Origin of the sequence: Streptomyces virginiae, assembly GCF_040638905.1 — a bacterium.
Taxonomy (GTDB): domain Bacteria; phylum Actinomycetota; class Actinomycetes; order Streptomycetales; family Streptomycetaceae; genus Streptomyces; species Streptomyces virginiae_B.
This window is the reverse complement of record NZ_JBEZYV010000015.1, coordinates 55,266-110,493: the sequence shown is the minus strand read 5'-3', so window position 1 is coordinate 110,493 and position 55,228 is coordinate 55,266. Positions and strand designations below refer to the sequence as shown.

The 55,228-nt window shown below is 72.8% G+C and carries 55 protein-coding genes (1 of these 55 running past the window's edge); 29 read left to right on the top strand and 26 right to left on the bottom strand.

Annotated elements, in window-relative coordinates; translation table 11 throughout:
- Positions 1–372: the 3' portion of an LppU/SCO3897 family protein gene (locus tag AB0F82_RS21965; RefSeq protein WP_362630272.1), read on the top strand. 357 nt of this gene lie to the left of the window's left edge; 372 of the gene's 729 nt are visible here — the last part of the coding sequence; its start codon lies off the left edge, out of view; the stop codon is at positions 370–372.
- Positions 373–525: 153 nt separating this feature from the next.
- Here AB0F82_RS21965 and AB0F82_RS21960 read toward each other — a convergent pair whose 3' ends face one another.
- Positions 526–1,755: an acyl-CoA dehydrogenase family protein gene (locus tag AB0F82_RS21960; RefSeq protein WP_356814010.1), complete on the bottom strand. Its 1,230-nt coding sequence runs from the start codon at positions 1,753–1,755 to the stop codon at positions 526–528.
- A 214-nt stretch (positions 1,756–1,969) separates the two neighbouring features.
- Here AB0F82_RS21960 and AB0F82_RS21955 point away from each other — a divergent pair, with 214 nt between their 5' ends.
- Complete coding sequence (locus AB0F82_RS21955; RefSeq protein WP_362630268.1) at positions 1,970–2,614, top strand: TetR family transcriptional regulator; 645 nt, start codon at positions 1,970–1,972, stop codon at positions 2,612–2,614.
- Between the two features lie 142 nt (positions 2,615–2,756).
- Here the strand turns inward: AB0F82_RS21955 and def are convergent, their stop codons facing one another.
- Positions 2,757–3,311: a peptide deformylase gene (def, locus tag AB0F82_RS21950; RefSeq protein WP_356814012.1), complete on the bottom strand. Its 555-nt coding sequence runs from the start codon at positions 3,309–3,311 to the stop codon at positions 2,757–2,759.
- 123 nt (positions 3,312–3,434) lie between these two features.
- Between def and AB0F82_RS21945 the strand changes: the two genes are divergently transcribed.
- From AB0F82_RS21945 to AB0F82_RS21920, 6 genes are all read left to right on the top strand, one after another.
- Positions 3,435–4,673 (top strand): MurT ligase domain-containing protein, encoded by a 1,239-nt coding sequence (locus AB0F82_RS21945; protein ID WP_030029096.1) that lies wholly within the window; start codon positions 3,435–3,437, stop codon positions 4,671–4,673.
- A 28-nt stretch (positions 4,674–4,701) separates the two neighbouring features.
- Positions 4,702–5,430 carry a type 1 glutamine amidotransferase gene (locus tag AB0F82_RS21940; protein WP_356814013.1) on the top strand — a complete coding sequence of 243 codons (729 nt, stop codon included), beginning with the start codon at positions 4,702–4,704 and terminating at the stop codon, positions 5,428–5,430.
- A gap of 215 nt (positions 5,431–5,645) precedes the next feature.
- On the top strand, positions 5,646–6,671 hold the full coding sequence (locus tag AB0F82_RS21935) for a 6-phosphofructokinase (protein WP_362630263.1): 1,026 nt from the start codon (positions 5,646–5,648) through the stop codon (positions 6,669–6,671).
- Positions 6,672–6,784: 113 nt separating this feature from the next.
- Entirely contained in the window at positions 6,785–7,741 is a 957-nt protein-coding gene (locus tag AB0F82_RS21930; RefSeq protein WP_362630260.1) for a cytochrome c oxidase assembly protein, read from the top strand.
- 53 nt (positions 7,742–7,794) lie between these two features.
- Positions 7,795–7,932 carry a hypothetical protein gene (locus AB0F82_RS21925; protein WP_362630407.1) on the top strand — a complete coding sequence of 46 codons (138 nt, stop codon included), beginning with the start codon at positions 7,795–7,797 and terminating at the stop codon, positions 7,930–7,932.
- Positions 7,933–8,016: 84 nt separating this feature from the next.
- Entirely contained in the window at positions 8,017–8,727 is a 711-nt protein-coding gene (locus AB0F82_RS21920) for a lysophospholipid acyltransferase family protein (protein WP_356814016.1), read from the top strand.
- Between the two features lie 55 nt (positions 8,728–8,782).
- Here AB0F82_RS21920 and AB0F82_RS21915 read toward each other — a convergent pair whose 3' ends face one another.
- From AB0F82_RS21915 to AB0F82_RS21880, 8 genes are all read right to left on the bottom strand, one after another.
- On the bottom strand, positions 8,783–10,444 hold the full coding sequence (locus AB0F82_RS21915; RefSeq protein WP_362630257.1) for an alpha/beta hydrolase: 1,662 nt from the start codon (positions 10,442–10,444) through the stop codon (positions 8,783–8,785).
- A gap of 181 nt (positions 10,445–10,625) precedes the next feature.
- Complete coding sequence (locus AB0F82_RS21910) at positions 10,626–11,414, bottom strand: urease accessory protein UreD (protein WP_362630254.1); 789 nt, start codon at positions 11,412–11,414, stop codon at positions 10,626–10,628.
- On the bottom strand, positions 11,411–12,106 hold the full coding sequence (ureG, locus tag AB0F82_RS21905) for an urease accessory protein UreG (protein ID WP_356814019.1): 696 nt from the start codon (positions 12,104–12,106) through the stop codon (positions 11,411–11,413). Before ureG ends, AB0F82_RS21910 begins: the two co-directional genes overlap by 4 nt.
- A 37-nt stretch (positions 12,107–12,143) precedes the next feature.
- Complete coding sequence (locus AB0F82_RS21900; RefSeq protein ID WP_362630251.1) at positions 12,144–12,818, bottom strand: urease accessory protein UreF; 675 nt, start codon at positions 12,816–12,818, stop codon at positions 12,144–12,146.
- A gap of 13 nt (positions 12,819–12,831) precedes the next feature.
- On the bottom strand, positions 12,832–14,553 hold the full coding sequence (locus AB0F82_RS21895) for an urease subunit alpha (protein ID WP_362630248.1): 1,722 nt from the start codon (positions 14,551–14,553) through the stop codon (positions 12,832–12,834).
- Positions 14,546–14,857 carry an urease subunit beta gene (locus AB0F82_RS21890; protein ID WP_030660408.1) on the bottom strand — a complete coding sequence of 104 codons (312 nt, stop codon included), beginning with the start codon at positions 14,855–14,857 and terminating at the stop codon, positions 14,546–14,548. The genes AB0F82_RS21895 and AB0F82_RS21890 overlap by 8 nt, the downstream gene beginning before the upstream one ends.
- A gap of 15 nt (positions 14,858–14,872) precedes the next feature.
- Positions 14,873–15,175 (bottom strand): urease subunit gamma, encoded by a 303-nt coding sequence (locus AB0F82_RS21885; protein ID WP_362630244.1) that lies wholly within the window; start codon positions 15,173–15,175, stop codon positions 14,873–14,875.
- 303 nt (positions 15,176–15,478) lie between these two features.
- Positions 15,479–15,928 carry an ATP-binding protein gene (locus AB0F82_RS21880; RefSeq protein ID WP_362630241.1) on the bottom strand — a complete coding sequence of 150 codons (450 nt, stop codon included), beginning with the start codon at positions 15,926–15,928 and terminating at the stop codon, positions 15,479–15,481.
- A 196-nt stretch (positions 15,929–16,124) separates the two neighbouring features.
- On the opposite strand from AB0F82_RS21880, the gene AB0F82_RS21875 reads away from it, so the two are divergent.
- Together AB0F82_RS21875 and AB0F82_RS21870 are read left to right on the top strand one after the other, a co-directional pair.
- Positions 16,125–17,009 (top strand): helix-turn-helix domain-containing protein, encoded by an 885-nt coding sequence (locus AB0F82_RS21875; RefSeq protein WP_356814024.1) that lies wholly within the window; start codon positions 16,125–16,127, stop codon positions 17,007–17,009.
- Positions 17,010–17,022: 13 nt separating this feature from the next.
- Positions 17,023–17,253 (top strand): DUF397 domain-containing protein, encoded by a 231-nt coding sequence (locus AB0F82_RS21870; protein WP_390076631.1) that lies wholly within the window; start codon positions 17,023–17,025, stop codon positions 17,251–17,253.
- Here the strand turns inward: AB0F82_RS21870 and AB0F82_RS21865 are convergent.
- Complete coding sequence (locus AB0F82_RS21865; protein WP_362630237.1) at positions 17,250–18,422, bottom strand: 8-amino-7-oxononanoate synthase; 1,173 nt, start codon at positions 18,420–18,422, stop codon at positions 17,250–17,252. The two genes, AB0F82_RS21870 and AB0F82_RS21865, sit on opposite strands and share 4 nt — an antisense overlap.
- Before the next feature lie 156 nt (positions 18,423–18,578).
- Between AB0F82_RS21865 and bioB the strand changes: the two genes are divergently transcribed.
- The 3 genes from bioB to bioD are packed head-to-tail and all read left to right on the top strand — an operon-like array spanning position 18,579 to position 21,915.
- Entirely contained in the window at positions 18,579–19,847 is a 1,269-nt protein-coding gene (bioB, locus tag AB0F82_RS21860; RefSeq protein WP_362630234.1) for a biotin synthase BioB, read from the top strand.
- Entirely contained in the window at positions 19,840–21,162 is a 1,323-nt protein-coding gene (locus tag AB0F82_RS21855; RefSeq protein WP_362630231.1) for an adenosylmethionine--8-amino-7-oxononanoate transaminase, read from the top strand. Before bioB ends, AB0F82_RS21855 begins: the two co-directional genes overlap by 8 nt.
- Positions 21,163–21,171: 9 nt before the next feature.
- Positions 21,172–21,915 (top strand): dethiobiotin synthase, encoded by a 744-nt coding sequence (gene bioD, locus AB0F82_RS21850; RefSeq protein ID WP_356814030.1) that lies wholly within the window; start codon positions 21,172–21,174, stop codon positions 21,913–21,915.
- Between the two features lie 204 nt (positions 21,916–22,119).
- On the opposite strand, the gene AB0F82_RS21845 is transcribed toward bioD, so the two are convergent.
- Entirely contained in the window at positions 22,120–22,563 is a 444-nt protein-coding gene (locus AB0F82_RS21845) for a GNAT family N-acetyltransferase (RefSeq protein WP_362630228.1), read from the bottom strand.
- A gap of 236 nt (positions 22,564–22,799) precedes the next feature.
- On the opposite strand from AB0F82_RS21845, the gene AB0F82_RS21840 reads away from it, so the two are divergent.
- From AB0F82_RS21840 to mug, 5 genes are all read left to right on the top strand, one after another.
- A complete protein-coding gene (locus AB0F82_RS21840; RefSeq protein ID WP_362630226.1) occupies positions 22,800–24,134 on the top strand; it encodes a hemolysin family protein in 1,335 nt (444 codons plus the stop codon).
- The gene (locus AB0F82_RS21835) at positions 24,131–25,156 is read left to right on the top strand and encodes a hemolysin family protein (protein ID WP_362630223.1); all 1,026 of its coding nucleotides are present in this window, start codon (positions 24,131–24,133) and stop codon (positions 25,154–25,156) included. Before AB0F82_RS21840 ends, AB0F82_RS21835 begins: the two co-directional genes overlap by 4 nt.
- Before the next feature lie 68 nt (positions 25,157–25,224).
- Entirely contained in the window at positions 25,225–26,007 is a 783-nt protein-coding gene (locus tag AB0F82_RS21830; protein WP_362630221.1) for an SGNH/GDSL hydrolase family protein, read from the top strand.
- Between the two features lie 71 nt (positions 26,008–26,078).
- Positions 26,079–27,512 (top strand): adenylosuccinate lyase, encoded by a 1,434-nt coding sequence (purB, locus tag AB0F82_RS21825; protein ID WP_362630218.1) that lies wholly within the window; start codon positions 26,079–26,081, stop codon positions 27,510–27,512.
- Entirely contained in the window at positions 27,509–28,051 is a 543-nt protein-coding gene (mug, locus tag AB0F82_RS21820) for a G/U mismatch-specific DNA glycosylase (protein ID WP_362630394.1), read from the top strand. The genes purB and mug overlap by 4 nt, the downstream gene beginning before the upstream one ends.
- An 18-nt stretch (positions 28,052–28,069) precedes the next feature.
- Here mug and AB0F82_RS21815 read toward each other — a convergent pair whose 3' ends face one another.
- The 4 genes from AB0F82_RS21815 to AB0F82_RS21800 all read right to left on the bottom strand — a co-directional run bounded on the left by AB0F82_RS21815 (position 28,070) and on the right by AB0F82_RS21800 (position 31,000).
- Entirely contained in the window at positions 28,070–28,546 is a 477-nt protein-coding gene (locus AB0F82_RS21815; protein ID WP_362630215.1) for a hypothetical protein, read from the bottom strand.
- Positions 28,547–28,832: 286 nt separating this feature from the next.
- Entirely contained in the window at positions 28,833–29,270 is a 438-nt protein-coding gene (locus tag AB0F82_RS21810) for a hypothetical protein (RefSeq protein WP_356814040.1), read from the bottom strand.
- 40 nt (positions 29,271–29,310) lie between these two features.
- Entirely contained in the window at positions 29,311–30,060 is a 750-nt protein-coding gene (locus AB0F82_RS21805; protein ID WP_362630212.1) for an ABC transporter permease, read from the bottom strand.
- A gap of 28 nt (positions 30,061–30,088) precedes the next feature.
- A complete protein-coding gene (locus AB0F82_RS21800; RefSeq protein ID WP_362630209.1) occupies positions 30,089–31,000 on the bottom strand; it encodes an ABC transporter ATP-binding protein in 912 nt (303 codons plus the stop codon).
- A gap of 108 nt (positions 31,001–31,108) precedes the next feature.
- On the opposite strand from AB0F82_RS21800, the gene AB0F82_RS21795 reads away from it, so the two are divergent.
- From AB0F82_RS21795 to AB0F82_RS21785, 3 genes are all read left to right on the top strand, one after another.
- Positions 31,109–32,287 carry a sensor histidine kinase gene (locus AB0F82_RS21795; protein ID WP_356814043.1) on the top strand — a complete coding sequence of 393 codons (1,179 nt, stop codon included), beginning with the start codon at positions 31,109–31,111 and terminating at the stop codon, positions 32,285–32,287.
- A gap of 4 nt (positions 32,288–32,291) precedes the next feature.
- Positions 32,292–32,942 carry a response regulator transcription factor gene (locus tag AB0F82_RS21790; protein WP_362630205.1) on the top strand — a complete coding sequence of 217 codons (651 nt, stop codon included), beginning with the start codon at positions 32,292–32,294 and terminating at the stop codon, positions 32,940–32,942.
- A gap of 103 nt (positions 32,943–33,045) precedes the next feature.
- Positions 33,046–34,203, top strand: a complete 1,158-nt coding sequence (locus AB0F82_RS21785) for an ROK family transcriptional regulator (protein WP_362630202.1) — start codon at positions 33,046–33,048, stop codon at positions 34,201–34,203.
- 119 nt (positions 34,204–34,322) lie between these two features.
- Here AB0F82_RS21785 and AB0F82_RS21780 read toward each other — a convergent pair whose 3' ends face one another.
- Positions 34,323–35,090, bottom strand: a complete 768-nt coding sequence (locus tag AB0F82_RS21780; RefSeq protein WP_362630199.1) for a GntR family transcriptional regulator — start codon at positions 35,088–35,090, stop codon at positions 34,323–34,325.
- Between the two features lie 289 nt (positions 35,091–35,379).
- Here AB0F82_RS21780 and AB0F82_RS21775 point away from each other — a divergent pair, with 289 nt between their 5' ends.
- The 4 genes from AB0F82_RS21775 to AB0F82_RS21760 all read left to right on the top strand — a co-directional run bounded on the left by AB0F82_RS21775 (position 35,380) and on the right by AB0F82_RS21760 (position 41,525).
- Positions 35,380–36,255, top strand: a complete 876-nt coding sequence (locus tag AB0F82_RS21775) for an alpha/beta fold hydrolase (protein WP_362630196.1) — start codon at positions 35,380–35,382, stop codon at positions 36,253–36,255.
- A gap of 161 nt (positions 36,256–36,416) precedes the next feature.
- The gene (locus tag AB0F82_RS21770) at positions 36,417–38,000 is read left to right on the top strand and encodes an alkaline phosphatase D family protein (protein WP_362630193.1); all 1,584 of its coding nucleotides are present in this window, start codon (positions 36,417–36,419) and stop codon (positions 37,998–38,000) included.
- 111 nt (positions 38,001–38,111) lie between these two features.
- A complete protein-coding gene (locus tag AB0F82_RS21765; protein WP_362630190.1) occupies positions 38,112–39,554 on the top strand; it encodes a GNAT family N-acetyltransferase in 1,443 nt (480 codons plus the stop codon).
- A gap of 267 nt (positions 39,555–39,821) precedes the next feature.
- The gene (locus tag AB0F82_RS21760; RefSeq protein ID WP_362630187.1) at positions 39,822–41,525 is read left to right on the top strand and encodes a DUF885 domain-containing protein; all 1,704 of its coding nucleotides are present in this window, start codon (positions 39,822–39,824) and stop codon (positions 41,523–41,525) included.
- Between the two features lie 96 nt (positions 41,526–41,621).
- Here the strand turns inward: AB0F82_RS21760 and AB0F82_RS21755 are convergent, their stop codons facing one another.
- On the bottom strand, positions 41,622–42,137 hold the full coding sequence (locus tag AB0F82_RS21755; RefSeq protein WP_362630184.1) for a rhodanese-like domain-containing protein: 516 nt from the start codon (positions 42,135–42,137) through the stop codon (positions 41,622–41,624).
- A 94-nt stretch (positions 42,138–42,231) separates the two neighbouring features.
- Between AB0F82_RS21755 and AB0F82_RS21750 the strand changes: the two genes are divergently transcribed.
- Complete coding sequence (locus tag AB0F82_RS21750; RefSeq protein WP_356814657.1) at positions 42,232–42,678, top strand: Lrp/AsnC family transcriptional regulator; 447 nt, start codon at positions 42,232–42,234, stop codon at positions 42,676–42,678.
- Here the strand turns inward: AB0F82_RS21750 and AB0F82_RS21745 are convergent.
- The 3 genes from AB0F82_RS21745 to AB0F82_RS21735 all read right to left on the bottom strand — a co-directional run bounded on the left by AB0F82_RS21745 (position 42,668) and on the right by AB0F82_RS21735 (position 47,557).
- Complete coding sequence (locus tag AB0F82_RS21745; RefSeq protein ID WP_362630181.1) at positions 42,668–45,679, bottom strand: SMC family ATPase; 3,012 nt, start codon at positions 45,677–45,679, stop codon at positions 42,668–42,670. The two genes, AB0F82_RS21750 and AB0F82_RS21745, sit on opposite strands and share 11 nt — an antisense overlap.
- Positions 45,676–46,845, bottom strand: a complete 1,170-nt coding sequence (locus AB0F82_RS21740) for an exonuclease SbcCD subunit D (protein WP_362630178.1) — start codon at positions 46,843–46,845, stop codon at positions 45,676–45,678. The genes AB0F82_RS21745 and AB0F82_RS21740 overlap by 4 nt, the downstream gene beginning before the upstream one ends.
- Positions 46,846–46,930: 85 nt before the next feature.
- The gene (locus AB0F82_RS21735) at positions 46,931–47,557 is read right to left on the bottom strand and encodes a YigZ family protein (protein WP_362630175.1); all 627 of its coding nucleotides are present in this window, start codon (positions 47,555–47,557) and stop codon (positions 46,931–46,933) included.
- Between the two features lie 259 nt (positions 47,558–47,816).
- Here AB0F82_RS21735 and AB0F82_RS21730 point away from each other — a divergent pair, with 259 nt between their 5' ends.
- Entirely contained in the window at positions 47,817–48,221 is a 405-nt protein-coding gene (locus tag AB0F82_RS21730) for a CoA-binding protein (RefSeq protein ID WP_356814661.1), read from the top strand.
- On the opposite strand, the gene AB0F82_RS21725 is transcribed toward AB0F82_RS21730, so the two are convergent.
- Positions 48,218–48,850: a helix-turn-helix domain-containing protein gene (locus tag AB0F82_RS21725; protein ID WP_362630391.1), complete on the bottom strand. Its 633-nt coding sequence runs from the start codon at positions 48,848–48,850 to the stop codon at positions 48,218–48,220. The two genes, AB0F82_RS21730 and AB0F82_RS21725, sit on opposite strands and share 4 nt — an antisense overlap.
- 106 nt (positions 48,851–48,956) lie before the next feature.
- Here AB0F82_RS21725 and AB0F82_RS21720 point away from each other — a divergent pair, with 106 nt between their 5' ends.
- Positions 48,957–49,823 carry a DMT family transporter gene (locus AB0F82_RS21720; RefSeq protein ID WP_362630172.1) on the top strand — a complete coding sequence of 289 codons (867 nt, stop codon included), beginning with the start codon at positions 48,957–48,959 and terminating at the stop codon, positions 49,821–49,823.
- Between the two features lie 11 nt (positions 49,824–49,834).
- Here the strand turns inward: AB0F82_RS21720 and AB0F82_RS21715 are convergent, their stop codons facing one another.
- Positions 49,835–50,653: an acyltransferase gene (locus AB0F82_RS21715; RefSeq protein ID WP_362630169.1), complete on the bottom strand. Its 819-nt coding sequence runs from the start codon at positions 50,651–50,653 to the stop codon at positions 49,835–49,837.
- Between the two features lie 138 nt (positions 50,654–50,791).
- Between AB0F82_RS21715 and AB0F82_RS21710 the strand changes: the two genes are divergently transcribed.
- Positions 50,792–51,337, top strand: a complete 546-nt coding sequence (locus AB0F82_RS21710; protein ID WP_362630166.1) for a gamma carbonic anhydrase family protein — start codon at positions 50,792–50,794, stop codon at positions 51,335–51,337.
- Between the two features lie 131 nt (positions 51,338–51,468).
- On the opposite strand, the gene AB0F82_RS21705 is transcribed toward AB0F82_RS21710, so the two are convergent.
- From AB0F82_RS21705 to AB0F82_RS21695, 3 genes are all read right to left on the bottom strand, one after another.
- Positions 51,469–52,140, bottom strand: a complete 672-nt coding sequence (locus tag AB0F82_RS21705) for a DedA family protein (protein WP_362630163.1) — start codon at positions 52,138–52,140, stop codon at positions 51,469–51,471.
- A 58-nt stretch (positions 52,141–52,198) separates the two neighbouring features.
- Positions 52,199–54,736, bottom strand: coding sequence for a glycoside hydrolase family 3 C-terminal domain-containing protein (locus AB0F82_RS21700; protein WP_362630160.1), 2,538 nt, complete (start codon positions 54,734–54,736; stop codon positions 52,199–52,201).
- Between the two features lie 116 nt (positions 54,737–54,852).
- Positions 54,853–55,053, bottom strand: a complete 201-nt coding sequence (locus AB0F82_RS21695) for a type II toxin-antitoxin system VapB family antitoxin (RefSeq protein ID WP_356814668.1) — start codon at positions 55,051–55,053, stop codon at positions 54,853–54,855.
- Positions 55,054–55,228 lie beyond the last annotated feature (175 nt).

Below are 55,228 nucleotides of genomic sequence, written 5' to 3'. Positions count from 1 at the left end.
CGCAGGCTCGCTCCCCCGGCCGGCGGCTTCCGCCCGCCCCTCGACCCGGGCAGGCCCCTGTGGCGGCGCGCACCGGCCCTGCTCTTCCTCATGCCGGTGCTGTTCGTCGTGCTGGCCGTCCAGACGCTCCTCGTGCTCGGCCTGCTGGTCGACGGCCCGCCGCAGCTGTCCGTGGGGCAGTGCGTACGCAACGAGGGCACTTGGGTCGAGCAGGACCTCCAAGTCGTCTCCTGCGACTCGTCCCGCGCCGCGTACAAGGTCACGGGGCTGCTGGACACCCCCGGTGCGCACTGCGCCGCGCTGGACCACATCGCCGACCCGAAGTACGGCCCGGACGAGTTCACCAGCGCCTGCCTGACACCACTGCGCTGAGGCACGCGGCGGTCACGGTACCCCCGGGCGAGGGCCAGGACTCGGACCCGCCCGGGTCCCACCGAGGCCCCGCTCCGAGCGGACGGGCATGCCCGTCCGCTCGCGCCGGGGCGCGGGGCCACACCCCGCACCCCCCACCGCAGAGGCCCGCGCCTAGCGGATCGGCATGCCGGAGATCGTGCGTGCGATCACCAGCCGCTGGATCTCGCTGGTGCCCTCGAAAATGGTGTAGATCGCGCTGTCCCGGTGCATCCGCTCGACCGGGTACTCGCGGGTGAAGCCGTTGCCGCCGAGGATCTGGACGGCCTGGGCGGTGACCTTCTTGGCCATCTCGCTCGCGAAGAGCTTGGACATCGAGCCCTCGGCCGATTCGAACGGCCGGCCCGCGACCGCCATCCACGACGCCCGCCACACCAGCAGCCGGGCCGCGTCGATCTGCGTGCGCATGTCGGCGAGCTGGAAGGCCACGCCCTGGTTGTCGATGATCGGGCGGCCGAACTGCGTACGGGTCTTCGCGTAGTCGAGCGCGACCTCGTACGCGGCGCGCGCGGTGCCCACGGCCATCGCGCCGACGGCCGGCCGGGAGGCCTCGAAGGTGGCCATGGCCGCGTTCTTGACCCGCTCGCCCCCGCCGCTGCGGGCGCGCTCGCGGGACCGGGCGAGGCGCTCGTCCAGCTTCTCCTTGCCGCCGAGCAGGCAGTTGCCGGGGATCCGCACGTCCTCCAGGACCACCTCGGCGGTGTGCGAGGCGCGGATGCCGTGCTTCTTGAACTTCTGTCCCTGCGACAGCCCGGGGGTGCCCGGCGGCACGATGAACGAGGCGTGGCCCTTGGTGCCGAGCGCCGGGTCGACGACGGCCACGACGATGTGGACGTTGGCGATGCCGCCGTTGGTGGCCCAGGTCTTGGTGCCGTTGAGGACCCACTCGTCCTTGGCCTGGTCGTAGACCGCCCGGGTGCGCATGGAGCCGACGTCCGAGCCGGCGTCCGGCTCGGAGGAGCAGAAGGCGGCGACCTTCACGTCGTCGGGGGTGCCGTACATCTGCGGGATCCAGGTGCCGATCTGCTCCTCGGTGCCGTTGGCGACGACGCCGATCGCCGCGAGCCCGGTCCCGACGATGGACAGCGCGATGCCCGCGTCGCCCCAGAAGAGCTCCTCCATCGCCATCGGGATGCCGAGTCCGGTCGGGTCGAAGAACTGCTGGGCGTAGAAGTCCAGCGAGTAGATGCCGACCTTGGCGGCTTCCTGGATGACGGGCCACGGAGTCTCTTCGCGCTCGTCCCATTCCGCGGCGGCGGGGCGCATCACATCGGCCGCGAAGCCGTGGATCCAGTCCCGCACCTGCTTCTGGTCCTCGTTCAGCTCCATGGTGAACTCCGCCATGTCCCCTCCACCTGTCCGTACTCGTCGCTCCGGAGGTTACTAGCGGTAACCTACGTGGGGGCCACAGTCTGTTACCGGCGAGTAAGTACTGTCAAGCACGGGCGATGCCGTCGCCGGCCCTCAGGTCGCGTCCACCGATTCGATCGCCGGGGTGCCATGGGTGTTACGTTGCGTGGGCGTCACGCACATCGCAAGGGCGGGGAGAGAACACGTCATGGAGACCACGCAGCAGACCGGCGAACCGGGAGCGGCCGAACGCCGTCGGCGGGAGCTGCTCGAAGCCGCCGACCGGGTCGTGCTCAGGGACGGCCCCAAAGCCTCCATGAACGCCATCGCGGCCGAGGCCGGCATCACCAAACCCATCCTCTACCGGCACTTCGGGGACAAGGCGGGCCTCTACCAGGCGCTCGCCGTCCGGCACACCGACGCCCTGCTCGGCTCGCTGCGGGCCGCGCTCGACGCCCCCGCCGAACGCCGCCGGCGGGTGGAGGCGACCCTCGACACCTACCTGGCCGCCATCGAGGCCCGACCGCAGGTCTACCGCTTCCTGATGCACCCGGCCGAGGACTCCCACACGGCCGAGCGCGGCTTCGACGTCGGCCTGCACTCGGCGCCGCTGCTGCGCAGGCTCGGCGAGGAGCTGGCCCAGGTGATCAGCGAGCGCGTCGACCTCGGCCCCGGCGGAGAACAGCCGGCCCGGGTCTGGGGCCACGGCATCGTCGGCATGATGCACGCGGCCGGCGACTGGTGGCTGGGCGAACGCCCCTGCGCACGCGCGGACCTGGTCGCGGGCCTCACCGACCTCCTCTGGGGCCGCCTCGCCACCGCCGGCAACCGCGAAAACGGCCCCGGCTTCTGACCCTTCGGGCTGCGCCACCCTTCAGCCCGCAGCCTTCCGGGCCGCGCCGGGACCACTTCCGCCTCGCCGGCGCGGCTGGGGGTGGCCCCGCCATGGAAAGAATGGAAAGAGGCGGGCGCGGCCCGGTGGCGGGAGGGCTCCGCTAGCCGCGCGACGCGCCGGGGCCCCACGGGGCCTTGCGGATCGCCCGCCGAAGGCGCCGGGCCCTCACCCCCGTCACGCGGTCCGCGTACACCGTCCCGTCGAGGTGGTCGCACTCGTGCTGGAGGCAGCGCGCGAAGAAACCCGTACCGGCGATCCGCACGGGGGCGCCGTCCGACGTGACCCCCTCCACGACCGCGTGGTCGAAGCGGACCGTGCCCGCCTCCAGCCCCGGCAGGGACAGGCAGCCCTCGGGCCCGAGGAACTCGTCCCCGTCGGCCGTCACCAGACGGGGGTTGACGACGTGCCCGACGTGTCGTACGTCTTCGTCATCGGGGCAGTCGTAGACGAACACCCGCTGGGCGACGCCGATCTGGTTCGCGGCCAGGCCGACGCCCTCGGCGGCGTACATCGTCGCGAACATGTCCTCGATGAGCCGGTCGAGGTCCGGCCCGAATTCGGTGACCTCCGGGCAGGGCGAGTGGAGCACCGGATCACCCAGCAGGCTCATGGTGCGGACGAGGCCGGTGGTACCGGGGATGAGGCGCTGTCGCATGGCCGCAAGCCTACGACGGGCGACTGTATGAGGAGATCCGCGGCGGGGCGGGGGCGCCGCGGTCAAGGCTCCGGCCGGTACTGGATAGGCTGGGGCCGACCGACGCTAGGAGGACAAGGGACGATGGCAGGCAACACGGAGCCGCTTTCGCCGCGGGCCAAGCTGGCCGTGACGGCGGGCAAGGCCGCGGCGGCGGTGTCGCGGGCCGCGGGACGCGGAAGCGGATCGGTGATCGGCGGCAAGGTCGCACTCAGGCTCGACCCCGATCTTCTCGGCGCGCTGGCGCAACATCTCGACGTCGTCCTCGTCTCCGCGACGAACGGCAAGACCACGACGACCCGGCTGATCGCCGAGGCCCTGCGGGCCAGCGGACCGGTCGTCTCCAACGCCCTCGGCGCCAACATGCCGGCGGGCATCACCTCGGCCCTCGCGGGCGGCTCCGACGCCAAGTACGGCGTCATCGAGGTCGACGAGAAGTACCTCGCCGGAGTGGCCCGGGACGTCACCCCCAAGGTGATCGCCCTGCTCAACCTCTCCCGGGACCAGCTGGACCGCGCTGCCGAGACCCGCATGCTCGCGGAGAAGTGGCGTGAGGGCCTCCAGGGCTCCAAGGCGGTCATCGTCGCGAACTGCGACGACCCGCTGATCGTGTGGTCCGCCTCCTCCTCCCAGAACGTGGTGTGGGTCGCGGCCGGCCAGGAATGGAAGGACGACGCCTGGTCGTGCCCCTCCTGCGGCGGTGTCATGCAGCGCCCGGGCGACGACTGGTTCTGCGGCGAGTGCGGCTTCCGGCGCCCGACCCCGACCTGGGTGCTCTCCGGGGACCACGTGCTGGACCCGCACGGCTCGGCCTGGCCGATCCACCTCCAGCTGCCGGGCCGCGCCAACAAGGCCAACGCCGCCACCTCGGCCGCCGTGGCCGCCGTCTTCGGCGTCCCGCCGCAGGTCGCGCTGGAGCGGATGTACCAGGTGCAGGCCGTCGCCGGCCGCTACGACGTGGTCAACTTCCAGGGCCGTGAGCTGCGGCTCCTGCTCGCGAAGAACCCGGCGGGCTGGCTCGAAACGTTTTCGCTGATCGACCCGCCGCCGACCCCGGTGATCCTCTCCGTGAACGCGCGCGGCGCCGACGGAACCGACACCTCCTGGCTGTGGGACGTCGACTACCCGCGCCTGGCCGGCCACCCGATCTTCGTGATCGGCGACCGCAAGCTCGACCTCGCGGTCCGCCTGGAGGTCGCGGGCCTGGACTTCCGGGTGTGCGAGACCCTCGACGAGGCCGTGCAGCTCGCGCCGCCCGGACAGATCGAGCTGATCGCCAACTACACCGCCTTCCAGGACGTGCGCCGCCGCGTCGGCAACTAGTACTCGTACCCCCAGAGGACACAAGAGCATGAGCGACAACAGCCTGCGTCTGGTGTGGGTCTACCCCGACCTGCTCAGCACGTACGGAGACCAGGGCAACGCCCTCGTCGTGGAGCGCCGGGCCCGCCAGCGCGGCCTGGACGTGCAGCGCGTGGACGTGCGCAGCGACCAGCCCATCCCCACCTCGGGCGACATCTACCTGATCGGCGGCGGTGAGGACCGTCCGCAGCGCCTGGCCGCGGAGCGGCTGCTGCGCGACGGCGGTCTGGAGCGGGCCGTCTCGAACGGGGCGATCGTCTTCTCCGTCTGCGCCGGCTACCAGATCCTCGGCAAGGAGTTCGTCAACGACCAGGGGCAGCGCCAGGAGGGCCTCGGCCTGCTGGACGTCGTCACCGTGCGCGGTGAGGGCGAGCGGTGCGTCGGCGACGTCCTCGGCGACATCGACCCGCGCCTGGGCCTGCCGCAGCTGACGGGCTTCGAGAACCACCAGGGCATCACGCACCTCGGCCCGACGGCGAAGCCGTTCGCCCGGGTGACCATGGGCCGCGGCAACGGCACCGGCGACGGCACCGAAGGCGCGTACAACGACACGGTGTTCGGCACCTACATGCACGGTCCCGTGATGGCCCGCAACCCGCAGATCGCGGACCTGCTGCTGAAGCTGGCCCTCGACGTGAACGCGCTCCCGGCCATAGACGACCGGTGGTACGAGGCGCTGCGCGCGGAGCGCATCGCGGCGGCGACGCAGCCCGCCTAGCACCCTCGCGGACCGCTCATCGGGGCGGCCCCCGCATCATGTGTTCGGCCCGGTTTTCCCTAGGGAGAACCGGGCCGATGTCGGTTTGTACGACGATCACGACCAGCATGTGGAGGATGGTTCAGCGCACCTCCAAACCGCTTGTAGGGTGGCCGTAGTTCCAACCGGACGACGTGGTCCGGTCGTCGGCCCACGTTGCAAAGGTCTCTTCTGCCATGCGCATAGGTGTGCTCACTTCCGGTGGCGACTGCCCCGGCCTCAACGCCGTCATCCGCTCCGTCGTGCACCGCGCCGTCGTCGACCACGGTGACGAGGTGATCGGCTTCCACGACGGCTGGAAGGGCCTGCTGGAGGCGGACTACCGCAAGCTGGACCTCGATGCCGTCGCCGGCATCCTCGCCCGCGGCGGCACCATCCTCGGTTCCTCCCGGGTCCAGCCCGCGCACCTGCGCGACGGTGTCGAGCGTGCCCGCGGGCACGTGGCGGACCTCGGCCTCGACGCGATCATCCCGATCGGCGGCGAGGGCACCCTGAAGGCCGCGAACCTGCTCTCCCAGGCCGGCCTGCCGATCGTCGGCGTCCCGAAGACCATCGACAACGACATCTCCTCCACCGACGTCACCTTCGGCTTCGACACCGCCGTCGGGGTCGCCACGGAGGCGCTCGACCGGCTGAAGACCACCGCCGAGTCCCACCAGCGCGTGATGGTCGTCGAGGTCATGGGCCGCCACACCGGGTGGATCGCCCTGCACTCCGGCATGGCGGCGGGCGCGCACGCGATCGTCGTTCCGGAGCGCCCCTTCGACATCGACGAGCTGACGGCGATCGTCGGCGAGCGGTTCTCGGCGGGCAAGCGGTTCGCGATCGTCGTGGTCGCCGAGGGCGCCAAGCCGAAGCCCGGCTCGATGGCCTTCGAGGAGCGCGGCAAGGACATATACGGCCACGAGCGGTTCGCCGGCATCGGCAACCTGCTGGCCGTCGAGCTGGAGAACCGCCTGGGCAAGGAGGCCCGGCCGGTGATCCTGGGCCACGTGCAGCGCGGCGGCACGCCCACGGCGTACGACCGGGTCCTCGCCACCCGTTTCGGCTGGCACGCGGTGGAGGCGGCGCACCGGGGCGAGTTCGGCATGCTGACCGCGCTGCGCGGCACGGACATCGTGATGGTGCCGCTCGCCGAGGCGACCTCGACCCTGAAGACGGTCCCCGCCGAGCGCTACGACGAGGCCCAGACGGTCCTCTGACGCTTCGCCGACACCCCTTTCGACGCCCCTTTTGTCCTGGGCCGCCCCCGCGCGCACGAGCGTAGGGGGGCGGCACTACTGTGGTGGGGCAGCACAGTCAAGGGAGTGGACAGATGGATCACAGCGGGCACGGCATGGACATGAACATGGACTTGCCGCCGTTCACTCTCGCGCGCGGGCTGGAGTTCTCCTTCGACGCCTTCTTCCTGTTCGGCTCGCTGTTGGGGCTCGCCCTGTACGGGTGGGGCGTGCTGCGGCTGCGCCGGCGCGGGGACTCCTGGCCGCTGGGCCGGACCATCGCCTTCACCGCGGGCGTGCTGACCGTGATCCTGGTGATGTGCACCCAGCTGAACGACTACGGCATGGTCATGTTCAGCGTGCACATGGTCCAGCACATGGTGATCAGCATGATCACCCCGATCCTGGTGCTGCTGGGCGCCCCGGTGACGCTGGCGCTGCGCGCGCTGCCGCCCGCCGGCCGCGGCCGCAAGGGCCCGCGCGAGCTCCTGCTGGCGCTGCTGCACAGCCGGTACATGAGGGTGATCACCCATCCGGCGTTCACGATCCCGATGTTCATCGCGAGCCTCTACGCGCTGTACTTCACCCCGCTCTTCGACTTTCTGATGGAGAGCCGCACCGGGCACATCGCGATGATGGTCCACTTCTTCGCGGTCGGCCTGATCTTCTTCTGGCCGATCATGGGCATCGACCCCGGTCCGCACCGTCCGGGCTACGTCATGCGGATGCTGGAGCTCTTCGCGGGCATGCCCTTCCACGCGTTCTTCGGCATCGCCCTGATGATGGCGAGCCAGCCGATGATCAAGACGTACGCGAACCCGCCGGCCTCCCTCGACATCGATCCGCTGCTCGACCAGCAGTGGGGCGGCGGCATCGCCTGGGCGTTCAGCGAGATCCCCTCGGTGCTGGTCCTGATCGCCCTGATCTACCAGTGGTACCGCTCCGAGCAGCGGGCCGCGAAGCGCTCCGACCGGGCCGCCGACCGCAACGGAGACCAGGAGCTGGAGGCGTACAACGCGTATCTCGCCTCGCTCCAAGCGCGTGGCCAGTAGCGGAACCCGGCCTCCGCGCGCCACCATGGGGCATGACCGGATCCGTTAAGGCGATGGCAGTCATGACCTTCGCCGCACTGGTGGCCGTCGCCACGTACTCCGTGGTCCTCGGCAGCAACGGCTGGCTGTGGTTCGGCTGGGTGGTCCTGGGGCTGCTGACGGCGGGGATGGCCGCCTCGCGCAGTACCTGAGGAAGGTCACCACCGCCCCCTCCATCCCGCGACTCACCGTCCGTAGACTGGTCGTGACAACGGGATACCGACAGGAGCGGCCTGGTGTTCTACCACTTGCTCAAGCACGTGTTCCTCGGACCCCTGCTGCGGCTGCTGTTCCGGCCGCGGATCGAGGGGCTGGAGAACATCCCGGCGGAGGGCGCCGCGATCGTCGCGGGCAATCACCTGTCGTTCTCCGACCACTTCCTGATGCCCGCGATCCTGGCCCGGCGGATCACCTTCCTGGCGAAGGCCGAGTACTTCACCGGTCCCGGGATCAAGGGCAGGCTGACGGCGGCGTTCTTCCGCAGCGCCGGGCAGATCCCCGTGGACCGGTCCGGCAAGAACGCCGGCCGGGCGGCCCTGCGCGAAGGGCTGGGCGTACTGGCCAAGGGCGAGCTGCTGGGCATCTACCCGGAGGGCACCCGCTCGCACGACGGCCGGCTCTACAAGGGCAAGGTGGGCGTGGCCGCCATGGCTCTCGGCGCCGGGGTGCCGGTCGTGCCCTGCGCGATGGTGGGCACCTTCGAGATCCAGCCGCCCGGGCAGAAGCTCCCGAACATCCGGCGGGTGACGATCCGGTTCGGCGAGCCGCTGGACTTCTCCCGGTACGCCGGGATGGAGGGCGAGCGCGCCGTCCTGCGGGCGGTCACCGACGAGATCATGTACGCGATCCTCGGCCTGTCCGGGCAGGAGTACGTCGACCGGTACGCGGCCGAGGTCAAGGCCGAGGAGGAGGAAGCGCGGAAGAAGGCCCGGCGCACGACGCGCTGAGCCTTCTCCCGCTTCACGGGTCACGCGGGGGCTGCCCGCTTCCCCGTCCGCGGCCTCAGCGTACGGCGGGGAGCTCCTCGCGCGCCGGGAGTCCGGCCGCAGCGGCGTCCAGCGCGCGGGCGGCCGCCGCGGCCGGGGCCACCGGAGTGGCGTGCGGGGCGCACGTCACGTCCTTGGCGTCCACCTTGCCGGTCAGCAGGTAGGTGTCCACCCGCGTGTTGATGCAACCGTTCACCAGGCTGGTGACACCGTGCGAGCCGGCGTTCTGCTCGGTGATCAGCCGCGAGCCGGCGAGGCGGCGGTGCAGCTCGACCGCGCCCTTGTAGGGGGTGGCCGCGTCCCGCTCGGACTGGACGATCAGGACCGGCGGCAGACCGCGCTCGGCCCCGACCTCGATCGGGGTGCTCTGCTTTGCCCTCCAGGTCGCGCACGGCAGGTTCATCCACGCGTTCGACCAGGTCAGGAACGGGTACTTCTCGTGCAGCTTGGTGTTGTCGCGGTCCCACTTGGACCAGCTGGTGGGCCACTTCGCGTCGGCGCACTCGACGGCGGTGTAGACGGCGTTGCTGTTCTCCGACGCCGCGTTGCCCTTGGTGTCCGACATGTCCGGGGCGATGGCGTCGATGAGCGCCTGTTCGTCGCCGGCCGCCCAGGCCGCGAAGGTCTGGGCGACGGGCACCCAGGAGGAGTCGTAGTACGGGGCGCTCTGGAAGAAGCCGATGAGCTCGGCCGGGCCGACGATCCCGCCGAGCGGGTCGGCCTTGGCCTTGCCGCGCAGCTCCTGCCACTTGGCGTCGACCTTCGCGCGGGTGTCGCCGAGGTGGAAGACGGCGTCGTTCTTGGCGACCCAGTCCTGCCAGTCGTTCCAGCGCGTCTGGAAGGCGACGTCCTGGCCGAGGTTGGCCTCGTACCAGATGTTGTCCTGCGACGGGTCCACCACGCTGTCGACGATCATGCGGCGCACGTGGGTCGGGAAGAGGGTCGCGTAGACCCCGCCCAGGTAGGTGCCGTAGGAGACGCCGAGGTAGTTCAGCTTCTTCTCGCCGAGCGCGGCCCGGACGACGTCGAGGTCGCGCGCGGTGTTCGGCGTGGTCATGTGCGGCAGCATCTCGCCGCTGCGCTCCTTGCAGCCGTCCGCGTACTCGGCGGCGAGCTTGCGCTGGGCGCGCTTGTCGGCCTCGCTGTCCGGGACCGGGTCGGCCTTGGGGGCCTTCACGAACTCCTGCGGGTCGATGCAGGAGATGGGCGCGGAACGGCCGACACCGCGCGGGTCGAAGCCGACGAAGTCGTAGGCCTTGGAGGCGTTGACCCACAGCGGGCTCTTGGTGGTGACCCGGCGCGGGAAGCGCATGCCGGAACCGCCGGGGCCGCCGGGGTTGTACACGAGGGCGCCTTGGCGCTCCTCCTTGGTGCCCGTGCTGCCGATCCGGTCGACGGCGATGTCGATGGTCTTGCCGTAGGGCTTCGCGTAGTCCAGCGGGACCTTCACCCAGCCGCACTGGATGGGCTTCTCCAGGCCCCAGTCCGCCGGGCAGTCCTTCCATTCGATCCCGGTACGGGAAGCGCGCGCGGCGGCGATCTGCACGCCCAGCGACTCCGGGAGCCGGAATTCCCGGTCGGCCGGCGCCGCGGCGGCCGGCGGAGCGAGCAGCAGGCCCGCGGCCAGCGTGCCGGTGATCAGTGTGGCGGCGCTCCCCAGCGCCGCGTTGCGTATCACGTGGTTGTTCCCCCTGCGTCAGATCCCGCCGTGGGCGGCCGGGTTGGCCGCTTCGGTCGTCGGCGTGCAGGGGGATCCTGACGTCTGGGCCCGCCCCGGCGACAGGGTGGGGCGGACTTCTTTGCCAACCCGATAACCGGACAGGCGTGTACCGCTGAGCGGTGCCCGATTCGTCCCGCGTTCAGCGGTCGTAGGTACGGCAGGCCGCGTCGAGCACCTCGCGCAGCCGGAGGGCGTCCCCGGCCAGGGCCGTCACGAGGACGGCGGGCCCGGCCAGCGGAGTCGCGACGGCGCACTCCCCCAGCACCGCGGCCGGCGGCGGGTCCTGCGCGAACGCCGGGTCCACCACGAGGAGTTGGCCGACGGCCCGGTGTCCGCCCAGTCCGGCCGGCCCGTCCCAGCCCCCGGGTGCGCCGGGGCCGCAGGCCAGCTCCTGGTCCAGCAGCGGCCGGCCGCCGCGGGTGACGGTGAGGCGGCTGCGCAGCAGACCGGGCGGTTCTCCGTGGCGTCCCAGCACCTGTTCCTCGCGCAGCATCAGGCGTGCGGTGGGCGCGAGCCGGACGCGGGTGCGCACCCGCAGGTCGCTGCCGCGCACCGAAACGAGCGGCTCCGGCAGCCACCGCACCGAGGCCCCGTCCTCCAGGTCCAGCTCCACGTCGTAGCGGGCGGGCTCGCCGGCCCGGCCGGGCAGGGCCAGGGTGGCCGCCGCCGAGGCCAGGGCCAGGCGGGCGCCGGGCCCGGCGGTGGCGCGGACGGTGAGGTGGTCGCCGCCGAGCGGGGCGCTCATCGCGCCGACGAGCACGACCCCGGCCTCCTGGGCCTCCCGGCCGCGGGTGCGGCGCAGGGCGAGCGGGCCCTCCCCGGCGAGCAGGGGCAGGGCGGTCCCGCCCCGCCCGTCGGCCACGGCGTGGATGCGGGCGGTGGCCCGCACTCCCGTCGCGGGCGGGGGGACGGGCGGCGCGGTGGTCACCGCACGCTCCAGGCGGCGATCCGCCCGCGCACCCAGTCGGCGACCGGGGCCACGCCCTCGGGGCCGCGCAGCGACTGGAAGGCGACGGGCAGTTCACCGCGCTGCTCGGCCGCGTCGCGGGCCATCCGGCCGAGGTCGGAGCCGACGTGGGGGGCGAGGTCGGTCTTGTTGACGATGAGGAGGTCGGCAGTGGTGACACCGGGGCCTCCCTTGCGGGGGATGTCGTCGCCGCCGGCCACGTCGATGACGAAGATCTGGGCGTCGACGAGGCCCCGGGAGAAGGTGGCGGTGAGGTTGTCCCCGCCGGACTCGACGAGGATCAGGTCGAGCGGGGCGTGCTCGCGGAAGGCGTCCTCCAGTTCCTCGACGGCTTCCAGGTTGGCGGAGATGTCGTCGCGGATGGCGGTGTGCGGGCAGGCCCCGGTCTCGACCGCTGCGATCCGCTCGGGCGGCAGGACCGCCTCGCGGAGCAGGAACTCGGCGTCCTCGCGGGTGTAGATGTCGTTGGTGACCACCGCCATGGACAGGTCGGTGCGCAGAGCGCGGCACAGGGCGGCGACGGTGGCGGTCTTGCCGGAGCCGACGGGTCCGCCGAGTCCGATGCGCAGGGCGCGCCGGGTGCCGTCGGCGCGCAGCGGTGCGGCGCTGTGGGTGTGCCGGTGGGGCTGCGCGACGGCGTGGTCGAGGTGCATGGGGGCTCCCGGGGGTCGAAGGGGTGCGGTGGCGTGGTCAGGAGGCGAACAGGCGTACCGGCCAGCCGGCGTGCACCTCGGCCGCGATCTCCAGCAGGGGCGAGGAGGCCGCAGGCAGGGCCTCGGTCCCGTCCAGCAGTGCCCGGTGCGCGGCGTCGCCGGCCCGGGCCGCGACGGAGTCGAGCTCGGGGGCGAGCCGGGCCAGTACCCCGCTCGCCTCGAAGGGGTCGAGGCCGAGTAGCCGCACGGTGGCGGTCGCCGGTCCGCCGACGCTCTCGTACGCCGCCACGTGCGCGGCGTCGAGCGGCCCGAGCCCGGCCGCCCGGGCGGTCAGACCGAGCACCAGGGGCTGGTGGGCGCCGCGCGGGAAGGCGGCGGCGAGCTGCTCCAGGCCGGGGTCGGGCCAGGTGGCCCGTGCGGCCCGCAGCAGCTGGCGGCCCAGTCGCCGCGCCGCGGTGCGCAGCGCGGGCGACGGGGTGCGGGCGTCGGCCGCGGCGTCGAGTACGGCCGGGTCGAGGCCGAGGGCGGCCGCGGCGGCGAGGGCCGCCGCGGTGAGCCCGGCGGTGTGCAGCCGGCCCCGGCAGAAGTCCTCCAGGGTGGCCGCGTCGTGGATCCGGCCCGCCTTGCAGGCGGCCTCGGCCCCGCCGGAGTGGGCGTGGCCCCCGGCGGGGAAGCGGCCGTCCGCGAGGACGAGCAGCGCGGCGAGGCTCATGTGGCGGGGCCCATCAGAAGAGGAAGTAGCGCTGGGCCATGGGAAGTTCCGCGGCGGGCGCGGGCTCCACCGCCTCGCCGTCGATGGTGACGGTGAAGGTGTCGGCGTCGACCTCGACCCGCGGCATGGCGTCGTTGTTGCGCATGTCCGCCTTGGTCACCTTCCGCGTGGTCTCTATGGCGGTGAACCGCTTGTCGAGTCCGAGCCGTTCGGGCAGGCCGTCGTCGAGTGCCGCCTGGGCGGTGAAGTTCAGCGAGTTCAGGCCGGGCGCGCGGCCGTGGCTGCCGAACATCGGCCGGGGCAGCACGGGCTGCGGGGTGGGGATGGAGGCGTTGGCGTCGCCCATCTGCGCGTAGGCGATCTGACCGCCCTTGATGACGAGTTCGGGCTTGACCCCGAAGAAGGCGGGGTTCCACAGCACCAGGTCGGCGAGCTTGCCGGTCTCGATCGAGCCGACGTCGCGGGCGATGCCCTGGGCCACGGCGGGGTTGATCGTGTATTTGGCGACGTAGCGGCGGGCCCGGTGGTTGTCGGCGGGTCCGTCGCCGGGGAGGAAGCCGCGCCGCCGCTTCATCACGTGGGCGGTCTGCCAGGTGCGCAGCACCACCTCGCCGACGCGGCCCATGGCCTGGGAGTCGGAGGAGATGATGGAGATGGCGCCGAGGTCGTGCAGGACGTCCTCGGCGGCGATCGTCGAGGGCCGGATGCGGGATTCGGCGAAGGCGAGGTCCTCGGGGACGGCCGGGTTGAGGTGGTGGCAGACCATCAGCATGTCGAGGTGCTCCTCGACGGTGTTGACGGTGTGCGGCCGGGTGGGGTTGGTGGAACTGGGCAGGATGTTCGGCTCGGAGACCACAGTGATGATGTCGGGTGCGTGCCCGCCGCCGGCGCCCTCGGTGTGGTACGAGTGGATGGTCCGCCCGGCGATGGCCGCGAGGGTGTCGGCGACGAAGCCGGCCTCGTTGAGCGTGTCGGTGTGGATGGCGACCTGGGCGCCGGTCTCGTCGCAGACGCTCAGGCAGGCGTCGATGACGGCGGGGGTGGCGCCCCAGTCCTCGTGGATCTTGAATCCGAGGGCGCCGCCGCGCAGTTGGGAGTGCATGGCCTCGCGGGAGGTGGTGTTGCCCTTGCCGAGGAGGCCGATGTTGACCGGGTGGGCCTCCAGCGCCGCGAACATCCGGGCGAGGTGCCAGGGCCCGGGGGTGACGGTGGTGGCCTTGGTGCCCTCGGCGGGTCCGGTGCCGCCGCCGACCAGGGTGGTGATGCCGGAGGCGAGGGCCTCGTCGATGACCGTCGGGGAGATGAAGTGCACGTGGGCATCGATGGCGCCGGCGGTGACGATCTTCCCGTTGCCCGCGATGATCTCGGTCTCGGGGCCGATGACGAGTGCGGGGTCGACGCCGTCCATGGTGTCGGGGTTGCCGGCCTTGCCGATGCCGCAGATCCGGCCGTCGCGGATGCCGAGGTCGGCCTTGACGATGCCCCAGTGGTCGAGGACCACCACTCCGGTGATCACGGTGTCGGGTGCGCCTTCGGCCCGGGTGGTGCGGGCCTGGCCCATGGACTCGCGGATGACCTTGCCGCCGCCGAAGACGGCTTCGTCGCCGGAGCGGCCGGGGCCGCCGCCGAGGTCCTGCTCGATCTCGACGAAGAGGTCGGTGTCGGCGAGCCGGATCCGGTCCCCGGCCGTCGGTCCGAAGAGGTCGGCGTACACCTGGCGGGAGATCTCAGCCATCGAGCGGTCCTCCGGTCTCCCCGCGCAGTCCGGGTACGGTCCGCAGGCCGGCGAGCGGGACCAGTTCCACCGACGCCGGAATGCCCGGCTCGAAGCGGACGGCCGTGCCGGCGGCGATGTTGAGCCGGAGCCCGTGGGCCGCGGCGCGGTCGAAGTCGAGGCCGGGGTTGGCTTCGGCGAAGTGGTAGTGGGAGCCGACCTGGACGGGACGGTCGGCGGAGTTGAGCACGGTGAGACGGGTGACGGGGCGGCCCTCGTTGAGGAGTACCGGGCCCTCCCCGAAGGCGATTTCGCCGGGGATCATGGGAGGTGCTCCTTGTCAGACGATGGGGTCGTGGACTGTGACGAGTTTGGTGCCGTCCGGGAAGGTCGCCTCGACCTGCACGTCGTGGATCATCTCGGAGATCCCCTCCATGACGTCCGCCCGGCTCAGCACGGTGCGGCCGGAGGCCATCAGCTCGGCCACCGTCCGGCCGTCGCGGGCGCCTTCGAGGATGTGCGAGGTGATCAGCGCCACCGCCTCGGGGTGGTTGAGGCGTACTCCGCGCGCCCTCCGCTTCTCGGCCACGTCCGCGGCCACGTGGATGAGCAGTCGCTCCTGTTCGTGCGGTGTCAGTTGCACTCGTATTCACCAAGCTTCCGGGACAAGATCGACTTCGCGCCGAGGCGACCCTAGCGGCCCTCAACACTTTGTTGACCTGCACGTTTCCGACCCAAGCGTCTCTTGCCCAACGCAGGGGAAGGCTTTCCGTTCCGCCCACCGCAGCTTTGCCGGCTCATGGGTGATCATTGGTGGTCGCACGTGACCGTCACGTTAAGGGCGGCACTTTTCCACCGGGTTAACCCACGTTTCGGGAAGGCACCCGGTTCAGGCCCGCGGCCCGCCGGCTCCGACTTCCGTATACAGATCGCGGCGCGTCCGCGGTCAGCAGCCCCCGGCGGCCGCGGCCGGTGCCCCCACGGTCCAGGGCAGCGCGATCCACACGGTCTTGCCGCCGTCCTCGGTGGGCGTGACCGAGAGCCTGCCGCCCGCCTCCGCGGCGAGCCAGCGGATGATGACCATGCCCCGGCCGTTGTCCTGCTGGACGGCGGCGGGAAGCCGCCGGGGCCAGCGCGGGTGACTGTCGGTCACCCCGACCCGGAGCCACTCCTCGCGCTCCAGACGGATGTCGACGGTGAAGGTGGGCGACTGGCCGAAAGTGTGCTGTACGGCGTTGGTGGCGAGTTCCGAGACGATCAGCCGGATGCTGTCGGCGGTCTCGGTGTCATCGGGCAGTCCCCACTCCTCCAGCACCTCCGCGACAAAGCGCCGGGCAGCGGCCACCGAGGCGGGATCGCTCGGCAGAGTGACGGATGCTTCCTGGTGGTCTGCCATGGCGACGTCCCTTTCCCACCGGAGCGGAAAAGCCCCGGATCTGTGCTGGACGCCAGAGTGCCACCCATCGTGCCGCCACATCAGCCTTTCCCCAAAGATATGCATATATCTGTCGCCCGATGCGGTGAACTCTGCTACGGAAGAGCGTATTTGGACGGCAGACTGGTGCGAGCTGTGCCGGTGGAAGGAGGCGGGTGTGCAGCACGGTCCCGCGGTGCGTCGGCGCAAGCTCGGCGAGGAACTGCGTGCCCTGCGTGACCGGTCCGGTCTCACCAGTGGTGAGGCCGCCCGGATCGTGGGATGGCACCAGTCGAAAATCAGCCGTATCGAGACGGGCCGCAGTGGCGTGAAACCGCAGGACATCCGGCTGCTCCTCGACGCCTACGGGGAGTTCGTGAGCCCGGAGCAGCGGGCGCTCCTGGAGGCCCTCTCGGCCTCCGCCGCCGGTCCCGGGCCGGGCGGCGACACCGGGCGGGGGCGCCAGTGGTGGCACGACTACCGGGGGCTGCTGCCGCAGGAGTACCGGGACTTCATCAGCCTGGAGGCGGGGGCCCGGTCGGCCCGTACGGTGGAACTGTCCGTGGTGCCGGGGCTGTTGCAGACCCCCGATTACGCGCGGGCCGTGACCCGGGCGGCGCTGGGCGGGCTTCCGGAACCGAAGGTGGACGCGCTGGTCGACGTACGGCTGGCCCGGCAGTCGGTGCTGCGGGCCGATCCGCCGCTGGAGCTGAGCGCGGTGCTGGACGAGGCGGTGCTGCGCCGGCAGATCGGCGGGCCCCGGGTGATGGCGGAGCAGCTGCGGCACCTGGCCGGCGTGGCGCGGCTCCCCCAAGTGAGCCTCCAGGTACTGCCGTTCAGCGTGGGCGGGCATCTCGGCCTCACCGGACCGTTCGTTATTTTCTCATTTACGAACATCGCCGATCTGGATGTGGTGGTACTCGACCATTTGACGAGTAGCCTCTATCTGGAGCGGAAGGAAGACCTAGAAGCGTACGGCGCCGCGTTCCGCACCATCCAGGCGCACGCCCTCCCGCCCCAGGACTCGTCGGAACTCATCAGCTCACTCGCTGACGACGCGTAGAGGAGGCACCCCCGTGTCCGCAACCCCTATGAGCACCAGCGGACTTCTGATCAGAGCTGCGCGGTGGCGGCGGAGCAGCCGCAGCACCGGGATGAACAACTGCGTGGAAGCGGCCGTCCTCGGCGACGGTCTGCTGGCCGTCCGCGACTCCAAGCGGACGGACGGCCCGGCCGTGCTCTTCACCGGGCCGGCCTGGGACGGCTTCCTCGCCTCCGTACGGGCGGACGCGCACGCGTCCGTCTAGCGGTCCGTGGCCCCGGCGGGCGCGGTCGCGACGATCGTCCCGACCGCCCGATCGATCTCGTCCCCCGTGAGGTCGGCCCGGGCGGTCAGCCGCAGCCGGGAGATGCCGTCCGGCACCGACGGCGGGCGGAAGCATCCCACGGACAGACCTGCCTCGCGGCAGTCGGCGGCCCAGCGCAGTGCCGCCGCGGCCGACGGGGCCCGTACCGACACCACGGCCGCGTCCGGCCGGGCCGCGGTCAGACCGGACGCGGTGAGCCGCCCGTACAGCCGGTCGGCCACCTCGCGGGCGCGGCCGGCGCGCTCCGGTTCCCGCCGGAGCAGGCGCAGGCTCGCGAGGGCCGCGCCCGCGGCGGCCGGCGCCAGGCCGGTGTCGAAGATGAAGGTGCGCGCCGTGTTGACCAGGTGCCTGATGACCTTGGCCGGGCCGAGCACCGCACCGCCCTGGCTGCCCAGCGACTTCGACAGGGTCAGGGTGGCGACCACGTAGGGCGCGCCGGCGAGCCCGGCGGCGTGCAGCGCGCCCCGGCCGCCCTCGCCCAGGACACCCAGACCGTGGGCGTCGTCCACGAGCAGGGCCGCGCCCTCGTCACGGCAGGCGGCGGCGTATCCGGCGAGCGGGGCGGCGTCGCCGTCGACGGAGAACACCGAGTCGCTGACCAGCAGGGCCCGGCCCTCGTGCGCGGCGAGCGCCTTGCGCGCGGCGTCCGGGTCGGAGTGCGGGACCACCGCGGTCTCGGCGCGCGAGAGCCTGCAGCCGTCGACGATGGAGGCGTGGTTGCCGGCGTCGGAGACGACGAGCGTGCCCCAGTCGCTGAGCGCCGTCACGGCGGCGAGGTTGGCCGCGTATCCGGAGGACAGGACGAGCGCGGCCTCGAAGCCGCAGAAGGCGGCGAGTTCCCGCTCCAGCTCCGCGTGCAGTTCGGTGGTGCCGGTGACGAGACGGGAACCGGTCGCTCCGGCGCCCCAGCACTCGGCCGCCTCGCGGGCCCCCCTGATGGTCTCGGAGTGCCGGGACAGGCCGAGGTAGTCGTTGCTCGCGAGGTCCAGCAGCGCCGACACCGGCGGCCGGGGCCGCAGGGAGCGGACCAGTCCGGCCTGCTCCCGCGCGCGCTCCGCGGCGTCGATCCAGGCGAAGACGTCCGCGGGGTCGGGAGTGTGCTGGGGCATCGGCGTGTCCTCGTGTTTTGTCGGCAGTCCACAGACCTGCCCGACCCTAGTCCCCGCGACTTGTCCGCCAGGTGTGGTGATACACACACACCCATCCGGCCATGTTGTGCGATCTCTCCTTGGCCGGGATGGGTCGAGTGGGACAGGATCGAGTCCATGGACCTGCTGAACACCCTGGTGGACAAGGGGCTGCGGCGTGAGCTGCCGACCCGCGAAGAAGCGCTCGCCGTACTGGCGACTTCTGACGATGAACTGCTCGACGTGGTGGCCGCGGCCGGCAAGGTGCGCCGCCAGTGGTTCGGGCGTCGGGTCAAGCTGAACTACCTGGTCAACCTGAAGTCGGGCCTGTGCCCGGAGGACTGCTCCTACTGCTCCCAGCGCCTGGGCTCGAAGGCCGAGATCCTCAAGTACACGTGGCTCAAGCCGGAGGAGGCCTCCCAGGCCGCCGCCGCGGGCGTCGCGGGCGGGGCGAAGCGGGTCTGCCTGGTCGCCAGCGGCCGCGGTCCGACGGACCGGGACGTGGAGCGCGTCGGCAAGACGATCGAGGCGATCAAGGAGCAGAACGAGGGCATCGAGGTGTGCGCCTGCCTCGGCCTGCTCTCGGACGGCCAGGCGGAGAAGCTGCGCGATGCGGGCGCCGACGCCTACAACCACAACCTCAACACCTCCGAGGCCACCTACGGCCAGATCACCAAGACCCACACCTACGCCGACCGCGTGGACACCGTGGAGAAGGCCCATGCGGCGGGCCTGTCGGCCTGCTCCGGCCTGATCGCGGGCATGGGCGAGACCGACGAGGACCTCGTCGACGTGGTCTTCTCGCTGCGCGAGCTGGACGCCGACTCGGTTCCGGTCAACTTCCTGATCCCCTTCGAGGGCACTCCGCTGGCCAAGGAGTGGAACCTCACCCCGCAGCGCTGCCTGCGGATCCTGGCGATGGCGCGGTTCGTCTGCCCCGACGTCGAGGTCCGGCTGGCGGGCGGGCGCGAGGTGCACCTGCGCTCGATGCAGCCGCTGGCCCTGAACATCGTCAACTCGATCTTCCTGGGGGACTACCTCACCAGCGAGGGCCAGGCCGGTCAGGCGGACCTCGACATGATCGCGGACGCCGGTTTCGAGGTGGAGGGCGCCGGTACGACGACCCTTCCCGCGCACCGCTCCGACCTGGCCGACGCGGCCCCGTCCGGCGGCGGCTGCGGTTCCAACGGCGGCGCCTCGCTGTGCGGTTCGGGGGCGGGCGCGGCTTCGGCCGGGGACGAGGCCGCGGGCTGTGGCTCGGCGTGCGGCGGCTGCTCGGGCCACGCGCACGCGGAGGCCGCGCCGGTGCCGGCGCAGCCGGCGCAGGCCGAGCCCGGCGCGCTCCGGTCGGACCTGGTGGCGGTGCGCCGCCGCGGCGCGGGGACGGACATCGCTCCCAATGCCTGATCAGCCCAACCCGCGGTCGGCCGGCGCGGAACTGCTCGCGCTGGACCGGCAGCACGTCTGGCACCCGTACGGCCCGATGCCCGGGCGGCAGGAGCCGCTGGTCGTCGACTCCGCCTCGGGGGTGCGGCTGAGGCTCGCCGACCCGTCCCAGGGGGAGGGTCACGTCGAGCTCGTCGACGGCATGTCCTCCTGGTGGTCGGCCATCCACGGCTACAACCACCCGGTGCTCAACGAGGCCGTGACCGCGCAGCTCGGCAGGATGTCACACGTGATGTTCGGCGGGCTCACCCACGAGCCCGCCGTCCGGCTCGCCGCGAAGCTCGTCGAGGTCACCCCGGCGGGCCTGGAGCACGTCTTCCTCTCCGACTCGGGTTCGGTGTCCGTCGAGGTCGCCGTCAAGATGTGCCTCCAGTACTGGCGTTCGCTCGGGCGCACGGGCAAGACCCGGCTGCTGACCTGGCGCGGCGGCTACCACGGGGACACCTGGCAGCCCATGGCCGTCTGCGACCCCGAGGGCGGCATGCACGAGCTGTGGCAGGGCCACCTGCCGCGGCAGGTCTTCGCGGACGCGCCGCCCGGCGGCTTCGACACGCCCGTGGATCCCGCGTACGCCGACCACCTGCGCGGCAAGATCGCCGCGCACGCGGACGAGCTGGCCGCCGTGATCGTGGAGCCGGTGGTACAGGGCGCGGGCGGCATGCGCTTCCACCACCCCGGCTACCTGCGGGTGCTGCGCGAGCTGTGCGACGAGTACGGGGTCCTGCTGATCCTGGACGAGATCGCCACGGGCTTCGGCCGCACCGGCGCGCTCTTCGCGGCGGACCACGCGGGGATCACCCCGGACGTGATGTGCCTGGGCAAGTCCCTGACCGGCGGCTACCTCACGCTGGCGGCGACCCTGTGCACGGAGCGGGTGGCCGACGGGATCTCCCGGGGCGAGGTCCCGGTGCTTGCGCACGGACCGACCTTCATGGGGAACCCGCTGGCCACGGCGGTGGCGCTGGCCTCCGTGGAACTGCTGCTCGGCCAGGACTGGACGCTCGACGTCAAGCGGATCGAGGCGGGGCTGCGCGAGGGACTGGCGGCCGCGGCCGAGATCCCCGGCGTACGGGACGTCCGCGTGCTCGGGGCCATCGGCGTGGTGCAGCTGGACCACGAGGTCGACGTGGCGGCGGCGACCCGGGCGGCGGTGCGCGAGGGCGTGTGGCTGAGACCGTTCCGGGACCTGATCTATGTGATGCCGCCGTTCGTCACGGGCGACGCGGACGTGAACCGTATCTGCCGCGCGGTGTGCGCGGCGGCCCAGGAAGGCTGAGAAGGCTAGATGTCCGTAGTGATGGTGTCCGGGACGGGCACCGAGATCGGCAAGACCGTGGTCACCTCGGCCCTCGCGGCGGCGGCCGTGGCGGCGGGCCGCTCGGTGGCGGTGCTGAAGCCGGCGCAGACCGGTGTCGGCCCGCAGGAGCCGGGGGACGCGGCGGAGGTGGTGCGGCTGGCCGGCCCCTCCGTGACGGCGATGGAACTGGCCCGCTACCCGGAGCCCTTGGCCCCGGACACCGCCGCCCGGCGCGCGGGGCTGCCGACGCTGGCCCCGGCGCAGATCGCGGAGGCCGCCCGGCGGCTGGCCGAGGACCACGACCTGGTCCTGGTGGAGGGTGCGGGCGGACTGCTCGTGCAGTTCGACGAGTCGGGCCACACGCTGGCCGACGCCGCACGGCTACTGGACGCCCCGACCCTGATCGTCGCCCAGGCGGGCCTGGGGACCCTCAACTCCACGACCCTCACGGCGGAGGCCCTGCGGGCCCGGGGCCTGACCCCGCTGGGCGTGGTGGTCGGGAGCTGGCCGCACTCCCCGGACCTGGCGGCCCGCTGCAACCTGGCGGACCTCCCGAAGTCCTCGCAGCTGCCGCTCCTGGGCGCGGTCCCGGAGGGCTCGGGCACGCTGGCGCCGGAGCGCTTCCGCGCCGAGGCCCCCTCCTGGCTGGCGCCGTCCCTGTCGGGCACCTGGTCGGCGGAGTCCTTCCTCACCACCTGGTCACCCCCGGCCTTCACGACCGCCGGCACCTGAGTCACGAAGCCCCGCGCCTCCAGCCGCACTGGCGTGCGCTTCCGGCCGCGCCGGCGTTGCTCTTCCAGCCCCGTCGGCGGGATCTCCCAGCCGCGCCGGCGGGATTTTCCAGCCTCGCCGGCCTTTGAGGCACGGGGCGCGGGGCGGAGCCCCGCCACTCCGGCCGGCGCCCGCGTCCGAGCCGCGGGCGCGGGGCGGAGCCCCTCAAGACTGCGGCCCCGGCGGCGAGCCGAGCGGCTTGACCCACCGCGTCCACTGCTCCTGCGGCCCGTACCCGGCCGCCTCCCACGCCGGGTGCGCCCGCTCGTTGCGGTCGAGCACCATCGCGTCGGCCCGCCGCCCGCCCAGCGCTGCGAACCGCTCCTCGGCGGCGGCCAGCAGCGCCGCGCCTATCCCCCGCCGCCGGTGCCCGGGGTGCACGGCGAGCCGGTAGAGGTGACAGCGCCAGCCGTCGAAGCCGGCGATCACGGTCCCGACGAGCTCGCCGTCGCGGCGCGCGAGCAGCAGCGCCCCCGGGTCCCGATCGTGGAGTCGCTCGACGCCGGCGAGGTCGTCGCTGATACTCGTCCCCTCGGCGGCGGTCCTCCAGAAGTCCAGTACGGCGCCGAGATCGCCCGCCGACGCGGGGCCGATATGAAGATCGTTCATGTCCCCGATCCCATCACCCCGCCGCGCTCCGCCAAAAGGATGATCCGCCCGCTTTGCTCGTCCTTTACCATGTGGTCACCGTCCCTCTTGAGTGAAAGGTGTGAGCGTCCGCCCATGGGCGAGCCTCCCAGTCCACGACATCCCGCCTCACGACATCCGCGTTCGCGAACGCCGCGTCCGCGACATCGCGCGATCCCCCTCCTCCTGGCCGATCATGGGACGGAGGTGATCGACCGATGACCGAAGTCCTCCTGCTCGTCGTGGCACTGCTCCTCTGCGTTGCCTGCGGAGTCTTCGTCGCGGCCGAGTTCTCGCTCACGACCGTCGAGCGCAGCGAGCTCGAGCGGGCCGCCGAGCGCGGTGAGCGCGGTGCCGACAGCGCCCTGGCGGCCGTCCGCACCCTCACCTTCCAGCTCTCCGGCGCCCAGCTCGGCATCACCGTGACCGGCCTGGTCATCGGCATGATCTCCGAGCCGTCGATCGCCGCCCTGCTCCAGGGGCCGTTCGAGGCCATGGGACTGTCGGCGAGCGCCGCCTCCTCCACCGCCCTGGTCCTCGGGACCGTGTTGTCCACCGTCGTCCTGATGGTCGTCGGCGAGCTGGTCCCGAAGAACTGGGCGATCTCCTCGCCGCTGGCGATCGCCAAGCGGGTGGCGACCTTCCAACGGGTGTTCAGCCGGGCCTTCAGGCCGCTGATCAGCCACCTCAACACCACGGCGAACCACCTGGTGCGCCGTTTCGGCATGGAGCCGACCGAGGAGCTGGCCTCCGCGCGCACCCCGCAGGAACTGGTCGCCCTGGCCCGGCACTCCGCCAAGCAAGGCGCCCTGGAGAAGGACACGGCCGAGCTGTTCGTCCGGACCCTGAACCTGGCCGACCTGACCGCGGAGAACGTGATGACCCCGCGCGTCCAGGTCACCGCCCTCGACGTGCAGGCCACCGCCGAGGACGTGGCGAACGCGACGATGGCCACCGGCCTGTCCCGCTTCCCCGTCTACCGCGGAAGCCTCGACACCGTCGTCGGCACCGTCCACATCAAAGACGTGCTGGCGCTGCCCGCCGAGGAGCGGCGCCGCCGTCCGGTGTCGCAGCTCCTGCGCGCGCCCCTCCTCGTACCGGAGTCGCTGACCGTGGACCGACTGCTGGACCGGCTGTCCGGCAAGCAGACCATGGCCGTGGTCATCGACGAGTACGGCGGCACGGCGGGGGTGGCCACCCTGGAGGACATCGTCGAGGAGGTCGTCGGCGAGGTGCGCGACGAGCACGACCCGCACGAGACCCCCGACCTCGCCCCGGCCGGTACGGACGACTCCGGACGGCAGCTCTACTCCGCCGACGGCGCCGCGCGCACCGACCAGCTCCGGCGGATCGGGCTACGGGTGCCGGACGGCCCGTACGAGACCCTCGCCGGCCTGATAGCGACCGAGCTGGGCCGGATCCCGGCCGTCGGCGACAGCCTGGAACTCGACGGCTGGCGCCTGGACGTGGTGGACGACATCGGGCGCCGGGCGGCGCGGGTGCTGCTCCACGCGCCCGTAGGCTCCGCCGACGGGACGGAGGACGCGCGATGACCGTGATCCAGCTGTTGATCGGCCTGGCGACCCTGGTCGTGAACGCCTTCTTCGTCGGCGCGGAGTTCGCGCTGATCTCGGTCCGGCGCAGCCAGATCGAGCCGTACGCCGAGCAGGGCGACCGGCGGGCCCGCGCCGTCCTGTGGGGGCTGGAGCACCTGTCGGCGCTGATGGCGGCGGCGCAGCTCGGCATCACCCTGTGCACCCTGGTGCTGGGTGTGGTGGCCGAGCCGGCCATCGCCCATCTGCTGACGCCGCTCTTCGACCTGGTCGGGGTGCCGTCCGGGCTGACCCACGCCATCTCCTTCGTGGTGGCGCTGGCCCTGGCGACGTACCTGCACATGCTCTTCGGGGAGATGCTCCCGAAGAACGTGGCACTGTCCGAGCCGGTGCCCACGGCACTGCTGCTGGGGCCGCCGCTGGTGACCCTCACCCGGGCGCTGCGACCGGTGATCTTCGCGATCAACGCCTTCGCCAACATCCTGCTGCGGCTGCTGCGGGTGGAGGTCAGGGACGAGGTCACGGCGACGTTCTCGGACGACGAGCTGGCCCGGATGGTGAAGGACTCCAGCGATGCCGGGCTCCTCGACGACCGGGCGAGCGAGCGTCTGCACGACGCCCTGGAACTGGGCCGGCGGCCGGTGACCGACGTGGTGCTGCCGGCGGAGCGGGTGATCTCGGCCCGCGAGGGCATCACTCCGGCGGGTCTGGAGCGGCTGTCGGCCGAAAGCGGGTACTCCCGCTTCCCGGTGGTCGACGCACAGCACAGGATCCTGGGTTACCTGCACGTCAAGGACGCCCTGGACGCCGACGGGGAGTCGCGCGACGAGCCGTTCCCGGCGTCTGCGCTGCGCCCGATCGCGCAGGTGCGGCCGGAGACCCCGCTGGACGACGTACTGACCGCGATGCGGCGCAGCCGCACCCACCTGGCGGCGGTCCTGGGGGCGGAGGACGCCATGACGGGCCTGGTGACGATGGAGGACGTGCTGCGGGAGCTGTTCGGAAGGCCGGCCTCCGCGTAGCGCTCCGGGGCGCGGTGTCCCGGCCTTGAAGGCGGGGCCGGGGTACCGCGCGGTAACATCACTCCGCCATGGAGATGAATGCGTCCTACACCAGTTTCGTCGCGGTCGGCGACTCCTTCACCGAGGGAATGTCCGACCTCCTGCCCGACGGCTCCTACCGCGGCTGGGCCGACCTGCTGGCCGCCCGCCTCGCGGCTCGCGAGCCGGGCTTCCGCTACGCGAACCTCGCGGTCCGCGGCAAGCTCATCGGACAGATCGCGCAGGACCAGGTCCCCCTGGCGGCCGCGATGGGCGCCGACGTGGTGACTCTCGTGGGCGGGCTGAACGACGCACTGCGCCCCAAGGTGGACATGGGCCGGGTCCGTGACCACCTGGAGTCGTCGGTGGAGCTCCTCGCACCCTCCTGCAAGAAGCTCGTCCTGATGCGCTCCCCGGGACGCAACGGGCCGGTGATGGAACGCTTCCGCCCCCGCATGGAGCAGCTGTTCGCCACCATCGACGAGCTCGCCGCCCGGCACGGCGCCCTGGTGGTGGACCTCTACGGCGCTCCCGTCCTCGCGGACCCCCGGATGTGGGACGTCGACCGGCTCCACCTGACGCCCGACGGCCACCGCCGGGTGGCTGAGGCCGTCTGGCAGACGCTGGGCCTGCCCTCCGAGCTGGACTGGCGTACCGAACTGCCCGTCGCCGAGCCGCCCGGCTGGGCGGCGCGCCGGTCGCAGGACCTGAACTTCGCCCGGCAGCACCTGCTCCCGTGGATAGGGCGCCGCCTGACGGGCCGCTCCTCCGGGGACGGCCGCCCGGCCAAGCGCCCCGAACTGCAGCCGTACGGGGACGCGCCGCTCTCGTAGCAAGGCACAATCACGAGCGGTCGCCCGACCTGCGTAAACACACAGCGGCGGCCCAAGTAGAATCCCTACACGTGACTGCCAAGCCCCGCATCCCCAATGTCCTGGCCGGCCGCTACGCCTCCGCGGAGCTCGCCGTCCTGTGGTCCCCCGAGTACAAGGTGACGCTGGAGCGGCGGCTGTGGCTCGCCGTGCTGCGCGCCCAGAAGGACCTCGGTATCGAGGTCCCGGACGCGGCCCTCGCCGACTACGAGCGCGTCCTCGAGACGGTCGACCTCGCCTCCATCGCCGAGCGCGAGAAGGTCACCCGGCACGACGTGAAGGCCCGCATCGAGGAGTTCAACGACCTCGCGGGTCACGAGCACGTCCACAAGGGCATGACCTCCCGTGACCTGACCGAGAACGTCGAGCAGCTCCAGATCCGCCTCTCGCTGGAGCTGGCCCGCGACCGTACGGTCGCCGTCCTCGCCCGCCTCGGCAAGCTGGCCGGCGAGCACGCCGAGCTGGTCATGGCCGGCCGCTCCCACAACGTGGCCGCGCAGGCCACCACCCTGGGCAAGCGCTTCGCCACCGCGGCCGACGAGCTGCTGGTGGCCTACGACCGCCTGGAGAACCTCCTCGACCGCTACCCGCTGCGCGGCATCAAGGGCCCCGTCGGCACCGCCCAGGACATGCTCGACCTGCTCGGCGGCGACGCCGCCAAGCTGGCCGACCTGGAGCAGCGGATCGCGACCCACCTCGGTTTCGCGCACGCCTTCACCTCGGTCGGCCAGGTCTACCCGCGCTCGCTCGACTACGACGTGGTCACCGCGCTGGTCCAGCTGGCCGCGGCCCCGTCCTCGATCGCCAAGACGATCCGCCTGATGGCCGGCCACGAGCTGGTCACCGAGGGCTTCAAGCCCGGCCAGGTCGGCTCCTCCGCGATGCCCCACAAGATGAACACCCGCTCCTGCGAGCGCGTGAACGGCCTGATGGTCATCCTGCGCGGTTACGCCTCGATGACCGGCGAGCTGGCCGGCGACCAGTGGAACGAGGGCGACGTCTCCTGCTCCGTGGTTCGCCGCGTGGCCCTGCCGGACGCCTTCTTCGCCTTCGACGGCCTGCTGGAGACCTTCCTGACGGTCCTCGACGAGTTCGGCGCGTTCCCCGCGGTCGTCGCCCGCGAGCTGGACCGCTACCTTCCCTTCCTCGCGACCACCAAGGTCCTGATGGGCGCGGTGCGGGCCGGTGTGGGCCGCGAGGCCGCCCACGAGGTCATCAAGGAGCACGCGGTGGCTTCGGCGCTCGCCATGCGCGAGCAGGGCGCCGAGCGCAACGAGCTGCTGGACAAGCTGGCCGCCGACGAGCGGATGCCGCTGGACCGGGCCCAGCTCGACGCGCTGATGGCGGACAAGCTGTCCTTCACGGGCGCCGCGGGCGACCAGGTCGGGACGGTGGTCTCCCGTATCGAGGCGATCGCCAAGCAGCACCCGGAGGCCGCCGGATACGCGCCGGGGTCGATCCTCTGACCCCCGAAGAGCTGGCCGCCGCCCGCGACCGCGTCCTCCCGGACGTGGTCGCGGGCGGTCTGCGTGTGCTGTTCTGCGGCATCAACCCCGGTCTCCTCTCCGCCGCGACGGGCCACCACTTCGCCCGCCCCGGCAACCGCTTCTGGCCGGTCCTGCACCTCTCGGGCTTCACTCCGCGCCGCCTGGCCCCCGCGGAGCAGGAGGAACTCCTGACCTACCGCCTCGGCATCACCAACGTCGTGGCCCGCGCCACGGCGCGTGCCGACGAGCTGAGCGCGGAGGAGTTCCGCGAGGGCGGCCGCATCCTGACGGCGAAGGTGGAACTGCTGCGCCCCCAATGGCTGGCCGTGGTCGGCGTCACGGCCTACCGGACGGCCTTCGGCGAGAGGAAGGCACAGATCGGCCTCCAGGAGCGCACCATCGGCTCCACCCGTATCTGGGCCCTGCCCAACCCCAGCGGCCTCAACGCCCACTGGACCGCCGAGTCCATGGCGCAGGAGTACGCGCGCCTCCGCGAGGCCGCGGCTCCCCCGGCCTGACGGCCCCGGGAGCCGGGCTCACTCCGGCCATCCGACCCGCCCGCCCTCGACGTGCAGCACCTCGGGGAGCTCGGCTTCGTGGAACCTGAGGAACCCGACCCCGACGGCGCCGTCCCCCCGCAGGTGCGTCTCGTGAGCCCTTGCGGCCATCCAGCGGAGCAGCTCGCCGGCCTGCTCGAACTCGTCCGGGTGGATCTCCTGTCGGGACATCAGCGCCCAGCCCTTCCGCGGCAGGTCCGCCCGACTCTCCAGCGCCGAGCAGAGCACCCCGCCCACCCGCGACGCGGCCCCCCGCCCGGCCAGCAGCGGACGGGGATCCTCCTCGATCACCGGACCACCCTCGTCGTCCCACACCACGACCGGGAACCTGGTGACGATGGACAACCGCTGCGGCCGATCCCCGATCCCCAGGTGCCAGCGCAACTCGGCGAGTTCTCCCTCGGAGATCTCATCCCGCAGGTCAATGGCAACCATCAGCTCATAGACGTCACTCACCGGGAAACCCTAGCGCCGCCCTGGCCGCGTTCATCCCCTTCGAGGGCCAAGTCGCCCCGATCCGGCGCCCGCTCCTACTCCAGCATGCGTTGCGCGTCATATCGCTTACAGGCCCGAATGCCTGTCCGTGAAGAGACGGCCTGGGGCGTCTGATCCCGGATCGGACCACGTCAGCGGCTGGTGACAGGATCCGCCCGCTGGTGGCGGGCGAGTCACTACTGACCCGCCCGGGCGGGGCGGTACGCCGTGGGTCCGCGATGCGCGCAGTGCCCTGGCGTACCGGTGTCTACGGCGGGTCGATGGCGGTGACCGCTGCCGTCAACAGGTAGGGGTCTTCGTGGTCTCGCTGTGTCACACAGGCCACCAGCCAGCGCTCTCCGGCCCGCCAGAGGTGGACGTGGTCGGTGCCGGCGCTCAGGTCGGTCCATGGCTGCGATATCTCCTCCCCCTCGAACACCCGGTCCCTCAGCGTCCCCAGGCTGAAGATCTGCGGGTCTCCCCATCGGTCGGTCGCGGCCTGGGTGAGTGCCCCGTACTCTGCGCTGATCTGGTCGGCGGCCTCGATGCGGCCCGAGCCGTCGTCGTCCCAGAAGTGCGGTGTCCGGGAGAGCTGCACCAGGTGGAAGCCCGGACCGCTGCTGCTGTCGACGGTGCGGACCGGCTCCCGGGGGAACTCCTGCGCCAGGAGCCGGTCGATCGTGTCGAGGTGCTCTGCCGTGGTCATGCCGTCAGTATCCCGAGCAGCACTGACAACTGGCCTGACGTCACGCGTCCCTGCGGCGCACCGCCAGCCAGCCGCCGAGCACGGCGGCACCCGCCCACAGGGCCATCACGCCGAGACCGGTCCAGGGGCCGAGGTCGCCCTCCATCCGGGAGTGCACCACCAACTGCCCGGCCCGGTCCGGCAGGAACTGGGCCGCGCCGCCCGAGGCCTCCCCGACGACGAAGGACACCAGCAGGACGAAGGGTATGAGCAGGCTCAGTACGACCGTCCCGCTGCGCAGTACGGCGGTCAGCCCGGCCGCGAACAAGGCCATCAGCGTGAGGTAGAGACCGCTGCCGACGACGGCGCGGTAGGTGCCCGGGTCGCCGAGCTCCAGGGCGTGCTGACCCATGAACGCCTGCCCCGCCACGAACGTGGCCAGCCCGGTGACCTGACCTGTGAGCAGGGCCAGGGCGCCCACTGTCGCGACCTTCGACAGGTAGAAGCGGGTGCGGTTCGGGATGGCCGCCAGGGAGGTGCGCAGAGCGCCGTTGTGGAACTCGCTGGAGACGGCGCCGGCGCCGAAGACCATCGCGGCGATCTGGCCGAAGGATATGCCGTAGTAGGCGGCGAAGAGCGGATCGGAACCCATGCTGCCCTCCTCGGCCCGGCCGATCGCTGCGGCCGTCAGCGCCTGGATGCCCGCGGTGGCTGCGAGGACGGCGATCAGCCCTCCCAGGGTGCCGCGCAGGGACTGTATCTTGATCCATTCCGAGTGCAGGGTGGGGACGGTGGGCAGAGCGGCGCGCATGGCGGTGCCTCCTGAAGGCTCGGGGAAGTCAGTGGGTTGCGGTGAACTGCGCGTGGTCGGCGGTGAGATCGAGGTAGGCCTGCTCCAGTGAGGCGCGCTCGTCGGACAGTTCCAGTACGGGGATGCCCTCATGGGCGGCCAGGTTGCCGAGCTGCTCGGCCTGTATGCCCTCGACGGTCCACCGCCCGTCGTCGGCGTTGGCCAGCTCGAAGCCGTCCCGGGCCAGGGCGGCCCGCAGCCGGACGGGATCGGAGGTGCGCAGGCGCACCCGGCGGGTGCTGCGGGCGTCGATGAACTCCGCCATCGACGTGTCGGCCAGCAGCTTGCCGTTGCCCAGGACGACCAGGTGGTCGGCGAACGCGGAGGTCTCCGACATCAGGTGGCTGGAGACCAGCACGGTGCGCCCTTCGGCGGCGAGGCCGCGCATCAGCTCGCGTATCCAGATGATGCCCTCGGGGTCGAGCCCGTTGGTCGGCTCGTCCAGCAGGAGCACCCCGGGGTCTCCCAGCAGCGCGGCGGCCATGCCGAGGCGCTGGCGCATGCCCAGTGAGAAGGACTTGATCCGCCGCCGGGCCACGGAGGCTATGCCGGCCTGCTCCAGGACCTCGTCCACCCGGCGTACCGGCATGCGGCCGGCGGCGGCCAGGAAGCGGAGGTGGTCGCGGGCGGTGCGGCCGCCGTGCGCCGACTGCGCGTCCAGGAGGGCGCCGACCCGGTGCAGCGGGTCCGGCAGGTCGAGGTAGCGCCGGCCGCCGATGGTGGCCGTGCCGGAGGTCGCCCGGTCCAGGCCCAGCAGCAGGCGCATGGTGGTGGACTTTCCGGCGCCGTTGGGGCCCAGGAATCCGGTGACCCGCCCGGGCAGGACATCGAAGGTGAGGCCGTCCACCGCACGGTGGGAGCCGTATGCCTTGGTCAGTTCTCGGATCTCGATGCTGTTCATGGCTCAAGATTCGCCGCCCGCCCCACCCCCTTCCCTCCCCCATGCGAGGGTGCCGTCTCCCCCACGTGGGGGAGACGGCACCCGGCGGCGCGCTGCGACCATGGGGGCATGTACCGACTGCTGCGGGCCCCGCTCCGACCAGTGACGTATTCGCGCTGGTTGCACCTCTGCGTGCCGCTGCTGCTGCTGGCCATATGGATGTTCGTGGTTCCCGAGTGGCCGTGGGGGCCGATGCTGCTCGTCCTCCCCTTCGGGCTGGTGCCCTGGGTGCGGCTCGCGGAAGGGCTCCAGGCGCAGTTCCTGCTCACGCCGTATGACCGCGGTCAGGCCGAGGGGACCATAAGCCTCGCGCCGTCGGCGCATTGGAGCGACCGCTGGCGGACGGTGCTGTGGCTGGAGACACGGATGGTCATCGCGATCGGAGCGGTGGGCGCCACCGTCTGGATGCCGGCGATGAGCGTCGAACTCATCGCGACGGCGCTCGGGCATTCCCTGGATCCCGACCCCTTGGCGCCGTTCATACCGGAGAGCCGCTGGGTCGCCGCGCTGCTGGCGCCCCTTCCGCTCGTCGTCCTCATGGTCGTCGTGGTCCTGCTCGGCGAATTGATCACGGCTGCCGCCACACGGTTGCTCAGCCCTTCGGCGGCCGAGCGGCTGAGCGCACTGGAGGAGCGGACCGAGCAGCTGCTGGAGCGCACGCGGATCGCGCGGGAGCTGCACGATTCGATCGGGCACGCGCTGACCGTGGCCGTCGTGCAAGCGGGGGCGGCGCGCGCCGCGGGCGATCCCGCCTTCACCGACCGGGCGTTGTGCGCCATCGAGGAGACGGGCAGAGCCGCGCTGGAGGACTTGGAGCGCGTGCTCGGCGTGCTGCGGGAGTCGGGGCAGCCGCCGTCGCAGCGGCCGACGCTGGCGGAGGCAGATCGGCTGCTGGAGTCGGCCCGGGCGTCCGGATCCGAGGTGGACGCGCAACTGATCGGGCCGCTGGAGAAGTTGCCGGGGCCGGTCACCCGGGAGGGGTACCGCATCCTGCAGGAGGCGCTGACCAACGTGCTGCGCCACTGCGGGCCCGTGCCGGTCCGGGTGCGGGTGGAGATGGCCGGGGACCGGCTGGATCTGGAGGTGACGAACGCGCTGCCGGAACGCCCCGGCGTGACGCTCGGCGGCGGCAGCGGACTGCGCGGGATACGCGAACGGGCCGCGCTGCTCGGCGGAGAGGCCGAGACCGGGGTGTACGAGGGCGGTTGGAGGGTGCGCGCACGGCTTCCGCTGGAGCGAATACGCTGACGGGATGCCGGTCACCGTACTGCTCGTCGACGACGAACCCCTGGTCCGCGCGGGTCTACGCGCCGTCCTGGACGCCCAGCCCGACATCGAGGTGGTGGGTGAGGCTGCCGACGGTGCCTCCGTGATCCCACTCGTACGGCAGCTGCGGCCGGACGTGGTGGCCATGGACGTGCGGATGCCGCTGCTCGACGGGATCGAGGCGACCCGCGCGGTGCTGCGGACGGTTGACCCGCCGCCGAAGATCCTCGTGGTGACCACCTTCGAGAACGACGAGTACGTCTACCAGGCGCTGCGGGCCGGAGCGGACGGGTTCCTCCTGAAGCGGGCCAGGCCTTCGGAGATCGTGCACGCGGTACGGCTGGTGGCGGAGGGCGAGACGCTGCTGTTCCCGGCGGCCGTGCGGGCCCTGGCCGCGGAGTACGGCAACCGGCAGGCGCGGGCGGTGCTGGAGCGGGCCTCCCTGACCGAGCGGGAGGAGGCGGTCCTGCGGCTCATGGCGCGGGGGCTCACCAACGTGGAGATCGCGTCCGAGCTGATCGTCGGGACGGAGACGGTCAAGTCCCATGTCAGTGCGATCCTGGCGAAGCTGGGGGCGCGGGACCGCACCCAGGCGGTGATCACGGCGTACGAGTCGGGCTTCGTCTCACCCGCCTGAGACGAAGGGCCCGCTACGGCCGATGTGGGGGGCTGCTTCTCGCCGCCGCACCCGGCGCGCAGTACGATCCGGCTGACAAGCTCGCTAGCTGGGAGGACACACGTTGGGGCAGCTGACCGGCGGGGACCCCTCTCTGCTCCGGCGGATCAATTCCGCCGTGGTGCTGCGTGCGCTGCGGACGGCCGGGTCGCCGACCCTCACCGACCTCACACGGCTGACCGGGCTCTCCCGGCCGACCGTCGAAGGCGTCGTGGAGGGACTGATCGGGACCGGGCTCGTCGTCGAGGCCGCGGCCGAGGAGGGCGCGCGGCGGCAGGGACGGCCGGCCAGACGGTTCCGGTTCCGGGCCGAGGCGGGGCACCTGCTCGGCATCGAGATCGGCTCGCACCGGGTCGCGGTGCTGCTGTCCGGGCTGGACGGACGCATCATCGGCGCCGGCACCAAGGAGGTCGCCGAGACCGCCACGGCCGACGAGCGGCTGGAGCGGGTGCGCGCGGCCGTGGCCGATCTGCTGCGCCGCGCCGGCGTGCCGCGGGACTCCCTGCGGGCGGTCGGGGTCGGCAGCCCCGGGATCGTGGAGGCGGACGGCACGGTACGCCTCGGCACCGCCCTGCCCGGCTGGACCGGGCTGCCGCTCGGGGACCGGCTGCGCCGCTCGTTCCGCTGTCCGGTGCAGGTGGAGAACGACGCCAACGCGGCGGCGGTCGCCGAGCACTGGAAGGGGGCCGCGCGGGACACGGGCGACATGGTGTTCGTGATGGCGGGGCTCAGTCCCGGCGCGGGCTCGCTCATCGGCGGCCGGCTGCACCGGGGCTTCGGCGGGGCGGCAGGGGAGATCGGCGCCCTGCACCTGCTGGGCCGCGAGGCAACGCCCGAGCGGCTGCTGTCGACCACCGGCGAGCCGCTGCACCCGCTGGACGAGCCGGCCGTCGCCGAGGTCTTCGCGAAGGCCAAGCGGGGCGACGAGCAGGCGGTCGCCGCCGTCGAGCGGTTCCTGCAGCGTCTGGTGCACGACGTGGCGGCGCTGGTCCTGGCGATGGATCCGGAGCTGGTGGTCGTCGGCGGCTGGGCGGCCGGCCTGGACGGGGTCCTGGAACCCCTGCGCCGGGAGCTGGAGCGCTACTGCCTGCGCCCGCCGCGGGTGGCCCTGTCACTGCTCGGCGAGGCGGCGGTGGCGACCGGCGCCCTCCGGCTCGCGCTCGACCACGTCGAGGAGGAGCTCTTCGCGGTGGAGAAGACGGTCACGGCCCGCCGCCGCTGACGCCCGCGCAGCCCGGCCGGCCCCGCGGCCCCGGCGCCCGGAAAAGCCGTACGGCCGTGGTCGCGGCCCCGTGTCTGCGGGCCGCGACCACGGCCGTACCGGCTCGGGTCGATCAGGTGTCAGGAGGCGACGGGCTCGTGCGTGATCTCGACGCCGCCGGAGTCACCGAAGGTGAGGCGGCAGGTGTCGGCCCGGTAGGTGGCCACCGAGACCGCGGCCGTGCCTGCGGCGGTGAAGTACCGCGTGGTGACCAGGAGCACCGGTGCGCCGGGCAGCCGGTCCAGTTCCTTGGCGTCGTCGGCGCGGGCGGAGCCGAGCTCCACCGACCGGTCCTGGCCGTCGAGGACCAGCCGCTGCAGCTCGCGCAGGACGGCACGCGCCCGGGCAGGACCCGACGGGGCCTCGATGGCGGGCAGTCCGGGCACCGATGCGGCCGGCACGTACAGCAGCTCGGCGGCGACCGCCTGACCGTTCGTCATCCTGGTCCGGCGTACGGTGTGCACCGGCTGGTCGGCGGCGAACGCCCCGCCGGTACCGAGGAGCTTCACCACGGCGGCCGGCGGCAGGGACTCCGAGGCGTCCTGCGGCTCCCAGCCGTCCACGCCCTCCCCGGGCCAGCTGTGCTGCGCACCGCCGACGGCAACCCCGACGCGCGGCGGGGCGACGGTGGTGCCGACGCCCCGGCGGCGCTGCAGCCGGCCTTCGAGCTCCAGCTGCTCCAGCGCCTGACGCAGGGTCGCCCGAGCGACTCCGAAGCGGGCCGCGAGTTCACGCTCGTTGGGCAGTACCTCACCGACGGCGAAGTCCTGGTCGAGCGCCTCGCTGAGGACGGTCTTGAGGTGCCAGTACTTCGGCTCCGGCACCGTTTCGAGCTGCGTGGTCCCCACCCTGACTCCTCCTGCCATCGCTGCACTCGCCGTGTGTTCCAGCGGCAGTTCCGCGCCTTTGTTTATTAAAGGTTCTTGCACTATCCCTGCGACGATAGGACCGCGCACCCCCTTGGTCAAGACCAATGCTCGTACCTTTGCCGGGCAGATCGGGCATATGTATCAAGCCGTTCACGGGATGTTCTCGTATGCGCCGAGGGCTTGTAGTCAAGGGCTACCCGACGGTAATCATGGCGGTGGGCACTCCTGACAGCCTGTCTCGCAGCAGTCCAAACCGATGAGGAGCAGCATGACCGCCACCGTCTCCTTCACGATCGATTCGCCGCTCGGCCCCCGGACCACCACCGTCGCCTACGAGCGCAAAGGCTCGGGCGAACCGCTCCTCCTGCTGCACGGCATCGGCCATCATCTCCAGGCCTGGCACCCGGTGACCGACATCCTGGCCGCCGAGCACGACGTGATCGCCGTCGACCTGCCCGGCTTCGGTGCCTCGGAGCCGCTGCCCAAGGGCGTCCCGTACTCCCTGGGCAGCGTGGCCCCGGCACTCGGAGCGCTCTGCGCGGCCCTCGGCGTCGAGCGCCCGCACGTCGCGGGCAATTCCCTCGGCGGCCTGCTCGCCCTCGAAATGGGCCGGACCGATCTCGTCCGCTCGGTCACGGCCCTCTCGCCCGCCGGGTTCTGGACCGAAGCCGAACGCCGTTACGCCTTCGCCGCGCTCCTGGCCATGCGGGCCGGCGCCAGGACCCTGCCCCTCCCCGCCGTCCACCGGCTCTCGCGCACCGCCGTCGGCCGGGCCGCGCTCACCGGCACCATCTACGCCCGCCCGGCCCGCCGTTCGCCCGAGGCCGTGGTCGCCGAGACCCTCGCCCTGCGCCATGCCACCGGATTCGAGGACACCCTGGCCGCGGGTGGTTCCGTACGCTTCACCGACGACGTGCCGGGCCTTCCCGTCACCATCGCGTGGGGCACCCGCGACCGGCTGCTGCTGCGCCGCCAGGGCGTACGGGCCAAGCACACCCTGCCCGGCGCACGGCTGGTCCGCCTCCCGGGCTGCGGCCACGTCCCGATGAGCGACGACCCGGCCCTCGTCGCCCGGGTGGTGCTGGACACGGCACGCAGCGCCGAGCCGGCCGTGTCGCGGCAGACCGAGTACGCGCGTGACTGAGCGAGCGAGTGAGGGGGACCGGTTCGAGTCAAGGGGGTTGAACGCCTGAACGGATGAGCGGCTGACGGCTGTTCATCCGCGGTTCGCGTGGGCGACGCGGCCGGGCCGGTGCGCGGCGGCACGCTGGTCCGACCCGTCCTCTCCCCCCTGGAGACGCATCGATGGCATCGACCCCGCACACCCGACGCTCCCTCATCGGCGGTTCCCTGGCCCTGTCCTCCGCGCTGCTCGCCGCTCCGGCACTCGCCGCCCCCGCACTCGCCGCCCCGGCCTTCGCCCGCTCCGGCCGGCCGAACGCGCACTGGGGCGTCCAGTCCGGCGAGATCACCGCGCATTCGGCCACCGTGTGGACCCGCTGCGACCGCGTCGCGCGCATGTACGTCGAGACCTCTCCGAGCGAGACGTTCCGCTACGCCGTACGCCGCCACCGCGGCCCGCTCCTCGGCCCGTCGAGCGACTTCACCGGGACCACCGTCCTGCGCGACCTCCCGCCCGGACAGCAGATCCACTACCGGGTCGTCCTGGCCGACCCCGACGACCCCCGCCGCACCGCCGAGCCGGTCCTCGGCACCTTCCGCACCACCCCGGTCTCCCGCCGCCGCGACGTGCGCTTCCTGTGGTCCGGGGATTTGGCGGGCCAGGGCTGGGGCATCAACCCCGATGTCGGCGGCTACCGCATCTTCGACGAGATGCGCGGGCGCAACCCCGACTTCTTCCTCTTCAGCGGGGACACGGTCTACGCCGACGGGCCGATCCAGTCGGCCGTGCCCCTGCGGGACGGCAGCGTCTGGCGCAACATCACCACCGCGGAGAAGTCGAAGGTCGCCGAGACCCTCGACGAGTTCCGCGGGAACTTCCGCTACAACCTCCTCGACCGCAACCTCCTCGGCTTCAACGCCCAGGTCCCCGTCCTCGCCCAGTGGGACGACCACGAGGTGCGCAACAACTGGTACCCGGGCCAGCTGATCGACGACCCCCGCTACACCGTCAAGGAGGCCGACACCCTCGCCGCCCGCGCCCGCCGCGCCTTCGGCGAGTACTTCCCGGTCACCGACCTGCGCGGCGGCCGCGCCGAGGGCCGGATGTACCGAGTGATGCGCTACGGGCCGCTCCTCGACGTCTTCGTGCTCGACATGCGCACCTACCGCAACGCCAACTCCCCCGGAGGCCAGACCGAGGACCCCGTCGGCATCCTCGGCGCCGAGCAGCTCGCCTGGATCAAGCGCGAGCTCTCCCGCTCCCGGGCCACCTGGAAGGTCATCGCCGCCGACATGCCCCTGGGCATCGTCGTCCCCGACGGAGCCGCGGACTTCGAGGGAATCGCCCAGGCGGACCCGGGCGCCCCGCTCGGCCGGGAGCTGCAGATCGCCGAACTCCTGCGGCACATCAAGCACCGGCGCATCACCGGCACCCTCTGGCTCACCGCCGACGTGCACTACACCGCCGCGAACCACTACGCGCCCGAACGGGCCGCCTTCGCCGACTTCGCGCCGTTCTGGGAGTTCGTCTCCGGTCCCGTCGGAGCCGGCGGCTTCCCGGCCGGCCGGCTCGACGCCACCTTCGGCCCGGAGACGGCCTTCGTCCAGTCGGCCCCCTTCGCCAACATGTCACCGTCCGAAAACCCTCCCTACTACGGGGAGGTCGACATCGACGGCGACAGCGGGGACCTCACCGTGCGGTTGCGCCGCCAGGGGGGCGGCGTACTCTTCACCAGGACCCTCCAGCCCGGTCGTGTGGGCCAGTAGAGCGACCGAGGAAGCCCCCGAAAACCGGGTGAAATCGGCCAGATGGACACTTAACCAGTCGGTCACAGTTCGTTCGTGATCACGCAACACCCTTGCGCAACAGTGGTGTGCATGACTGACCGTATCCACGCCCCCGCCCAGCGTCCCCACCGCCACCACTGGCGCCGCGACGTCGTCGAACTCGCCGCATTGTTCTGCGCCGTCGCGGTCGCCGACGCCATCGCCAATCTCGTGGTGCACGGCCCCAGGGGTCCGATCCTGCTGGTTGCCTCGGCCGTCACGCTGCTGGTGACCGCGGCCTTCCACACCTGGTGGGCGCGGCGCCACAGCCATGCGCCGCCGCCCAGCACACCGCCGGCCGGGCAACCGGCACCGTCGGCGCCCGCCGCCACCGCGGCCGCCGGAACCACCGCGACCGCCACCACCACCCTGTGGCGGATGCGCACGACCGTACGCGACCAGCCCGGCTCGCTGGCCGTCCTCTGCACCGCCCTCGCCCGCAACGGCGTGGACATCCTCACCCTCCAGACGCACCCGCTGCCCGAGGGCGGCACCGTGGACGAGTTCCTGCTGCGCGCCCCGCAGCAACTCCCCTCCGCCGACCTCACCCGCGCCGTCTCCGGGGCCGGCGGCCACAGCACCTGGATCGAGCGCGCCGACGCCCACGACCTCGTCGACACCCCGACGCGACTGCTGGGCCTGGCCACCCGCACCGCCCTGGACGCCGCCGAACTCCCCCTCGCCCTGCGCCAGCTGCTCGGCCGCTGCACGATCCACTCGATCCCGGCGACCACCCTCTCCGGGCGCCCCAACTCCGGCGCGGACGCCCCGGTCGAGGGCGTGCTGGAGGCCACCGTCATGCGGCTGCGGGACCCCTCGGGCGGCGCGATCACCATCGAGCGGCCCTACCTGCCCTTCACGCCGACCGAATTCGCCCGGGCCCGCGCCCTGGTCGAGCTCGACGCCCGCCTCGGCCCGCGCGTCCCGCGCAGCCAGGACGTGCTGACCCTCCCCGAGGGCAACGAGATCACCGTCCGCCGCGCCGACGGATCGGACCTGGCCGCGGCCCGCGCCATGCACGACCGCTGCTCCGAGCGCACCCTCGGGCTGCGCTACCACGGCCCCGTCGCCGATGCCGACCGCTACCTCGGCCACCTGCTCAGCCCCCGCTTCGGCCGCACCCTCGCCGCCACCACCGCGTCCGGGAAGCTCGTCGCCCTCGGCCACCTGCTGTGGGACGGCGACGAGACCGAGGTCGCCCTGCTCATCGAGGACGACTGGCAGCGCCGCGGCATCGGCACCGAGCTGCTCAGCCGCCTCATCGCCATGGCCGTCGAGGCACGGTGCGACAGCGTGTACGCCGTCACCCAGGCGGCCAACACCGGCATGGTCGCCGCCATGCGCGGCCTCGGCCTCCCCCTCGACTACCAGATCGAGGAGGGCACCCTGGTGATCACGGCCCGGCTGGACTCGGCCCCCGCCGGCTCGCGACGGCCGCACGAGGTGCCCCTCGGCCTGCCGCACGAGCACCAGGCTCCGCGCCGCCCCCACTGAGCCCGCCCCGACCGCACAGCTCGCGCTCCGGGCGGAGGCCCCGTCCGGACGGGGCGCCTCCGCCCGGACGGTGTGCCTCCGTCCGGATCCGGCCAAACTCCGGGCCGCGCCACCGCCCACCACACTCCCTCCGGACCGCGAAATCGCTTGTATACAGGGCACGTTGATCACCTCGGGGCGGACCCGGCAGCCGTGCTCCGGCCCGCGTCACGAGGCTGACGACAATCGGTGATGACGGGAGGACGCCTCACATACGAAGATGGCCGCATGTCAGAGACCCTCCACACCGGCAGCGCCCCCCGGCTGCCCCGCCAGGTGGCCGACGATTACGTCGACGGCCTCATCGCCCTCGACCCGATCACCGGCACCTACCTGGGTGTAGCCGAGAGCTCCGCCAAGCTCCCGGACTTCTCCCCGGCGGGCCGCGCGGCCGTCGCCGAACTCGCCCGTGAGACCCTCGCCCGCCTCGACGCCGCCGAGGCGCTGCCCGGCGCCGACTCCGACGCCGAGCGGCGCTGCGGCCGTCTGCTCCGCGAGCGGCTCACCGCCGAACTCGCGGTCCACGACGCCGAAGAGGATCTGCGCGCGGTCAGCAACATCCACAGCCCCGTGCACTCGGTCCGCGAGGTCTTCTCCCTGACCCCGGCCGACACCGACGAGGACTGGGCGGCGATCGCCGAGCGGCTGCGCGCCGTCCCGGCCGCCTTCGCCGGCTACCGCGAGAGCCTCCGGCTCGGCCTGGAGCGCGGTCTGTACGGCGGCCCTCGCGCCACCGGGACCATGATCGGCCAGCTGACCACATGGGCCGGCCAGGACGGCACCGCCGCGGCCTTCTTCGAGGACTTCGCCTCGAACGGCCCGCAGTCCCTGCGCACCGAGCTGGACGCGGCGGCCGCCGGCGCGACCGCCGCCGTCGTCGAACTGCGCGACTGGATGACCGCCGTGTACGCCCCCGCCGTCGAGGGCCGCCCGGACACGGTGGGCCGCGAGCGGTACGCCCGCTGGTCCCGGTACTTCAACGGCACCGACCTGGACCTCGACGAGGCCTACGCCTACGGCTGGTCGGAATACCACCGGCTGCTCGCCGAGATGAAGACCGAGGCGGCCAAGGTCCTCCCGGGTGCCGGTCCCTGGGAGGCCCTGAAGCACCTGGACGAGCACGGCACCCACATCGAAGGGGTGGACGAGGTCCAGGCCTGGCTCCAGGGGATCATGGACGAGGCCATCGAGAACCTCGACGGCACCCACTTCGAACTCGCAGAGCGGGTCCGCAAGGTGGAGTCCCGGATCGCCCCTCCGGGCGGCGCCGCGGCCCCGTACTACACCTCCCCCTCGGAGGACTTCTCCCGCCCCGGTCGCACCTGGCTGCCCACCATGGGCCAGACCCGCTTCCCGGTGTACGACCTGGTGTCCACCTGGTACCACGAGGGCGTGCCGGGCCACCACCTGCAGCTCGCGCAGTGGACGCACGTGGCGGACCAGCTCTCCCGCTACCAGGCCACCGTCGGCTGGGTCAGCGCCAACTGCGAGGGCTGGGCCCTGTACGCGGAGCGGCTGATGGACGAGCTGGGCTATCTCAAGGACGCCGAGCAGCGCCTGGGTTACCTGGACTGCCAGATGATGCGGGCGGCGCGGGTCATCGTCGACATCGGCATGCACCTGGGCCTGGAGATCCCGGCGGACTCGCCGTTCCACCCGGGCGAGACGTGGACCGTGGACCTCGCGCAGGAGTTCTTCGGCCTGCACAGCGGCCGGCCGGCGGAGTTCGTGGAGAGCGAGGTGACCCGCTACCTGTCGATGCCGGGGCAGGCGATCGGCTACAAGCTGGGCGAGCGCACCTGGCTGCTGGGCCGGGACAACGCCCGTGCCGCGCACGGTGATTCCTTCGACCTCAAGGCCTGGCACATGGCGGCGCTGTCGCAGGGTTCGCTGGGACTGGACGACCTGCTGGACGAGCTGTCGAAGCTCTGACGGCACGGCGCCTCATGGCCGCCCGCCGCACGGCGCACGGCGGACGGGCCTCTCATCCCCCGGGGGTGGGCGGCCCGTCCGCGTCGGGCGGCCACATCAGCAGCCGCAGTCGTCCGAGTCGGTCGGCGCGGTCAGCGGATCGGCCTCGCCGCGCTGCCGCGTGCCCTGCCAGGTCTCGACCTCGAAGCCCTCGCGGATCCAGTACTCGATGCCGCCGAGCATCTCCTTGACCTGGAAGCCGAGTTCGGCAAGCGCGAGGGCCGAGCGCGTGCCGCCGTTGCAGCCGGGGCCCCAGCAGTACGTCACCACCGGGACGTTCTTGTCCAGGAGCCGCTCGGCCTGCTCGGCGACGAGGGCGGTGGGCAGGTGGATCGCACCGGGCACGTGCGCCTGGTCCCAGGAGGGCGTGGAGCGGGAGTCGACGAGCTGGAAGCCCAGCTCGGCGCCCGCCTCGCGATGGGTCTTGAAGGCGCTCGCGACGTCCGAGACGTCGGCGTGGAAGGCCAGGCTCGCGGCGAAGTACGCTGCGGCCGCGGCCGGGGAGGCCGGCGGCACCCGGAGCACGGGGTTGCTGGAAGCGGGGGCGGAGGAGGCGTTCTGCGTCGTCGTCATGGCCAGAAATCTACGATCTGTTGATCTTCCTCGGAAGTGGCTTTCCCCGGCCTTCTCCTTGTCCGGCCGGGGAATCCCCTGCTAGACCTGCCCTATGACCGACTATTCCCCTGACGCCACCGACTGGCGGATCCTTGAGGCGCTTCAGCGGGACGGCCGCGCCAGCTTCACCGAGCTCGCCCGCTCGGTGTCCATGTCCGCGAGCGCCGTCACCGAGCGGGTCCGCAGGCTGGAGGAGGCGGGTGTGATCACCGGCTACACCGCCGTCGTGGACCCGGAGAAGCTCGGCAAGTCGATCCTCGCCCTGGTGCGACTGCGCTATCCGCACGGCAACTACAAGCCGTTCCGCGACTTCCTGGAAGCCACCCCGGAGATCCTGGAGGCGCACCACGTCACGGGCGACGACTGCTTCGTCCTCAAGGTGGCGACGCGCTCGATGGGACACCTGGAGGAGGTCACCGGCCGGATCGCGGGCCTCGGCCCGGTGACGACGAGCATCGTCTACTCCTCGCCGCTGCCCCGCCGCCCGCTCAGTCCGTGAGCGCCGCCGTCCGGTGGCGCACGACGGAGCCGCCGCGCTGCTTGACGATCTCCAACTGGGCCTGGACCCGGGTCCGCAGGTCGGCGACGTGACTGACGATGCCGACGCTGCGGTCCCGCTCGCGCAGTGAGTCCAGGACGTCGAGCACCTCGTCCAGCGCCTGGTCGTCGAGGCTGCCGAAACCCTCGTCGATGAAGAGGGTGTCGAGGCGCGTGCCGCCCGCCTCGTCGGTGACCACGTCCGCGAGGCCCAGCGCGAGGGCGAGCGAGGCGAAGAAGGTCTCGCCGCCCGACAGGGTGGCGGTGTCCCGCTCGATGCCGGTCCACGCGTCGACCACGTGCAGTCCGAGGCCGGAGCGCCCCCGTCCGCTCGCCCTCGCGTCGGAGTGCACCAGGGTGTAGCGGCCGCCGGACATGCGCAGCAGCCGCGCCGTCGCGGCGGCGGCCACCTGCTCCAGGCGGGCGGCGAGCACGTAGGCCTCCAGGCGCATCTTGCGCTCGTTGTCGGCGGAGGTGCCGGCGGTCAGTCCGGCCAGCCGGGCCACCCGGTCGTAGGCCTCGCGCAGCGGGCCGAGCGCGCGCAGTTCCTGCTCCGTCTGCCGGGAGAGCCGGTCCAGTTCGGCGCAGCGGACGCGGGCCGCGTCGCAGGCGGAGCCTGCCGTACGGAGCTTCGCCGCGGTCTGGACCGCGTACGCCTCGGCGGCGTCCGGTGCGGCCGGAGGCAGTGCCGCGGCATCGGCGGCATCGGTCTCGCCGAGGCGGTCCGCCAGGAGGGCCTCCTCCGCCTGCCAGGCGTCCATCCGGTGTTGGAGCGCGGTGCGTTCGTACTCGGGGAGAACGGCTTCGGCAGCGGCCTCGATGGTGTCGAAGCCCGCCTTGAAGGCGGCGTCGGCGAGCTGGTCGTCGGCCTCCTTCAGCCGGGCGGCGGCCGTCTCGGCGCGGCGCAGGCAGGCGGCGGCCGCGGCGACCATCCTGACCCGGTCCTCCAGGGTCCGGGCGCGGGCCGCGACGGTGGGCGCGTCGCGCCGTACGAGGGCGAGTTCGGCCTCCAGCGAGGCCTGTTCCCGGTCCAGGGCTTCACGGCGCGAGGCCCGGGCGGCGGCCCGGGTCTCGGCGTCGAGCCGGTCGGCGCTGCGCGCGGCGTGTTCCCGCTCGGCCCGGGCGAGCTGCTCCCGGGCGGCGTGCAGGCCGGCGGCCGCGGCATGGGCGGCGGCGTGCCGGGTGGTCAGGTCGGTGGTCAGGGCCAGGAGTTCGGCGGTGGTGGACTCCCCCGCGGCGGACGCGGCCTCGGCGCGCGCCTCCTGGGCGGCGGCGAGCCGGCGTTCGACGGCGGCCCGGGCCTGCTCGGCCTGTTCGAAGGTGGCGTGGGCGGCATCCTCGGCGGCCCGGTCGACGTGGCCGGGGGCGGGACGGGCCGGCGCCGGGTGCTCCGCCGATCCGCACACGGTGCAGGCCTCTCCGGCCACCAGGGCTTGGGCGAGTTCGGCGGCGATGCCGCGCAGCCGGGCCTCCTTGAGCTCCAGCCAGCGTTCGCGCGCGGCGGCCGACTCCTCGCGCAGGTCGAGCAGTTCGCTTTCGGCGCGCTCGGCGTCGGCGGCGAACTCGTCCCGCCTGCGGGCAGCGTTCAGGTTCATCCGGGCCGGTTCCAGCCTCCCCGCGAGCTGCTCGGCCAGGGTGGCGGCCTGCTGGGCGGCGTCCAGCCGCTCCTGGAGGGCGGTCCGGGTCTCCTCCCAGCGCTCCAGCCACTCGGCGGACTCCTGGTGCTGCTCCTCGGCGGCCCGGGACTCCCGTTCCAGGTCGGCCCGTTCGCGGCCGATCTCGGCGCTGCGCTGCTCGGCGCGGTGGGCGGCGCCGAGCGCGCCGAGTTCCTCGCGCAGCCGCTGCTCGACGGTGGCCAGCTGCTCGGTGCCCGCCTCGCGCAGCGGCGGCGGGAGTTCCGCCCGGGCCGCCGTCTCGGCGTGCGCGGCGGCGAGGTGCGCGGCGGAGGCCGCGCCGCGCAGCTCCAGGGCGGGGGCCACCAGGGCTCCGCGCCGGGCCCCGTCCAGCAGGCCGCGTACCCGCTCGCGTTCGGGCTCCGCCTCGGCGAGCAGCGCGGCCCGGCGGGCGGTCTCCGCGTGCCGGCGCTGGAGCCGGTCGAGTTCCCGCGCGTCCTCGGCGGCCCGGCGGGCGGCGGCGTGCCGGCTCTCGACGGCGGCGAGCGCGTATTCGGCGACGTCGAGCCGTTCGCGGGCGGAGCAGCGGGCGACGGCCGCCCAGGCGCGGACCGCTTCGGCCAGCCCGGGATCTCCCGGCTGGTGTCCGGGCAGCGGCCAGGCGCGCAGGTCAGCGCTGTCCCCGGCGGCCTGGGCGAGCCGCTGGGCGGTGTGGAGCACCTTCTCGTCGCCGGCCCGGACCCTGGCCTCGGCGGCCCGGCGACGTTCACCGAGCAGGGCCTCGACGGCGGCGAAGCGGCGGGTGTCGAAGAGCCGGCCGAGGAGCCGGCCGCGCGCCGCCTCGTCGGCGCGCAGGAAGCGTGCGAACTCCCCCTGCGGCAGCAGCACGACCTGGCAGAACTGCTCACGGCTCATGCCGAGCAGCTGCTCGATCTCCTCGCCGATCTCCTGGTGGGAGCGGCTGAGCGCCTCCCAGCCCTCGCCGGTGTGCTCGCGCAGCCGGCTCTGCGCCTTGTCCTTGGTGGTGCCCGTGCCCCGCTTCTTCGGACGCTCCTGTTCGGGGCGCCTGGTGATCTCCAGGCGGCGGCCGCCCGCGGTGAGTTCGAGGGTGACCTCGGTGGGGGTGCCGGCGCCGGCGTGGTCGCTGCGCAGGCTCGTGCCGGGGGCCTGGCGGGGGCCGGGCACGGATCCGTAGAGGGCGTAGCAGACGGCGTCGAGCACGGAGGTCTTCCCGGCGCCGGTGGGGCCGTGCAGCAGGAAGATCCCGGCGCCGGACAGGGCGTCGAAGTCGATCTCCTGGGGCTCGGCGAACGGTCCGAAGGCGGTGACGGCCAGCCTGTGCAGCCTCATCGGCGGGTCTCCCGGCAGCTGTCGTCGGCTCGTACGTCGTCGAAGGCGCCTTGGAGGACGGCCCGTTCGGCCTCGTCCGGGTGGCCGCCGCCGCGCACGTGGGCGACGAAGTCCTCGGCGATCTGCTGGTCGGTGCGGCCGCGCAGGCGCTGGGCGTAGGAGGCGCCGGTCTCCTCCCGGCGGCCCTCGGGGTCGAAGGCGAGGGTGAGGGTGTGCGGGAACCGGGTGGCGATGCGGGCCATGGGGTCGTCGGGGCGGACCGGGTCGGTGAGGGTGGCCTCCACCCAGGCGTCCTCGTGCACGGCGTACGCGGGGTCGTCGAGGAGGTCGTCGATCCGTCCGCGCAGCCGGGCGAGGGGGCGCGGCACGGGGGTGTCGATGCGCTCGGCGCCGCTGATCTCTCCTCCCGCGCCCAGTTCGATCAGCCACATGGTCTTGCGGTGGCCGGCTTCGGAGAAGGAGTAGGCGAGCGGGGAACCGGAGTAGCGGACCCGGTCGTTGATCGTCTGGCATCCGTGGAGGTGGCCGAGGGCGGTGTAGTCCACCCCGTCGAAGACGGAGGCGGGCACGGCCTCGACGCCGCCGACGCTGATGTCGCGCTCGCTGTCGCTGGCCTGCCCGCCGGTGACGAAGGCGTGCGCCAGGACGACGGAGCGGGTGCCGGGCGGGCGGGTGGCGAGGTCGGCCCGGATCCGGTCCATGGCCGCGCCCAGGACCGCCTCGTGGCTGACCTTCCGCGCGCTGAACTCGTCCTTGACCAGGGCGGGCTCCAAGTACGGCAGCCCGTAGAGCGCCACGTCACCGTGGGCGTCGGCCAGTACGACGGGGTCGGCGCAGCCGGCCGGGTCGGTCCGCAGGTGGATCCCGGCGCGGCCGATCAGCCCGGCTCCGACCCCGAGGCGGCGCGCGGAGTCGTGGTTACCCGAGATCATGACGGTGGGCACGCCGAGCTCCGCGAGCCGGTGCAGGGCCCGGTCGTACAGCTCGACGGCGGGCAGCGGGGGCACGGCGCGGTCGTAGACGTCGCCGGCGACGAGGACGGCGTCGACCTCGTGCGTGCGGACCGTCTCGACGAGGTGGTCCACGAAGGCCGCCTGGGCGCCGAGCAGGTTCACCCGGTGGAAGGCCCGGCCGAGGTGCCAGTCGGAGGTGTGCAGGAACTTCACTCGCCGGCCCCGCCGCACATGCCGTCTCCCCCTGGTCGTCTCCCGCTCGCTGAACCCCCCTACGCTAACCCGTCCCCGGGGGCGCTCAGGGCGCGTACGTCTCCCCGCCCAGGGTGAGACGGGCCGTACCGGCCGTGCTGTCGGCGAGCCAGGCCTGGAAGGCGGGCAGATCGGCCTCGGGGAGGGCGACCTCGATCTCCACGGCGGTCCCGTAGCGCAGGTCCACCACGGTCCTGCCGGTGGAGCGCAGGTCGTTCTGCGTCTTGCCGGCCCGCTGGTGGTCGACGGTGACGGTGGCCAGCCGGTAGCGCCGCCGGGTGACGGTGCCGACCTCGTCGAGGGCCTCGCCGACGACGCCGCCGTAGGCGCGGATCAGCCCGCCGGCGCCGAGCTTCACGCCGCCGTAGTAGCGGGTGACGACGGCCACGGCGTAGCGCACGTCCCGGCGCATGAGCATCTGCAGCATGGGCACCCCGGCGGTGCCGCCGGGCTCCCCGTCGTCGCCGGCCTTCTGGACGGCGGCGTCGGCGCCGATGACGTAGGCGTAGCAGTTGTGCGAGGCGGTGGGGTGCTCCTTGCGGATGCGCGCGATGAACTCCTGCGCCTCCTGCTCGGTCGCGGCGGGCGCGAGCGAACACAGGAAGCGCGAGCGGTTGATCTCCGACTCGTGCGCGCCCTCACGGGCCACCGTCACGTACTGGTCTGCCTTCACCGCTCCACCCTAAGCCGTGGCCACCCCCGGCCCGGCGGCCACGACCGGCGGCTCCCCGCCGAGCCTGCGAGTGACGTTGAGCACCTCGCCTTGAGCACCTCGCCTTGAGCACCTCGCCCGCCGACGGGGCGCTGAAGACCGGGTCGTGGAAGGCGGACCGGGCCCGGGCGTCCGCGGGGAATCGGGCGTCGGGCTTTTCGGTTGATGCGGCTGAGCAGTGGCGGCAGACGACAGACAACATCAGCAGGAGGCGGCGCGCGTGTACGGCGATCCGGCAACCATTCGCAAGATCCTCACCGAGCTCGGTGACACCTGGGCCGTGGTGGGCCTCTCGAACAACAGGGACCGGGCGGCCTACGGGGTGGCGCGCGTGCTCCAGCAGTACGGCAAGCGCGTGGTCCCCGTGCACCCCAAGGCCGAGACCGTGCACGGCGAGCCCGGGTACGCCTCGCTGGAGGCGATCCCGTTCAAGGTGGACGTGGTGGACGTCTTCGTGAACAGCGAACTGGCCGGGGCGGTGGCCGACCAGGCGACCGCCGTCGGCGCCGAGGCCGTCTGGTTCCAGCTCGGCGTGATCGACGAAGCCGCCTTCGACCGGACCCGCGAGGCCGGGCTGACCATGGTCATGGACCGCTGCCCGGCGATCGAGATCCCTGCTCTCTAGCCTTCCCGGGCCGCGGCCGCTGCACCGTGCGCGTGCGTGGTGGCCGCGGCCACCGGTGCGGACACCGGGGGGACCGACACCGCGAGGGTCATCTCCATCGGTACGGAGCCTTCGTTGCGGTAGGAGTGCGGGAGGTTGGCCTCGAAGGTGGCCGCGGCCCCGGCGGGGACGCGGAACTGCTCCTCGCCGACCACCAGGGTCAGCTCCCCGGCCGTGACGTGCAGCATCTCGATGGTGCCGGAGGGGTGAGGGACGGAGTCCGTGCCCTCACCCGGCACCAGGTGCCAGGTCCACAGCTCCATGGGCCCGCGCTCGTCGGTCCCGATCAGCATGGTCGTCGAGCTGCCCGCCTCGCTCGACCAGATCCGCACCACCTGTTCCGGCGGGACGACCCGGACCTGCGGGCCGCGGTCGTAGTCGAGGAGTGCGGAGATGCTGACGCCGAGCGCGTCGGCCAGCCTCACCGTGGTGCCCACGCTGGGATTCGTACGGGCCTGCTCGATCTGGATGATCATCCCGCGGCTCACACCGGCGCGGGCCGCGAGGGAGTCCAGCGTGAAGCCGCGCTCCCCGCGCCACCTCTTGAGGTTCCGGGCGAGCGCCTGGGTGAGCTGTTCGAGATCCGACACCATTCCGTCCAATATCCTGGATGACACGGTCCAACAGACTGCACTACCGTGTTCTGTATTCGATGCTGCACTCCGGCGTTCACTGCACTGTACTGCGAGGCCCCCGATGACCGCCTTCTTCGCCCTGGCCACAGCCGTCCTGTGGGGCCTCGCCGACTTCGGAGGCGGACTGCTGACGCGCCGGATACCGGCGCTCACGGTGGTGGTCGTCTCGCAGATCGTCGCCGTCGTCGTGCTCGGCGCCGTGGTCCTCGGCACCCGCGCCTGGCACGAGGCCGGTCCACAGCTGTGGTTCGCGGTCGCCGCGGGCCTGGTGGGGCCCGTCGCCATGCTCAGCTTCTACAAGGCGCTGGCCCTCGGGCCGATGGGCGTGGTCTCACCGCTCGGCTCCCTCGGCGTGGTCGTGCCGGTCACCGCCGGGCTGATGCTCGGCGAGCGCCCCGGCCTCGGCCAGTTCGCGGGAATCGCAGTCGCCGTCGTCGGCATCGTCCTCGCCGGCGGCCCCGAGCTGCGCGGCGCCCCCGTCCGGCGGCAGGCCGTGGTCCTCACGCTGGTCGCGGCCTTCGGCTTCGGCGCGGTGATGGCCCTGATCGCGGAGGCCTCGACCACCGTCACCGGTCTCTTCCTCGCACTGTTCGTCCAGCGGGTCACCAACGTCACCGTCGGCGGCGCCGCCCTGTGGGCGCAGTCCCGGCGCGGCGTCCCCGCCCTTCCGGAAGGCACCGGCCCGCGGATCCTGCGGGGGCTGCTGCCGGCCCTGGCCTTCGTCGGCCTGGCGGACGTCGCGGCGAACGGCACGTATTCCGTAGCCGCCCAGAACGGCCCGGTCACCATGGCCGCCGTACTGTCCTCGCTCTACCCGGTGATCACCGCACTCGCCGCCTTCGCCGTCCTCAAGGAGCGGCTGCGCACCGTGCAGGCGGCGGGCGCCGGACTGGCCCTGGCGGGAACGGTCCTGCTGGCCGCGGGCTGAACGGCGGGGCGCTACTTCTCGGCCTCGGCGAGCCCGGCCTCCGCCATACCCGCCTCCGCGAGCCCCGCCTCCGCCAGTTCGACCTCGGCCAGCTCGGCCTCGGTGAGCTCGGCCAGCCCCCGCAGCTGCTCCGGCGTCACGCCGTCCGGGATCGGTACCGGCGCCGGGGTCCGCAGCGGCGGCTGCCACCCCGTCTCCGGTGTCCAGCGCCGTACGATGCGGGCCGGCGCCCCCGCCACCACGGCGTGGTCGGGCACCTCGCCCCTCACGACCGCACCGGCGGCCACCACCACGTTGCGGCCGAGCCGCGCGCCCGGCAGGATCACCGCGCCCGTGCCGAGCCAGCATCCGGGGCCGATCTCCACCGGCGCGCTGCGCGGCCACTGCCGGCCGACGGGCTCGTGCGGGTCGTCGTAGCTGTGGTTCGTGGAGGTGATGTAGACACCGGGCCCGCAGAAGGTGTTCGAGCCGATCTCAATGCGCGCGTCGGCGATGACGTGGCTGTCCCGCCCGATGACGACCCCGTCGCCGAGCACCAGCATCGGCTCCGCGCCCAGGTCGAGGTCCGGCATCATGCCGGCGGTGAGGGTGACCTGCTCGCCGATGATGCAGTGGCCGCCGAGCCGGATCCACCGCTCGCCGAAGACCGTGCCCTGCGGGAAGGCGAGCCGGGTACCGTCCCCGATCGCACCGAAGCGCAGCCGGCCCGGGGTCTGCGCTGTCACCGCGCCGGCCTGCTGCATCCAGCGCCAGCCGGTGTGGACCACACGGCTCGCCAGCCGCCGGCGCAAGACCGCCACGGATGAGAACGTGTTCTTTTTCTTCGGCACCCGGCCACGGTAGTGCGCCCGGCGGCGGTCGTCCGGACCACGGTCCTGTGATCTTCACCCCATCGCCGGGACGGCGGGCGGCGTGGCCTACGGTGCTGTTGGCGCGGCAACCGGACGACCGACCAGAGGGAAGCGAACATGACGCAGCAGACGGCCCAGGCACTCGTGGCGGGTGTCGGCGGAAAGCACCCGGACATCGACCCCACCGCGTTCACCGCGCCCACCTCGGTCGTGCTCGGAGAGGTCACCCTCGCCGCCGGCGCCAGCATCTGGTACTCGGCGGTGCTGCGCGCCGACTGCGGCCCGATCACGCTCGGCGCCGACAGCAACGTGCAGGACAACTGCACGCTCCACGTCGACCCTGGCTTCCCCGTGTCCATCGGCGAGCGCGTCTCCATCGGCCACAACGCCGTCGTACACGGCTGCACCGTCGAGGACGACTGCCTCATCGGCATGGGCGCCACCGTCCTGAACGGCGCGGTGATCGGGGCCGGCTCCCTGGTGGCCGCGCAGGCGCTGGTCCCGCAGGGCATGGTGGTCCCGCCCGGTTCGCTGGTCGCGGGCGTCCCCGCGAAGGTGCGCCGTGAGCTGACCGACGAGGAGCGCGAGGGCATCAAGGTCAACGCCCAGATGTACGTGGAACTGGCCAAGCAGCACCGCGCCTCGGTGACCCCCGAGGGCTAGGCCGTCTCCTTCGGATCGTGCCGGGCCCGCGTCGCCGGGCAAGATCCGAAGGAGACGACCTCCGTGTCTTGTGGATCAGGCAGGACCCGGTCCACCGGGCACGCCTGGTCGCGGGTGACGCTCCGCCGCCGTCACTCCCCGACCGTGGCGCGGGCCGTCGGCTGCGCGGGGATCTCCGTGCCGGCCGCCCCCGCGGCCTCGGCCGCCTTCTTCATCCGGCTGCGCACCATCAGGGTCACGACGAGCCCGAACACCACCGCGAGGCCCAGGGCCAGCCAGGAGAACCGCTTCAGCCAGGGCTCCGCGACGATGCCGACCGAGTAGATGACGGCGGTGGTCCCGCCCGCCCAGAGGATCCCGCCGAAGACGTTGGCGACGAGGAACCGCCAGTACGGCATGTGCAGCACGCCCGCGAGCGGCCCCGCGAAGATCCGCAGCAGCGCGACGAAACGGCCGAAGAAGACGGCCCACATGCCCCACTTCTCGAAGGAGCGTTCCGCCAGAGCGACCTGCTGGGGCCCGAAGTGCTTGGGGAAGCGCCGGCCCAGCCGCTCCAGCAGCGGCTTGCCGCCCCGGCGTCCGATGGCGTAGCCGATCGAGTCGCCCACGATCGCGCCGGTGATCGCGCACAGCCCGAGTACGACGGGGTCGATCTCCCCGTGCTGCGAGGCCAGCAGCGCCGAGCTGACCAGGATGATCTCGCCGGGCAGCGGGATGCCGAGGCTCTCCAGGCCGATGACCAGACCCACCAGGAGATAGATGCTGACCGCCGGAATCGTCTCCAGCCATTCCTGGATGTCCACCGGTACGTCCTCCCGAGTCGTCCCCGGCGCGTCCCCTGTGACACGCCGAACGGGCAGCCTATCGGCTCGCCGCAGCGACCTTCGCCCTCAGAGGCAGTTCGCGTGAGGAACGTCCCGCGAACACCTCGCGGCGTCCGGAGCCCAGCACCCAGGCGTGCTGTTCCGGGTCCCACGACGACAGCGTCCGGGCGTCGATGTCGACGGTGACGCGCTGCGCCGCGCCCGGCGGCAGGGTGATCCGCCGGTATCCGGCGAGTGCGCGCACCGGCTGGTCGAGCCGGAGCTCCTCGGACGGGCCCACGTACACCTGGGCGACCTCGGTGCCCTTGCGCCGGCCGGTGTTGCGGACGGTGAACTCCACCCGCAGTCCGCCGTGCTGCGGGCGGACCGTGAGCTTCTCATACTGCCAGGTCGTGTACGACAGGCCGTGCCCGAAGGGGAAGAGCGGGGTCGCCCGCTTGGCGTCGTACCAGCGGTGGCCGACGTGGACGCCCTCGGAGTACTCCTGCCGGCCGCCCACTCCCGGGTAGCGCGCGGGGTCGGCGCCGACCGGGGTCGTCCGCTCGTCGGCCGGGAAGGTCTGGGTGAGGCGGCCCCCGGGGTCCACGTCGCCGAAGAGGACGTCGGCGGTGGCCGCGGCGCCCTCCTGCCCCGGGTAGTACATCTGGAGGACCGCGCCGGTACGGGAGAGCCACGGCATGGTCGTACCAGAGGGGGTGTTGAGCACGACCGTCGTACGGGGGTTCGCGGCGGCGACCGCCTCGATCAGCCGTTCCTGCCCGCCCGGGAGCGCCAGCGAGGTCCGGTCCCTGCCCTCGGTGGCGTCCTCGTAGGCGAACAGGACCACGCTGCGGGCCGCCTTCGCTGTGCGTACCGCCTCGGCGAGGTCCTCGGCCCGGATCGCCCCGGTGATGTGCCGCAGGCGCAGGCGCTGGCCCTTGTCCCCGCCGGTGGCGGTGACGGCGAGCCGGTGGGTGCCCGCCTTGAGGGCGAGGGTGCGGCGGCGCACGGCCATCCCGTCCGGTGCGGCGCCGAGGAGTGCGCCCGCGTAGTGCTCGGCCACGCCCTGCCGGACGGGGAACAGCTCCTCCCCGTCGAGGCGTACGCCCGGCCGCTTGCCGGTGTAGTGGACCAGCAGGGTCCACTCGTCGTCGGCCGCGAGGCGGAAGGTGCCTTCGTGGGTCCACACCTGCCCGGGGCCCACCTCGCGGTGCTCCAGATCTGCGGCCGGAGTCAGCAGCTTCGCCGGGAGCGGCCGCCCGTAGAGGTCCTCGCCGAGGGCGTGGCGCACGGCGCCGGCGTTCCCGACCCGTCGCCGGATGGCGGTGAGCGGCGCGTCCGCGCCGTCGGGGACCACGTGTGAGCTGCCCCCGCCGCCGACGAACGGCACTTGGGCGGTGGGTCCGATCACCGCGATCGAGCGGGCCGCGGCCCCGGTCAGCGGCAGGGTGGCGTGCTCGTTGCGCAGCAGCACCGCGCCGGCGGTGGCCACCTTGCGGGCGACCCGGGCCCCGGCCGGGGCATCGCGCGGGGGCCGGGCGGGCTGCCGGGCCGCCAGCAGTCCGAAGCGGTCCATAGTGGACAGGATCCGGTGCACGGCCTGGTCGACGGCGGCCTCCGGCACGGAGCCCCCGTGCACCGCCTCGCGCAGCGGTTCGCCGAAGTGGGTGCCGCCGGGCATCTCCATGTCGAGGCCGGCGCGGATGGCGGCGACGGTGCTGTGGGCCGCGCCCCAGTCGGAGACGACCCAGCCGTCGAACCCCCAGCTCCCGCGCAGCAGTTCGTCGAGCAGCGGCCTGCTCTCGCAGGCGTGGACCCCGTTGACCTTGTTGTAGGAGCCCATCACGGCGCCCGCGCCGGCGGCCACGGCGGCCTCGAAGCCCCGTAGCTCGGTCTCGCGCAGGGTCTGCTCGCCGACGGACACGTCGACGGTGTCGCGGCCCTGTTCCTGGTTGTTGAGGGCGAAGTGCTTGACGGTGGCGATGAGTCCCTCGTCCTGGATCCCGCGGACCAGCTCGCCGACCAGGTCGGCGGTCAGCCGCGGGTCCTCGGAGAAGGTCTCGAAGTTCCGGCCGGCGTAGGGGGTGCGGATGAGGTTGACCATGGGGGCCAGCACGACGTCCTGGCCGAGGGCCCGGCCTTCGCGGCCGATGACCCGTCCGTACTCGCGGGCCAGCGCCGGGTCGAAGGCGGAGGCGAGCAGCACCGGCGCGGGCAGTGCGGTGGCCGGCCGGGACACCCGTACCCCGGCGGGCCCGTCGGCGAGCCGCAGGGCCGGGATGCCCAGGCGCGGTACGCCGGGCACGTAGCCGGCCTGGCCGCGGCCGGCGGGGTCGGGGGCCCCGTGCAGCAGGGCGGTCTTCTCCTGGAGGGTGAGCCGCTCCAGCAGGGCGTCGATCCGGGCGGCGCCACCCGTACCGGTCCCGGTGCCGCTCCCGGTGGCGGGTGCGCCCGCGGCGCCGGTGGCGGGCCCGCTCCGGCCTGCGCCGGGCTCAGGCACGGCCGGGGCGCAGCCGCCGGCTCCGAGGGCCGCGCCCACCCCGCCCGCCGCCGCGATCATCCGCATCGCCGAACGTCTGGACAGGTCCTCGCTCATGGGTGCTCCCTGCGGCGCGGGTCGGCGGGAGCGGCCCGCGCCGGACCGCTCCCCGGGCCACTGTGCTCCGTGTGTCCGCGGGCCCGGCCGAGACGCGCCACCGCGGGCGCCCGGGTTCAGCCCTCCGGCAGGGGCGGCAGGCCGTCGGTGGTGCGCCGGGGCTCGTCCTGGCTCTGGATGCGCGCCTCGGTGCGGTGTCCGCGGGCGATGTAGTCCCGTACGACGGCCTCGACCGCGTCCTGTGGCGAGCCGACCCCGGCGAGCACCATCACCTCCACCACGAGTTCGGCGTCGAGGCTGATGTTGACCTTGGCCACGGGTACCCCCTCCATCGTCGTGGCAGGACTCTAGACCGTCCGGCAGGACGCCTGCCCACCCGACGGCACGGTCCGCGCACCAGGACGCCGGAAAGCAGTACGTGCCCGCCACCAGTGGGTGCCTTGTCGATCCGTCCGGCCGCGAGCCCGGCATGATCGGCAAGACACCCCCAGG

Excerpts from the sequence above, each read along its gene's own strand:
- AB0F82_RS21940 (WP_356814013.1), top strand. The coding sequence starts at position 4,702 with ATGAGCGACAACAGCCTGCGTCTGGTGTGGGTCTACCCCGACCTGCTC.
- AB0F82_RS21960 (WP_356814010.1), bottom strand. The coding sequence starts at position 1,755 with ATGGCGGAGTTCACCATGGAGCTGAACGAGGACCAGAAGCAGGTGCGG.
- AB0F82_RS21925 (WP_362630407.1), top strand. The coding sequence starts at position 7,795 with ATGGCAGTCATGACCTTCGCCGCACTGGTGGCCGTCGCCACGTACTCC.
- AB0F82_RS21955 (WP_362630268.1), top strand. The coding sequence starts at position 1,970 with ATGGAGACCACGCAGCAGACCGGCGAACCGGGAGCGGCCGAACGCCGT.
- AB0F82_RS21895 (WP_362630248.1), bottom strand. The coding sequence starts at position 14,553 with ATGGCTGAGATCTCCCGCCAGGTGTACGCCGACCTCTTCGGACCGACG.
- AB0F82_RS21865 (WP_362630237.1), bottom strand. The coding sequence starts at position 18,422 with ATGCCCCAGCACACTCCCGACCCCGCGGACGTCTTCGCCTGGATCGAC.
- AB0F82_RS21710 (WP_362630166.1), top strand. The coding sequence starts at position 50,792 with ATGACGCAGCAGACGGCCCAGGCACTCGTGGCGGGTGTCGGCGGAAAG.
- AB0F82_RS21845 (WP_362630228.1), bottom strand. The coding sequence starts at position 22,563 with ATGAACGATCTTCATATCGGCCCCGCGTCGGCGGGCGATCTCGGCGCC.
- ureG (WP_356814019.1), bottom strand. The coding sequence starts at position 12,106 with ATGCACCTCGACCACGCCGTCGCGCAGCCCCACCGGCACACCCACAGC.
- AB0F82_RS21770 (WP_362630193.1), top strand. The coding sequence starts at position 36,417 with ATGGCATCGACCCCGCACACCCGACGCTCCCTCATCGGCGGTTCCCTG.
- AB0F82_RS21890 (WP_030660408.1), bottom strand. The coding sequence starts at position 14,857 with ATGATCCCCGGCGAAATCGCCTTCGGGGAGGGCCCGGTACTCCTCAAC.
- AB0F82_RS21810 (WP_356814040.1), bottom strand. The coding sequence starts at position 29,270 with ATGACCACGGCAGAGCACCTCGACACGATCGACCGGCTCCTGGCGCAG.
- bioB (WP_362630234.1), top strand. The coding sequence starts at position 18,579 with ATGGACCTGCTGAACACCCTGGTGGACAAGGGGCTGCGGCGTGAGCTG.
- AB0F82_RS21750 (WP_356814657.1), top strand. The coding sequence starts at position 42,232 with ATGACCGACTATTCCCCTGACGCCACCGACTGGCGGATCCTTGAGGCG.
- AB0F82_RS21935 (WP_362630263.1), top strand. The coding sequence starts at position 5,646 with ATGCGCATAGGTGTGCTCACTTCCGGTGGCGACTGCCCCGGCCTCAAC.
- AB0F82_RS21930 (WP_362630260.1), top strand. The coding sequence starts at position 6,785 with ATGGATCACAGCGGGCACGGCATGGACATGAACATGGACTTGCCGCCG.
- AB0F82_RS21760 (WP_362630187.1), top strand. The coding sequence starts at position 39,822 with ATGTCAGAGACCCTCCACACCGGCAGCGCCCCCCGGCTGCCCCGCCAG.
- AB0F82_RS21775 (WP_362630196.1), top strand. The coding sequence starts at position 35,380 with ATGACCGCCACCGTCTCCTTCACGATCGATTCGCCGCTCGGCCCCCGG.
- AB0F82_RS21720 (WP_362630172.1), top strand. The coding sequence starts at position 48,957 with ATGACCGCCTTCTTCGCCCTGGCCACAGCCGTCCTGTGGGGCCTCGCC.
- AB0F82_RS21765 (WP_362630190.1), top strand. The coding sequence starts at position 38,112 with ATGACTGACCGTATCCACGCCCCCGCCCAGCGTCCCCACCGCCACCAC.
- AB0F82_RS21800 (WP_362630209.1), bottom strand. The coding sequence starts at position 31,000 with ATGAACAGCATCGAGATCCGAGAACTGACCAAGGCATACGGCTCCCAC.
- AB0F82_RS21790 (WP_362630205.1), top strand. The coding sequence starts at position 32,292 with ATGCCGGTCACCGTACTGCTCGTCGACGACGAACCCCTGGTCCGCGCG.
- AB0F82_RS21795 (WP_356814043.1), top strand. The coding sequence starts at position 31,109 with ATGTACCGACTGCTGCGGGCCCCGCTCCGACCAGTGACGTATTCGCGC.
- def (WP_356814012.1), bottom strand. The coding sequence starts at position 3,311 with ATGCGACAGCGCCTCATCCCCGGTACCACCGGCCTCGTCCGCACCATG.
- AB0F82_RS21855 (WP_362630231.1), top strand. The coding sequence starts at position 19,840 with ATGCCTGATCAGCCCAACCCGCGGTCGGCCGGCGCGGAACTGCTCGCG.
- AB0F82_RS21830 (WP_362630221.1), top strand. The coding sequence starts at position 25,225 with ATGGAGATGAATGCGTCCTACACCAGTTTCGTCGCGGTCGGCGACTCC.
- AB0F82_RS21755 (WP_362630184.1), bottom strand. The coding sequence starts at position 42,137 with ATGACGACGACGCAGAACGCCTCCTCCGCCCCCGCTTCCAGCAACCCC.
- AB0F82_RS21840 (WP_362630226.1), top strand. The coding sequence starts at position 22,800 with ATGACCGAAGTCCTCCTGCTCGTCGTGGCACTGCTCCTCTGCGTTGCC.
- AB0F82_RS21835 (WP_362630223.1), top strand. The coding sequence starts at position 24,131 with ATGACCGTGATCCAGCTGTTGATCGGCCTGGCGACCCTGGTCGTGAAC.
- AB0F82_RS21880 (WP_362630241.1), bottom strand. The coding sequence starts at position 15,928 with ATGGCAGACCACCAGGAAGCATCCGTCACTCTGCCGAGCGATCCCGCC.
- AB0F82_RS21745 (WP_362630181.1), bottom strand. The coding sequence starts at position 45,679 with ATGAGGCTGCACAGGCTGGCCGTCACCGCCTTCGGACCGTTCGCCGAG.
- bioD (WP_356814030.1), top strand. The coding sequence starts at position 21,172 with ATGTCCGTAGTGATGGTGTCCGGGACGGGCACCGAGATCGGCAAGACC.
- AB0F82_RS21700 (WP_362630160.1), bottom strand. The coding sequence starts at position 54,736 with ATGAGCGAGGACCTGTCCAGACGTTCGGCGATGCGGATGATCGCGGCG.
- AB0F82_RS21945 (WP_030029096.1), top strand. The coding sequence starts at position 3,435 with ATGGCAGGCAACACGGAGCCGCTTTCGCCGCGGGCCAAGCTGGCCGTG.
- AB0F82_RS21805 (WP_362630212.1), bottom strand. The coding sequence starts at position 30,060 with ATGCGCGCCGCTCTGCCCACCGTCCCCACCCTGCACTCGGAATGGATC.
- AB0F82_RS21900 (WP_362630251.1), bottom strand. The coding sequence starts at position 12,818 with ATGAGCCTCGCCGCGCTGCTCGTCCTCGCGGACGGCCGCTTCCCCGCC.